We start from the raw sequence: 57671 nt of genomic DNA on the forward strand, positions 1-57671 counted from the left end.
TACGGGCAACGATGTTCAATGTTGGACAAAATGCGCAAAACAATCAATCTCTGGTTACTGCACAGGTGGCAGCTGGCATGTGGATCGGCAATCATTCCTATACACATCCGAATATGACTACGTTAAACAGTTCTCAGATGTCGTCAGAGATTACACGGACACAGCAAACGATTCAGTCCATTACTGGAAGTTCACCTAAATTGTTCAGACCTCCTTACGGTGCGACTAATGCAACCTTGAAATCCGTTGTGAGCCAAAATGGCTTGACTGAAGTGCTGTGGAACGTAGATTCCCAAGACTGGAATGGCGCCAGTGCAAACCAGATTGTAGCGGCTGTGAACACCATGAAAAGTGGTGATGTCATTCTAATGCATGATCAGTACCAGACAACACTTCAGGCCATTCCGCAGATTGCACAAAATCTGAAGAATCGCGGCCTTTGCTCCGGCATGATCTCACCGGCGACAGGTCGGGCAGTCGCACCTGATGGAGGCACCACCAATCCTCCAGGTACTTCAACAAAAGTGGAAGCTGAGAATATGACCAAAGGTGGTCAGTACACCGGGAATATAAGCTCTCCTTTCAATGGAGTAGTGCTGTATGCTAACAATGATTTGGTTAAATACACGCAGTATTTTGCAACGGGCACTCACAATTTTTCACTTCGTGGGTCTTCAAACAATGCCAATATGGCTAGAGTGGATTTGAAGATTGGCGGACAGACCAAGGGGACCTTTTACTTTGGAGGAAACAGCCCTGCGGTGTATACGCTCAATAATGTTACTCATGGCACAGGAAACCAAGAGATTCAGCTGGTTGTAACCGCAGATGACGGGACATGGGACGTGTACATTGATTACTTGGAAATAAACTAATTATCACAGGGTTAATTAAAAAATGTACAGAGATGAAATCCCATTGGAAGCCCAATGGGATTTCATCGTGTTTTTGGACATTTTGTAATACAAAAGTGGAAGGGAAACATTTATAATGGATGAAATGTGGACAGGGAAAATTTGGTGTGTATTGAAACCATTTGTTTATTAGGAGTGGATTGATCCAATGATCATTATGATTAACGGCGCGTTTGGTTCGGGGAAAACTTCGGCAGCAAAAGCACTTCAACCTTTAATTTTCAACAGTATGATCTATGATCCTGAAGAAATTGGTTATATGCTCAGAAAACTTCTCCCGGAGAATTATAGAGAGGAGAATGAACGGACGGATGACTTTCAAGATATCGAGCTGTGGAGAATACTAACCGTAAAGACAGCAAAAGAGGTTAAACAGAAATATAACAAACACTTGATTATCCCCATGACCATCTATAAAGAGGAAAACTTTCAGTACATCTATAACGGGTTGAGAGAGATTGATCAGGACATTCATCATTTTTGCCTAACGGCTACAGAAGAGACGATATATCATCGTTTGGCGAAACGAGGAGATGAATATGGAGGCTGGCAGTATCAACAAGCGCCCAAGTGTGTTGAAGCTTTCAAGGATGAACAATTCCAAACCTACATTGTTACCGATCATCTGGAGACCAGTGAAATCATAGAACTCATATTGAAGAAGGTCCTAAAATAAAATGCGAAGTTGTATGGGAAGATCTGTATAACGAACAGAAGAGGATGGATGGTAATTGACGACAGTGACTTTTGAAGAGGTAACCGAACAGCATCTTCCTGAAATTAGAGTGATTTATAACTATTATGTAAGGAATACAACAATTTCGTTTCATACGGAGGAATTAGATCTTAATCAGATTAAATCCTCTGTGATGAACCAGGATGCGCGGTATAAAACTTACGTAATTTTTGAAAATAATCAAATGGTGGGCTATGTTCTGATCACCCAATATAAGAGTAAACAGGCTTATGACATCTGCGGAGAAGTCACTATATATTTGAAGCCCGATATTTTGGGAAAAGGCTTGGGCAAACAAGCCCTTCGTTATATTGAGAAGGTTGCAAAAGAACAAGGATTCCATACCTTGATTGCGACAATTTGCATGGAGAATACAAGAAGTAAATCATTATTTGAGAGAAATGGGTATGAACAATGTGCTCTGTTTAAAGAGATCGGATATAAGTTTGATAGAAAACTGGATATTGGAAGTTTCCAAAAGATACTGTAAGGAGATTATTAAATGGTTAACAACCTATATATTATATCTGGCCCCCCTGGAGTAGGGAAATCTACAACTTCCAAGCTGCTGGTGCAGACTTTAGAGAGAAGTGCATACATTTCTGGAGATGCGGTTAGTCACTTGCCGGTCAAAGGACGAGGTAAACCTTGGCTTGATAAAGATACAAATGACTTAACGTGGAAAAATATATCCAGTCTAGTGAAAAATTTATTGGACTATAACTACGATGTAGTTTTGGACTATGTTTCCTTTCCGGAGGACGTTAATGGATTAATGACAGAACTGGCAGACTATATTGTTCGCATAACCTATGTTGTATTGATGGTGGATCATCAAACCATTATTCATAGAGACTGTCTAAGAGCAGAAGAACATCAAATGAAAGAAAGAAGTGTGCTTCTGCTGGATGAGTTTGAAAATCATCTGAATTTGAGCGCAGATAACAAACTGTATACTCATCATTTTACAGAAGATCAACTACCTGAAATAATAAATGAAATTATAAATAATGAGAAGTATCGGGTGAGATAACAGCGCTTTTTACTAGGCTGCAAATTGTAAAAGTGATAAGAGGGTGAACCATTGAACAGAGGAATACGTTTTAGAATACCAAATGCCTATGGTTGCTTTCTTGGGGAGATTTTAAAACCAATAGGAGTATCTAATTTCGATTGGTTTATTGGTGGAGAAGAATCCTATTTCATTGAGGACGATACATTAGGGGATGATCTTTTTCCGGATATGATTATGGGTATGAATGGAGAAGAATTACAAAAGATTATTGATAACAACGAGTATTATTTAATATTTGCGAATTTAAAATCATTTCCAAAAGGTGCAAAAATCACAGATGTAATTACCTATGAAGATTATATGTTGAGTGACTGTCAGCTGGTTCTTCTTGTAGTGGATAGTATCTACGTCACGGTTTATTGTAAAGACCCGGAAAAAATCGAGGAAATATATAATCATATAAATAGACAGGGATTTAAATCTCTGGAATATGTAACGGATGAGAATGATATGAGGACAACACTATCGGTCTGGTGAAGGAATAACTGGTTTTGGAGCAACTGTGTAGAGGAGAGGATAATATTATCACTACATACGTTGATATGCATTAACATAGTTACATCATGAATGTGAGCAAGCGCTAACGAACCTGACACGTCTTATTCGGGAATTTGATAAGCCCTCCGAAATCTAAGGAATCTGAGACACGTTATATCCGTATAAATAGCCTTTTGTAGCGTTGTTGTCAGGTGATTTTGGGAAAAAAGATGTCTCAAGTTCCTTATAATTTTCAAAGAGGACCTGAAGGCTCAATAAGATGTCCTGTGTTCCTTAGAAAATTGCTTGAACTTGAAGACACACTCTAATCATTTTCCTCAATGATATTTGACTGTTTATGAATACGATTACATCTTATGAAGGAGGAATCTCACCTTGTCTGATTACTATTGGGATGACCAAATGGAATATCTGAGAAATACGCGTTGGTTATATTATAACGATGATTATCTCGAATTTTTGGTTCAACGTGTATGGAAGATTGAAAATCCAGTAGATCTTATCGACTATGGGTGTGGTTATGGCTATCTTGGGTTGAAACTGCTTCCTTTATTACCCGAAGGATCAACCTATACCGGATTAGACAAAGGCAAGGAATTGATTAAACAGGCCAGAGAGATTTTCTCAAAGACCTCTTATCAAACGACTTTTATTGTAGATGACATTGAAACAGTAAAAGTGAAACGTCAATACGATGTTGCAATAAGTCATGCCTTCTTATTACATATGACAGAGCCTATCACCGTTCTTCAGAAGATGATCGAAAGTGTAGTAGATGAGGGTAGAATGATATGTTTTGAACCCCATTGGATCGCTAATATGTCAAACTATGAATTACATGGACTTGATCAATCCAATATTATCCAGTTAGGTATTCTCCAAAAATTATTCGAGGAGGATAGCAAACGGAATGGTAAAGACGGAAATATCGGTATGAAGCTTCCAATCCTGCTTAGCCAACTTGGGTTGAGAAATGTAGAATGCCGGGTGAGTGACAAGGTTAACTTCTTAGATCAAAACATGCCAGGTTCAGATAAGCAAAAGCTTTTTCAAGCATTAAAGGAAGAAGGGCTGGGACAAAAAAACAATGCCAGGCATGAAGTTGTTACTCAATTGGTTGAAAGAGGACTTCATTCAGACGAAGCGAATAGACAATATGAAGCAGAGGATGTGTTTGCTAGGGAGTTTAATGAGAGCTCATGGTTAACCTACGCTCCGAACATGAAAATTACATCGGGAATTGTAACGAGATAAGCCTATAGTTTCTAATACTCATAAGGAGGTACAGAGGATGATATATAGGAGAAAAACCTATGTTATTGCTACTTCTTTTGTAGAAGAGTTTAATGCTCTATTTAATGATATTTTGCTGCCATCCCAATTGAAATACGGATCAAGACTAATTGGAAGATGGCATACACCCATAGATGATGAAACCAGTGAGATTTTTGCGATGTGGGAATACGATACCTTTGAACAATACGAAGAGATTGAGAAAAATATAAAATCAGATACAGAACACGTAAAGCGCGTTCAAGCTCGTTTTGATCAGATCGGAAGACATCGGTATAAAGAAGTTTTTCTAGAAGAAATTAGGCAAGCATTTTTCACATCGACAGTGGATCGCGAACAAACAATTTTGAAGTGAAAAAATGAAGAAGGAGATGAGAGAAGATGGAGACAGAAAGACTTATATTTCGGAAATATACCAAAAATGATTTTGATTTACTTTTTGAGATGACACGTGAGCCAAAGATGATGAAATTTATAAGACATGGAGGACCCTGGACGAAGGAAGAAACGATGCAAAGCCTGGAAAAGTTCATCAACTGGAATAAAAACGATAAGGGGCTGTTCCTTGCATTCAATAAAGAGGATAACAAGTGTATTGGAACCTCTGGACTGATTCCGCAGCTCATTGAAGGCACGGACGAGCTTGAAGTTGGTTACTGGGTTATGGAGCAATACTGGGGAATGGGTTACGGATATGAACAAGCTAAAGCATGGAAGGAATATGGCATGGGTCACTTGAAACAGAGACGGTTGATATCGTTGATTCAACATGGCAATGTGGGTTCTATGAAAGTCGCGCAAAAGAATGGCATGAAACACGAGAAGGACGTAGACATCATAGGAAAAAAAGTAGCGGTGTACTCGATTGAGGTGAATTGAAAATGACTCCTTTTCCTGAAATGGAAACTAAAAGATTGTTGTTAAGAGAAATTAAACAGAGTGATTCCCAAGACATTTTTCATATTTTTTCTAATGAACGATTCCAAAATGGTCACATCTATGCATTGTTGAAGAAAGATTATGTATGAGAATTCGAATTATTGGATCTTGCGGTAGTGGGAAATCAACATTAGCCAAAGAATTATCGGATAAATACGGTATTCCTTCCTATGAATTAGATAATCTAATCTGGGACAGAAGCGCCGAAAATCTGAGATACCCTGAAAGTGTGAGGGATGAATCCGTCCAATCTATTGTCAGTTCAGAGGCTTGGATCATGGAAGGAGTACAGTACAAAGATTGGACTTTACCATCCATACAAGAAGCAGATTTAATTTTTGTATTAAACCCAAATGTGTTCATTAGAGATTATCGGATTATAAAGAGGTTTGTATTCTCCAGAATGGGCTTGCGAACGTGGAATTACAAGCAGTCATTCAAGGACTTATGCAAGATGATTGTGAAGTGGAATCATCAATATAATATAGATGCAGCGATAGATGTGATTAACGAAAATAACAAGACAGCAATGATCACTAAGAATAAAAAACAGTTATACAGTTGATTGAAGATTATTTGGAAGTGATTTTAAGTGAGAGTGAAAAGAACTTTAGAATGAATCAAAGCGTGTCGAAAGAGGAGATTCAGAGGTGAATATAAAAGTTCAACCCGTTACACGAGAGAATTGGGAAGAGGCGCTGAAGATATCTTTGTATGAACACCAAATCTCATTAGTTCCATCTGTTATTGAGGGGATCGCTTACGCCTATATAAAACCGTGGGATGAAGCATTTGATCCTTACGTACTTGAGATCAATGGGAAGATATTGGGTTTCTTTTATCTGAGTTATACTCCAGATAGTACGGATAATTATTGGATTGGTGGTTTTCAAATCGATAAATCTTATCAGGGCAAAGGAATGGGAAAGCGCGCTATAAGAGCCATTCTAGACTACATTACGAAACAGCATCCGTTATGCAAGGTTATTTCATTAACGGTTGCACGTGATAACGAATTAGCACAAAATTTGTATAAGAGTATGTCCTTCATTAGTGAGAATAGAACCAATTTAGATGATGAAGTGATCTACAGGTTGGCAATAAGGTGAAAAATTCTAATCGTGCAAAGAATACATGTGATGATTTTCTAAATGAGGTGACTTAAACATTGAATAATATCAATCATGAGGGTGAATTACAAATCGTATTTGGTAATCATGAAGAAGACTATAAAACCGTTTGTAATAACTTATATAACTATAATGTCTCTGAAACAAATGGGTTATTAAACAAGCCTGGACAAACTATAAATCTTTTTTTACGCGACGAGACAGGTAAGGCAGTGGGTGGGATCTTCTGTGCTACATATTGTGAAACATTATATATTGATAATTTTTGGATAGATGTGGAACACAGAAAGAAAGGATACGGAAGATCTTTAATCATGCAAGCAGAAAGCATGGCTTCTGAATTAGGATGTAAGCTTGCACACACAAGCACATTTTCATATCAATCTCCTGAATTCTACAAGACGATGGGATATAAAGTCTTTGGATTAATTGATGAGTATCCTGATGGAATTGTTCAATACTTCCTAAAGAAAAGATTGTAAGACGAAAACTTAACGTGGCATTGGACGTAACGCAGGGTGACTTTGTAGAAACAAAAGGATGGCGCTCAGAATGGGGAGTGGAACTTGAAACAACTCATCTCTGCTGCCTGGATTGCTAGAAGTGTAAGTCCTTCTCTTACTTCGAACACCTTATATAGCTACCACTGGCGCATAATGAAAAGCATCGAGGAAGAAGAAGCTGAAAATAAAACGTTTTATGCTTTGGGTATGGGTGTTGGACGAGGGCAGTATATCTTTGTTAACCAAAAGCGAGGATTGGTTGCGGTATTCACAACAATTATATCTGATGATTGTTTGTTACCGCTTCAGTGGTTTAACCAATATATTTTGAAAGAGTAGTCATGTTGTAATTGGAGGGATACCATGAGTCAATGGTTTGATCTAGATGAACTTGATCCAGAGTTAATCAAATTTGCAGTGATAATCGCTAAATATAACCATAAATTCATCATTATCAAAAATAGGAAAAGAGGAGGTTGGGAGATCCCAGGAGGCAACAAAGAAATTGGGGAAACCATTTTACATACGGCGAGTCGAGAACTCTATGAAGAGACAGGTGCAGTGCATTTTGAATTGACACCTTATGGCGTATATGAATGGAATGGGAGCTTTGGTATGGTCTCTTATGCTGAGGTTAGTTGGCTTGATAGCTTACCCGAGTCGGAGATTGATGAAATAAAACTTGTGGACGTATTGCCTGAAGGGATGAGCTTCGGAGATATGTTTTATCATTTCTTGGATAGATGGGATGGACTTGATAACCATGAGTTAAAAAAGTACACCATCCAAATAAATCATTTAAATGAATTGCCTGTAATTAAAATAAGCTGATTTATACTGTAGGAACTGAAACTAAAGGAGATGGCAAAGACCATGATAACATATAGGACTTTGACCCTTGAAGATGTCAACCAGTTGGGGGATATAGACCGTTCGGAACATATTGATCTCATCTATGAAATGAGAGAGAACGAATTGGTAGAGCTAAAACAAAATCATGAGTGCTCCAACTGGGATGAAAAGCTTTTGGAGGAAATTCAAAATCGATACGTCTTCGAATTAGAACAAGGTGGCATGGCATATGGCGCATTTGCTGAGGAGCGGTTAATTGGATTTGGAGTGCTGGCACATCAACTTAGAGGAAGTGAGCAAAATCAATTACAAGTTGACTTGATGTATGTCTCACGCGGCTACAGAAGACAAGGCGTTGGAAAACGTATTCTAAACCAATTAGGTGAAGAGGCTAAGAAACGTGGGGCACAGTATCTGTACATCTCATCCACAGAAACGAGATCAGCGGTATCCTTTTACAGAAGCCAGGGCAGCCAGATTACTAGTGAAATGGATCAGGAACTTTATGACAAAGAGCCGAAAGATATACACATGATAAAGGAGCTAGGCACATGACAACAACAGTAGGCATACTTGGCACGATTCATAATCCTGAACTCAGGGAGCGTTATCATTGTTCGCTTTCTCTTTACAAGAATGTGATAACTGAGTTTAAGCCAGATCTCATTTGTGGTGAAGTTCATCCACAGAGTTGGTTGAGATATCAGAAGGACCAAAATGATAGAGGATACTGGGGAGAACCGGCAAGCGAGTTTTGGGATATGGTATTTCCTTTGTGCGAAGAGCAGGACATTCCATTTGTGCCTATTGATTGGTTTGAATTGGATGTGTGGAATGCATTTGATCCATTTAAAGGTTATTCGAGTGAGGAGCGCAAAGAACTCGAACAGCGGGATGATGACTGGTTTGCGGAACAAATGGACACGTATCGGTTTGGGGAAATTCCTTTTAATTCAAAGGAGTTCGATCGTATAACCAAACAAAAATATGTATGGTTAGGGCAGATTAACCCGAAGGCACAGAACTTTCGCTGGGTTGTCCGTAATCAGATTATGGTTCAGAGAGTCAAAAATACAATTGAAGCTCATCCAGGGAAACGAATCCTCTGTATCATAGGAGCCGATCATAATTACATTTTCCAAGAAGAACTGATGAACGACTCTATTGAATTGTTGTATCCGCTACGCTAGAGAAAGCGTCAGTATAAATAGATTTAAGCCCGTAATTAAGGATCATTATATGTGCAAAAAAATCCGTAAAACACTTAAGTACAGCTTATCGAGTATCATTTTAATGATTATAGTTGCTTTGATATTTCCCACATGGACACCCCAAATTAAAGGGGAGAACAGCATCAGCATGTTAGAGCAGATCGAAATCAACGGTGCAGGTCACGAGGTCATGATCAGGGGAGTTGACCGGAGTAATCCTATCCTGATTTTTGTGCATGGGGGGCCGGGATGCTCGGAGATTCCTTACGTTAGGAAGTATCAGAAGGAGCTTGAGCAACACTTCACTGTAGTCCATTATGATCAACGTGGGAGCGGAAAGTCCTATCACTTTTTTGAGGATTATTCGAATCTGACAACAGATGTATTAGTAGATGATTTGTTAGCGTTAAGTGATGTTGTATCTAAGGAGTTAAATCAAGAAAAGGTTATATTAATCGGTCATTCATTTGGTACATACATCGGGATGAAAGCTGCGGCTAAGGCGCCAGCTCAGTTTCACGCGTATATTGGCATTGGGCAGATGGCAGATACGCTTCAGAGCGAACTGGAGAGCATGGAGTACACGTTAGAACAAGCGAAACAAGCCGGTAATGAAGCGGATGTTGAAAAACTGGAGCTAGTTCGTGGGTCGATTGAGCAAGGAAATGATCTTACACCTAGAATTCTTTTGCAAAAGTATGGCGGCGCTGCCAGACTTATCAATGAGAATAGAGATTATATCTCAGGATTCCTTTTGAATCCCGAATACAATGGATTGGATATGATTTGCTTTTATTCAGGGATGTTCAGTTCGCAAGACATCTTACTAAGGGAAGTATTTGATCAAAATTTACCCGATATTGTGGATCATCTGGATATTCCTATTTATTTTGTGATGGGTAAATATGATTATATGACCACTGCGAATGCAGCACGTGATTATTTCAAAGTACTCGATGCACCGATCAAAGATTTCGTTGTATTTAACGAATCGGCGCATTACCCACAGTTTGAAGAGAAAGATAAATTCTTAAATTGGTTAATTGAGCTATTTTAAGATGCATGGAGAGCAGCAAGATCATATTTCGATGGTTGATTTTGATCAAGAACATATTCAAGCAATTAAATGAAACGGATAGATGGATTATTTTGTAGTAAATCGTCAAAAAAGAGCAATAAAGATATATCTTTATTTTCCATAAATGTGTTATTATGTTGGTGGAAGACGAAAATTTCATTTGTTTGATCGATAGGGAAGGAGGCGCGAATTCTCGAATCATTCAATCTGAATCAATAGATTAACTGCACTGCTTGTTAAAAATAATAGAATAAGCGGAGGTATGGTTATGTTCAAAAAATGGAAGAAATTCAGCATCAGCAGCTTGGCGCTTGTGTTAGTGGCTGCCGTGGCCTTTACCGGATGGAGCCCAAAAGCATCAGCAGCGGACGCTTCGCAAGTGGTGGCTGAAATGGGTGCAGGTTGGAATCTGGGCAATCAGCTGGAAGCAGCGATAAATGGCACACCGAGTGAGACAGCTTGGGGCAATCCTACGGTGACTCCGGCGCTGATCCAAAAAGTGAAAGCTGCGGGCTTCAAGTCGATTCGTATTCCCATCTCCTATTTGAACAACATTGGAAGCGCTCCCAATTATACAATTAATGCGGCATGGTTGAATCGAATTCAGCAAGTTGTAGATTATGCCTACAATGAAGGTCTGTATGTCATCATCAATATTCACGGCGATGGTTACAATTCTGTACAGGGTGGATGGTTGCTCGTGAATAGTGGCAATCAGACTGCCATTAAGGAAAAGTATAAAAAAGTGTGGCAGCAGGTGGCTACCAAGTTTAGCAACTACAATGATCGTCTTATTTTCGAATCCATGAACGAAGTGTTCGATGGCAACTATGGTAATCCGAATTCGGCGTATTACGCTAATCTGAACGCCTACAATCAAATTTTTGTGGACACGGTAAGGCAGACCGGAGGCAACAATAATGCCAGATGGTTGCTGATTCCAGGCTGGAATACCAATATTGACTTCACCGTTGGTAATTATGGCTTTGTTCTCCCGACAGATAATTTCAGATCCTCGGCCATTCCTAGTTCGCAGAAAAGAATTATGATCTCGGCACACTATTACTCTCCATGGGATTTCGCTGGTGAGGAAAACGGTAATATCACGCAGTGGGGTGCAACGGCTACGAATCCTGCGAAGAAGTCTACTTGGGGACAAGAGGATTACTTGGAATCGCAGTTCAAGTCCATGTACGATAAATTTGTCACTCAAGGCTATCCTGTAGTGATTGGTGAATTCGGTTCAATTGACAAAACATCGTATGATTCAACCAACAATGTATATCGTGCAGCATATGCCAAAGCAGTTACAGCAAAAGCCAAGAAATACAAAATGGTTCCGGTTTATTGGGACAACGGGCATAACGGTCAACATGGATTCGCCTTGTTTAACCGTCAGAATAATACCGTGACGCAACAAAACATCATTAATGCAATCATGCAAGGTATGCAATAATAGACGAACTAGCTTAATCCATGCAAGCAAACGGCGTGTTCCTGAAAAAGGGACATGCCGTTTTTTTGTTGCGGGAGGTGATATCCACAATATTTCCCAATGCATTTTACATAAGCCATATATAGAATTCATCAAATCCCACAATACCTTTTATATACTTAATTTGCTCGATATAGCGTACTCAAAGGACTAGGTGGTAGACAGAATGTTAAAAAAACGTGATTTGCAGGAATGCCATTCATTGTACAGTTTGATGATGGACCCCGCAGTTTCGCCTTATGTTCGTTATCTATGTCAATCATATGAAGAATATCTGTTTCTCACGAAACAATTGATGGCCGAAGAAGAGCAAAAAACAGTGATTTCCCGAACGATCTTGAATGAGACAGGACAGCCGATTGGTACCATTGATCTATATCATATCGAGCAGCAAACGGGTTTCTTGGCCACATGGATTGGAGCCCCGTATTTTGGTAATGGATACAGCCAAAGAGCGAAATCAGCCTTTTTGGTTGAACTGTTCCTGGAACATGCGATTGAAACGGTATTTATGAAAATTCGAAAGCAAAATATAAGATCCAGAAAAGCGGTAGAAAAACTGCCTTATGTGAAACTAGCCAATGATGTGTATCCCGATGTATACCAATTCATTAATGCCAAGGAACAGATTTATGATCTGTATCATGTGGAACGATCGGCTTTTTTTGAACATCATATGGATCTGCACCATGTAGTGGCGACTTAACATATTCAGAGAGTTTACTACAGCGGCGTCAGTGATGACGGCGCTATTTGCTATGATGAGAGTGAAGTTGGAAAACACTTGAAGGTAAAATGCAGGAATATGGAATGGAGAATCGAAAGACATGGAGTAGATCGTGCGGATGTAACATGATGGACGGATCATAAAAGGAGGCATGAAATGAACAATATCAACAAGATTCTGGGTGTAATCCTCATGCTTGGCAGTGTGTTTATTTCGACGATGGAGAGAATTTCAGTACGAGTATCTGTTGCTATAGTAGAAGCAGGATACGCTTCAGGAGGGACCAACGTACCCCAGTTTGCTCAGATGAACGAGCATCCAACAGGTTTACTCGTATATTTCATGTTTTTGGTTGGTTTTATACTATTAGTCGCGGGATTTCCGGGGAGTTATAAGAAGAGTCGTAATCGCAACCATACCCAAGAAAGATAGTATTAGGAGGGATGAGAGTGGCTGAACAGGAGGAAGTGTTATCGGGAGGTAATGTGAATCAGGTTGTCAGAATCGGAGAGACGGTTCGCAGGAGTTCCAGACCTGATCCTTATGTGCAGGAGTTGCTGGTGCATCTTGAAAAAGAAGGCTTTTATCAGGCTCCACGATATCTTGGTGTTGATGCGGAAGGAAGAGAAATGCTCTCGTATCTTGATGGACACGTTCCTGGCAATGATTATCCCGAGATTGAAGCGTACATGTGGTCAGATGAATCGCTTAAGGGAGTTGCAAGACTTTTGAGAACCTATCATGATGCGACTGTTTCATATCTAACTGCCGCTCAATCCAGCAATGCCTATTCTGATATGGAGCAACATGAGGTCGTGTGTCATAACGATTTTGCATTATATAACGTGGTATTTAAGGATGGCGTGCCACAGGGGATTATCGATTTCGATATGGTCGGCCCGGGTCCACGTCTGTGGGATGTTGCCTATACATTATATACTTGCGTTCCGCTGGCGAGTTTTTCACCCCCAACTCAGATGCGTGGTAAGGAGGTTATCCCTTATTGCAGTGAAGTGCACGCAACCGTTCGGAAGGAACGCATTGAATTATTCATGAGCACATACGGAGTGGCTGTACCGCCGGATTTGAAGCAATGGGTGTTGTCTCGTATTCGTTTCTTGTGTGAGACATTGGCTAATCGTGCGGCTGACGGAGATGTCGCTTTTCTGAAGATGGTTGAAGAGGGCCATCTGTCCCACTACGAGAAAGAAGTTATTTTTCTGGAAAAACATTGGGATGAATGGATTTGAAAATTAACGCTAATGGACCGCGTGATAGCCTATGGGCTGTCAGCGGTTTTTTTGTCGTCTACGTCCGTTCCCTATGAATTCCTTTCTAATCATTTTCAACAATTGTGATCAACAATACAGCAATATTGTTCGGATTAGATTGAAATAACTGTGATACAATTCATTGTAAAGCGCTATCATTGTAAATTATTAAACTATATTGCTATTTATATTCTGGGAAGGGAGATCTTTATTGATGCTAACCATACACACCCCGACGAATATTGCTTTACAGGAAAATGAAGTTTACGTGCGATCAGAAGCAGATAACTTTCAGGATGAATGGCCTGTTCATACGCACAACGGGTATGAGATTCATTATTTTATCCAAGGAGATGCGACCTTTTTAATCGGTGATCGAATATATAAGCCGCTGCCTGGAGATATGTTTATATTCAGAGGGGGTGTGCCCCATCGGATCAATCCTTCAAGAGAAATCGTATACAAGCGAAGTTTCGTCAATTTTACGGAATTATTGTTACTGGACATGCTTGCTGTGAGTCAATTGGAGAATCTGATGTCCATATTCCGGCATCCCAATGGATTGCTGGTGCATTGGTCCCTGGAGGAGCGTGAACACATCACAGGTATATTTAAGGGGATCAAGGAGGAGATGGATGCAGGAAATACAGGACACAAAACAATGATCAAATTAAGTCTTACCCAATTGTTGTTGCGGATTTACCGGAAAACGACCAGTGAGCAATCCGCAGATCCTATTTTATTTTCTTCCCAGAAGCAGACAAGTGTAAGCCGGGTTCTTCATTATTTAAACCAGAACTACACGGAGAATGTTTCACTGGATGATCTGTCCAAAACACTCCATTTGAATAAATACTATATATGTCACTCTTTCAAAGAGACGACGGGATATACGATAAGCAATTATGTAATACGGAAAAGAGTTGCAGAGGCCAAAAAATTATTACTGTCTACAGATGCACCGATTTTGTCCATATCTGAGACGTTAGGCTTTAATACACCTGTATATTTTAGTAGGGCATTTAAACAGTATGTGGGTGTATCGCCACAGTTGTTCCGCAAAAATGAATTGCTCAACGAAGCCAAAATTCATTAAACCCTTCCAAGGAGATGTTGATATGACGAGAAGAACAACGTTTAAGCTCATCACTAGCCTGGTAATGGTCATGTTACTCATCGTGCTGACTGCTTGCGGAAATACAGGTAACAATGCTGATTCGAAACAATCAACGCTGGATTTTCTGTGGTTCTCTGATGGGAAAGAAGGAGAAGTCATTAAGGAAATCATTAAAGAATATGAGCAGACGAATACCAAGGTTAAGATCAATCTGATTGAAGTTGGTTTCAAGGACATGCAAACCAAATTAAAAACAATGTTATCGGGTGGAAAGCCACCTGCCCTTAGCCGGGTCACGGATACCGGATCATTTGCTAATCAGGCCGTTGATCTTACACCCTACGTGGACAGTGCCAGTCAATTCGAGGATCAATTTATCGACTCTCTTAAACCTTACTATGTTATGAATGACAAGCTGGTGGCTGCGCCTATGGACGTCACAGCGAATGGACTTATTTATAATAAAACCTTATTTGATAAAGCGGGCGTCAAGGTACCTACTTCACCCGATCAGGTATGGACGTGGGAAGAATATATCGCTGCATTAAAAGAGGTTATGGACAAAGGTGGAGCACGATATGGCATGGTATGGGATGTCACTCCGCATAGATGGTCCACTCTTTTGTACCAGAATGGTGGAAGTATCTTAACAGAGGATGGCAGTGCGGCGGCCATTAACAGTCAAGCCGGAATCCGTTCGATGGAGATGTTCAAGCAACTTCATCAAGATGGAATTATGCCTGAATCGGTATGGCTCGGAGGGGAGAACCCGAACAACCTGTTCCGTTCCGGGACGGTAGCTACCCACTGGGCTGGCAACTGGATGATTAGCAATTACAAGGATATCACCGATTTCGAATGGGGCGTCACCTATATGCCGAAAGGAACACAACGTTCATCCGTGCCCGGCGGGAAGTTTCTCATGGCTTTCAAAGGCAGTGGTTATGAGCAGGAGGCAGCAGAATTCATTGAATATTTAACCTCCAAAGAAGTGAATTCCAAATATAATCAGGAATCATTGTTTATGAGTCCACGGAAGGACAGCTCCGTATTAAATTATGAATTTGGCAAGGAGATGTTTGAAATTTTCTCGGATGAACTGAAGAACAGTTCACCTCTTGCCGCGAATGACTGGTCTAAGCAAACGCTTATATCCAAAATTTCAACGGATTTGAAAAATAATATTATGGACGTTCTGTCAGACAAGGCAACTCCGCAGGAGGCTTTGGATCAAACAGCCCAACTGATTAACGAGGCTATTGGCAGTCAATAAACCTAAATTCATTACGACAATTCGCATAACGGGGGCTTAACGATTCCTGTGAGCCTCCCTTTCGAATGAACACATAAGGAAGGGGCAAGCAGATGGGTGAAGGACAACGATTAAACAGGAATACGCTGGCAAAACAGAACAGGAAGCTCGTTATTGCTCCTTATCTGTTTATACTTCCCAACCTCCTGATCTTTGGAACGTTTATCGTATTTCCCTCTTTATTGGGTCTATATTATTCTTTCCATGTCTACGATGGATTGAACCCAATGAAGTACAACGGGCTGGAGAATTATATCAAAATCATAGGGGATCGGGAATTTTGGTCGACCATCGGACGAACGGGGATTTATGCAGCAATTGTTGTCCCGCTGATCTATGCAGCAGCATTGGGCATTGCTTTGTTGCTTGCGCGCGAGATACGAATGCGGGGGTTCTTCAGGGCCGTATTTTACTGGCCGACCATGATTTCTTACATTATCGTAGGTTTGACCTGGAAGTGGATTTTTGGAGATTCATTCGGCATCTTGAATCATCTGTTAACGGTGGTTGGTGTGGAACCTGTAGGCTTTCTGACCTCTCCCTTTTGGGCAAATACGGCTGTGATTATCGCAACGGTTTGGTCTCGTGCAGGCTTTTTCATGGTCATTTTTATCGCAGGCTTGCAGGCCATACCTACGGATTATTATGAAGCTGCCCGCTTGGACGGCGCAACGGGAACAAAGGTATTTCGCTATATTACCCTCCCACTTTTGAAGCCTACCAGCTTACTCGTTGTTATGCTATGTCTGATTGACGCGTTCAAAGCCTTCCCACTTATGTTTGCGCTTACAGGCGGTGGGCCGGGCAAGGAAACCACCTATATTGTTCAATATATCTATGAGATTGGCTTTAACAGGCAGGAGCTTGGGCTAGCCAGCGCCATGTCGGTGATACTGTTTATCCTTATTGGCGGATTCTCAGCTCTGCAATTCCGTCTATCGAAAGGAGGGGCTACGTGATGGTAATGAAACCTATGGTCAAAATCGTCATTTACAGTATGTTAAGTGTTGCCGCAGTAGTGTGGCTCCTGCCTGTTCTGTGGGTCGTAATTTCTGCCCTGAAAACGAATAGCGATCTGTACAGCTTTCCTCCAAAGTTGTGGCCCGATCCAGTCACCTTCGAGCATTTCAGGGAGGCATTCAAAAAAGGTAATTTTGGCTTGTATTTTATGAATAGTACAATCGTAACTTTGAGCTCAACGCTGCTGTTATTGCTGATCAACTCCATGGCAGGCTTTGCCCTCGCGAAGTACCGCTTCCGCGGAAGCTCGATCATATTAATCGCTTTTATCTCAACCCTCATGATTCCGATTGAGGTCATTATGATCCCTATCTTCAAGGTACTGAGTGCACTTGGGATGTATAATAGCCTGCTCGCGATTATTATACCACCAGCAGCAACTCCAACAGGTGTGTTCCTTATGCGGCAGTACTTGCTAAGCGTACCGGACGAACTGCTGGAAGCTGCCCGGATGGATGGAGCCGGTGAATGGAAAATTTACTGGAGCATTATTCTTCCCATAGCGAAGCCGATTCTGGCCGTGCTTGCGATCTTCTCCTTCATGTGGAGATGGGATGATTTTGTATGGCCGTTAATTGCTATTAGTGATCCATCGAAATATACGATTCAGCTTGCGCTCTCTAATTTTATTGGTGAATACAACGTAGATTGGGGCAGCCTCCTGGCCATGTCCGTAATCACGATGCTTCCGGTACTGATTGTTTTTATGGTTTTCCAGCGTTATTTTGTCAGCGGTATGATTACTTCAGGAATGAAAGGATGAGTTGAATGTCAGATATTACCCGTGACGGGACGGATACCTTGAATTATAAACCTATGAAATTAGGCCACCATCAGGTCATTAATCATTGGATCATCAGCGGCATATATACGAAGCCTGTTGCCTTTGTTCCAACAACGATGGAGGGAGATATTAATGATTGGCTTATCGATGGCTTTGCCATCCATGAGAATCCATGCAGAAAAGAATTTGTAGAACATAGGAGAACGCAGCCTGTGAACCGATTTTTTGACCAATGGAGTGAGTTTCCTAGCCCGGGAGACAGCTTCGTTGGAGAAGAAAACGGGAAGCCGTGGACACTGTATTCTCCCTGGAATAATCCACGGGTGGAGCAATCCGGATTTTGGTTTGTACCGACACATCTGCGCAGTTATGCCGCGACAAGGTTGATTTCTGCGACTGCTCATACCGCCTCTTTGCGGATCAAGACCTATGGCAGTCTGACATTGTGGGTGAATGGGGAAGTGGTAACGGATTTTGCGCCACTCATGCGTAACAAGGAGCAGGAAATCGTTATCAAAGCTGAACTTGTAGCCGGAATGAATGAGATCTATGTCTGCTGGGAGGATCTCGCTGAGCGGGATACCATGTATGCTTTTGCGGTGGAATACCTGGGAGACGAAGAATTGGAAATTTCCTTGCCTATTGCTCCTCATTTGGCAGAAAACGTGAAATACGCAGAACAAGCCCTTGAACAGGCTTATTTTCCTTCGGATCTCTTTAGAGGGGAGCAGATTAAGCTCAAGCTGCCGCTTCCCTTACCAGACATCGTTAGAGAAGTTGATATCCAGTATGGCAATTTCTTTGATGGCACCGAAAACAAGACAATACACATAGCCGAAAAGGAAACGGATCTAGTTCTGGCACACACCAACGAAATTGGCCATCATTACGTATACTTCACGCTGACGATTTCAGTTTCAAACGTAGCATTGACGAAGAAGTTCGGCTGTCAATCCTACGATACCAGTTATGATGAAGCTGCTCAGCAAGCTACGAATATGGAAGCACGCAAATCTCTGGCTCTGCAATGTATTGCTGAGAAGGGCAGTCGTAACATTCATACGGCTATAGCCATGTTAAAAACAAATGGCAATCTGCAAGAAGCGGAAAATATGTTGCTTGAAGGCGTGGAGGGGATCGAGCAACGAAAGGATTGCAGTGACTTCTATCTGGTGGGGCTGTTTCGTCTCTGGAGAGATGAACGAAATAGCGGTCTGTTCAGTGAATTGTTCTGGGATCGGGTAAAAGCAAGTATTCTGGGCTATCGATATTGGATTGATGAACCTGGTGATGATGTGATGTGGTTCTTCAGTGAGAACCATGCTCTGTTATTCCATACCAATGAGCTGTTAGCCGGACAACTGTTCGGGACTGAAACGTTCAGCAACAGTGGTGAGTCCGGTGAAGTTCACCGTCAAAAAGCGGAGCAGCGGCTTAGCTTATGGTTTGAGCGCTTTTTGGATGAAGGATTGGCAGAATGGAATTCAAGTGCATACATTCCTATTGATGCAGTGGGGCTGCTACATATCTATGAATTTGCCCATAATGAGCAGCTCAGGCAGCAAGCGAAAAAGGCAATGGACCTGCTATTTTATTATATTACCGTTCAGATGCATCAAGGCGTCATGTCCACAACGTTTGGCCGCAGCTATGAGAAGGAACTGCTGGGTAGTTATGCAGCGGGAACGACTTCCATGTGCTGGATCGGTTATGGTATCGGCAATGTTAACAATTATTCAATCAGCAATGTTGCTTTGAGTTTATCGGATTACAATCCACCAGCAGCTTATCAGGAGCATCTGTTGCTCGGGGAAAATCAGCAATTGGTGTTCGCCAATGAGCAGGGCAAGGGAGGTTACGCCAAGCTCTATCATCATCGGACAGAGGAGTACGCTCTTTCCTCCATCATTCGCTTTCGTCCAGGCAAGCCAGGTTATCAGGAGCATGTCAACCATCTGTCTCTGTCTCCTGAAGCGCAGATATGGGTGAATCATCCGGCAGAAATATACAAGCATGGGGATGGACGGCCTTGCTTTTGGGCTGGAAACGGGATATTGCCTGATGTTGTTCAGCATGAGGGGATCGCTCTGATGATGTTTGATATCCCGGCAGACCAGACTGCGGATTGGACACATGCTTATTTTCCTGCGAGCTTTTTCACAGAATGGGTGCAGCATGAGAACTGGTATTTTGCCCGTCTGAATAAAGGATATGTGGCGCTATATGCAGCCAACGGGACGAGTATGGAGACCAACGGGGTGACAAAAGATCGTGAGCTTATTTCTCCTGGATTGCGTAATGCCTGGATCATCAGAGCAGGAAACGAACTGCAATTCGGATCATTTAGCCATTTTATAAATTCAGTTCGTTCCTCCAGCCCGCACTTCGACAGTACATCCCTGACGCTTAGCCTGATCGACTCGGTATACGGTTCCATTCAGTGGGGAATGAACAAGCCTTTTCTTATTCAAGGAGAGGAAATGGTACATGACGGATATGGCGTAAGGGGACAGTTGCAGTTACAGGACATCAAACGTTGATGCTGAGCAATAAATCTAGGGAGTGAAAACAATCATGCCGAATCAAGAAGTGCTTCTGGAGAAAATAAGCAGGGTATCCGATGCGATGAAATCGATGAAAAATACAAGCATCAACGAACAGTTCCCCATTGGACTAATCGACATCCATCTATGGGAATGGCCACAAGGTGTCGGCCTTTATGGTCTGCTTCAGCTCTATGAAGCAACGAAGGATGCCGAGGTGCTGGAATTTCTCGAATCATGGTACAATGCAAGGCTGCTGGAGGGGTTACCAGAAAAAAATGTGAATACCTGTGCTCCGCTGCTTACGTTGATTTCACTATGCGAACTGACCGGAAACAAGGAATATGAACGTGTCTGTGAAGAATGGAGTAGCTGGATTATGGACGAACTGTTACGAACCGGAGACGGTGCATTCCAGCATATGATCACAGGAGACGCCAACGATGGCCAGATTCTGATCGACACCCTTTTTATGACGGTATTATTTCTGGCCAAAGCTGGGGTGTATTTTAAGAAAACAGCCTATGTGGAAGAAGCCAAGCGGCAATTCCTTGTGCATATTAAATACCTGTACAATAAACAAACCGGGCTGTTCTATCACGGCTGGGATTTCAACGAAAATCATAATTATGGCGCAGTTCACTGGGGAAGAGGCAATGCATGGTATACGGCGGGGGTTATGGATTTTCTGAATATCATCCCCATTGAAGATGGGCTGAAGGCCTATCTGTTGGATACAGCGACCGCTCAAATTAGAGCGCTTAGCAAGCTTCAGAGTGAGAACGGGATGTGGCACACCGTACTGGATGATCCGCACTCTTACCAAGAAACTTCCGCAACGGCTGCGATGGGATACGGGATTCTCAAGGGAATCCGGTACGGATACTTGGACGAGTCCTATCGCGATACCGGCACGAGAGCACTTGAAGCAGTGCTGCGGCAAATTGATGATAACGGAGTTGTACAACAGGTATCCTACGGGACCCCTGTGGGACAGGATGCCCAGTTCTATAAAGATATACCGATTAGTCCGATGGGCTATGGACAAGCTCTTACGTTGTTTATTCTGATTGAGGGGTTGCGGGTTCCAGCCACCGAATAAAATAAGTCGGGCTTGTGTGGAGGATAGGGATACCGATTCCTCTATCCTCCTTTGCTTGAAAGGGCACTTATTTGTTCTATCATCCTATGAATATTCTCTACTTTAAAGGCATTAAAATAACCCCCTGGAATTCATAAGAATACCAGGGGGTTATTTTAATGTGTTTTGCGTTTAGCTCTTGCCTGTCAACGTTGACTCCCCATAGGCCCGAATCTCGATCAACTCCGCATACTTGCTGCCATTGGTGGTGTCAATGTTTACCCTAAGCGCTTGTGTATGCACAGCTGTATCCAGACGATGAATGACTTTCCTTTTGCGGTTCTCCGCTGCACTTACGATCTCAATCCATTCCCCAGACCGACTCAATACCTCTACCCGATAATCACGTACAAGTTCAGGCATGACGCGGAATGTTGTCTGATGGTGATGCAGATTAACCAGATCCTCGTTCACATCATCATTAAAGGTCAAGTGCAGTTCAGCCAAGGCTTGAGGCTCTTCCCATGTGAGTTGCACCCATTCCGGCTTGCCAGACTGCATCGGCTGGGACATCCACTGCTGTGGCCCGCCGTAAGGGCGATGGTAACCGTTGACTGTGTTTTCTGGTAAATAGGCCGTCGTCTCAGAAAGGGTACGACAGCAGAATGGCTGACGCGCCAACCCCTGCATGGACCATAATACAACGGGCTGATCCGTGGCATGATCCTCCAGATTTTTGGACACATGGTTCTCTTCTGTTCGGAAGAAAATCAGCACCCCGCTGTGTGCCTCCGTGGAATGGTAGAGGGTGACGTCTTCATTCGCCCGGATAATAATAAATGCATTCTGCGGTTCTTCCGGTTGCCATTCAAGCGGAAGCTTCACCCACTGCCTGGTTCCCGTTGCAACATTAACGGTTGCCGTAACTTGTAACGTATGGGGGACGTAATTCTCCTTACGCCCCGTATCCCACAGCTCTACCGTCAGCACGGTATCGCTGGATGCATCCAGCAGCAGCTCCAGGCCGCTGAGCATTGGCTGCACGGGCAGCAGCAGGGCAACATCCGCACCCAGCGGGTACGTCTCCCCAGGCTGCTCAAGAGCGATGCCCGTCAGCGTGCTGGAGGCTGAAGCCTTGGCACGCCGGGCTAGATCCAGCTCATCGCGGCTGCGCACCCCGATGATGGAAGCGTCCTGCCGCAGCAACGTCTGCTGCAGCGCCGCCAGATGCCTCGCGTACAACTCGCGCGGCGACACCCCCATGGCCGCGCAGAGCGCTGCGCCCGTACCCGCGGCTTCGCCGATGACCGCGCATGTGGCCATGACGCGCGTTGTGCCGAAGGCGACATGCGATGCGCTGATGTCGCGACCGGCCATGAGCATATTCCGCACATTTGCGGAATACAGGGAGCGGAACGGCACGTGATACACGCCATCGGCATGCATATGCTTCGAGCCGCTCGCTTCGGCATACATGCCCTGCGGGGGATGCAGGTCGATGGACCAGCCGCCAAAAGCTACGGCATCCGGGAACTCCTGTTGGCTGATAATATCGTTCTGGGTGAGCACATAGTCACCCGTGAAGCGGCGGTACTCCCTTTTGCCAGGAAGAGAACCGATCCACTCCAGCGTCATATGATCGGCATCGAATTTCCCGGTGTTCTTGATATAGTCCCAGATCCCGTAGATCACGGACGACAACTCATCACGGATCAGCTCATTGTCGTGTACGGTATCATGTTCACCGCCCCATTCAATCCACCAGTAATGACAACCGGAATCCCCGCTGCGAATGACCCGGCGAATTGGAATACTCGTCTGTGTGATATCCTTGGCAAAAGAAGGCGGGATATAACGGACGGGTGCACCGGTATCCTTGGTGTAAAAGAGCAGTGTACTGCCCAGCGTGATCTGATCGGCAACCTCAGGTGCCCATTCTTCACCATATTCGCTGCGGGCTTCCCGGCCGAGCGCAAACTTGGCACCTGCGAGAAAACCAACCAGTCCATCGCCTGTACAGTCCAGATAGATCTGACTCTCAAATCGGATTTTGCGCTCAGAGCCCATCATCCACCCGGTAACAGAGGTGATCATACGTTCTTCGCCATCCCCTGTGGCCTCAACTTCATGGACATCCGTGTTCAGATACAGGCTGATGTTGGATTCAGCTCGGACGGCTTCCAGAATGACCAAGTCCCAGAGATAAGGATTGCCCTCCGGATTACGATATTGATTCTCTACAAATAGTTCCCCCATGATGCCTGTCTCGCGGGCATAACGGTTAATCCCGTGGGCGGTAGCGCCACAGACCCATACGCGTACTTCGCTGCTGGAATTGCCGCCAAGTACGGGGCGATTCTGTATCAGTGCGACCTGTTGGCCCAGCCGGGCAGCAGATATCGCAGCACATACGCCCGCAAGCCCGCCTCCGATGACGGTGATATCCGGTTTAACGAGTTCGTGCTTCATACAAACACCTCTCTCATGAATATGGATGAGCCTAAGCTTAGATTTCATATTTCATATCTATAATTTCATATTAGTTCTATATATTTACTTTTCAAATACACTATATTATCATCGAGCATATACTTTATTTCATAACAAAGGCAGGTGTGTCATGGAGCTTCTTAATCACATCTACTGGAAGAAGAAAGCTACATTTGCGCTCGCAGAAGATATCTACGATGCTTGGGTGGTCTTTGCCGTTGAAGAGGGAGTATTCCGTTACGAGATTGATGGACTGACAGGAGAGGCGGGGTTTGCTGATCTGGTGTTGTGCCCACCCCACGTTGCTTTTCGCAGACAGACGGTAACCCCGCTGACGTTTCACTATATGCAGTTCTCTTGTAACACCACAGACGGGGAGAACCTTCTGCCGCCAATTGGAAAATCTCTAATTAATGATACAAAGCGTCTGGCTTCAACATATGCCTACCTTCGTCAGGCGAGTGAGGACAACGATGAGGCTTCAACAGGATGGAAAACCCATTTGATGTTGGATTTGTGGCGGCTATATCAATGGGAGCGCAGACAGAGTGGGCTAATGGAAACGAAGTTCACGGAGGATGCTCTGATGGCTGAAGCGGCAGCATTGTTGGAAGAGTGGGCAGGAGAGGCAGTTAGCCTGCGAACGTTGGCCGAACATCTGGCATTGAGTCCAGTCCAGCTCACCCGAAGGTTCCGGGAGGCCTTTCAAGAGACACCCTCCGATTATCTGAAGGCGATTCGTCTCAAAAAGGCAAAAGCCTTACTGGCAGATAGCCGTCTGACCCTTACGCAGATCGCCGAGAGATGTGGATATGAGAACGGATTTTATCTGAGCCGTGTATTTTCGTCCACCATAGGAATCAGCCCCTCGGAGTACCGGAGACGACATCAAGTGTGAGATGAGGGTTCCAATGAACCAACCAACCAATCAACCATCGATTCATTCGTTCTTTCACCAATAGAACATATCTGTGCATTTCACTTGGATACAAGCAACGAATAACACATATCCATGCAAATCATTCGACTCCGGCTGTAAATGGCAGGCAGGTGCTATAATGGGGTCATTAATTACAGGGGAGCGAGCACATAAGAATGAAGAAGCCAAACTGGAAGCGTTGGTTGCCACAGCGGCTCAGATACCGTCTGTTTGGTGCATTTGTGGTGTTGATTCTCTTGCCGTTCAGTGCATTGAATGTCTACAATTATCAGCAGATTGAATCCCTGGTTGAGCAGAAAATCAGTGAACAGAGCCATGAGCAGCTGGTGCAGATGTACCGCTCTCTGGAGGACCAGATGAGCATTGCGTTCAAAACGCTCATTTTTCTGGAACAGGATTCTGCGGTAAGAAGTGTGCTAACTTCCCCGGACAGTCGTACGCCGCTGGAGAACAAGTCACTGGTGGAAGAAAAGTTCAAGATGATTAACAACAGTTTCTTTCTATATAATCCCTCGGTGTACTTCACTCTGCTGGATTTTTATGATAGCGTTTACACTTCGTATTTGCCAAAAACAGCATTGGCTTATGGCCCTTATCTGGAGCAATTCCGCGAACGTCTTGGAGAAATATCCATTCCAAAAGGGGGTAAAGATTCGCACCCGCTTCAACCGGAAGAACTTTTCTATCGCTGGGATGCCCGGGATACCAATCCTGTGCTCCGGGAGTTATCCTCCAGCCCGTATCTGTTGTCGCTGTATTCCTATATGAAAGATAGCGGTGGGAAACGGTACGGGTTGGCTCGGATCAGCATTGATTACTCGTACTGGTTCCAAACGATGTTGAAAGATTCACAAACTAATCAGGAGTATTATCTTATTACAGGAAGTGGAGAGACCATAGCCAGATCATCCAAAACAGCGGCGCTGTCCCCGGAAGTTACACGTGAAATAGCTCTGCATCCGGCACAGGCTTATCTGACTGACCCAGCCTCGGATACGCTGATTAACTACGTGTACATTGAATCACTGGACTGGTATATGGTGAATCGCATTCCGCTGTCCATTCTGTTTACAGAGATATCTGAGCTTAAACAGCGTTACTTTTTGACCTTTTTTGGCTTCACAGGCGCATTTGTAGTGATGGCCTTTATGATCTCGGCAACGTTCACGCGCCCCTTGTCGCACTTACAGAATAAGATGAGAGAGGTTGTCCGCAAAAACCTCAAGATTCGTATTCCCGAAGGTCGCAGTCGTGGGGAAGTACTGGAGCTGACGCGTACCTTCAATACGATGCTGGATGATGCCAATCAGATGATTAACAGACTTAAGGCAGAAGAACGCCAGAAGGAAGCGGTACATTTTCACATGCTCCTCGCCCAGATGAATCCGCACTTTCTCCTAAATACATTGAATACAATGAAATGGAGTGCGATACGCAGCGGGAATGAGGAGATCTCCGAGATGTGTGTTTCCTTGGGCAAACTACTGGAGGTCAGCCTGAATTCACAGGTCGAATTGGTATACCTGAGGGACGAGATTGAACTGGTTCAAGCTTACCTTCATATCCAGCGGATTCGATACCGCGATAGCTTTGAGGTGACTTGTGACTTTGACGACAAGCTGGAGTATGCGCTGGTACCCAAGCTGAGCTTGCAGCCCCTTGTGGAGAATGCCATTCATCATGGTGTGGGACCAATGGAGCAACTTGGACAGATCCGCATCGGGATATATAGGCAAGACACAGGAATGCTGATGCTGGAGGTAGCAGACAACGGAATTGGTATGGAGGAATCCCGGCGTCAGCAGACAACCCGCACGCGTCCGGGGATTGGTCTGTCCAACCTCAGGGAACGATTGCGATTACTGTTCAAAGGCCAAAGTGAACTTGAAGTGATCGATACCAAGCCGGGGACGTTGGTCAGGTTCAGCATTCCTTTTTTATTGTCGACACCTTATGTACAGAAGCGTTCAGACTAGCGCACTGGAGAGGGGAATCTGGCATGTGGAAGGTATTACTTGTAGAGGATGAGGTATTTGTACGAGAGTCGGTGCGAGAGATTATTTCCTGGGAAGAGCTGGGCTTCACGGTCATCGGAGAATCCGGTAATGGAACCGAGGCGCTTGCCATGATCATACAGGAGGCACCTGATCTTGTACTGACCGATATTGTGATGCCGGGTATGGATGGTCTGGAATTACTCAAACAGACGCGTCAGGCCGGGTTAAAAACCAAGTTTGTGATGCTCACCTGTATGGGGGAGTTCGAGTATGTACGCCGTGCAATGGAGTACGGGGCTTCGAATTATATTCTGAAGCTGTCGATGAGTGTGAATTCGTTGCGTGATACACTCCGTAAGGTAAGTGCGGAACTGGGAGCCTCAGCTGAAGCCCGGACAGAGACAACGCATCATGAAGAGCCATCATCCACACCAGTTCTAACATCTACGCCTGCATCGACTGATTCGCTAACCGTCTCTTCCGCGCCGCCGTCTGCAATCGATCTTCCATTTACACCTGTTCGTGAGCCGGTTGTGAAACATCCGGAGATTAGCAAAATAATTGAGTATATCGGGCAGCATTACGATCAGGACATTACCGTCAAATCCATGTCGCGGTACGTGATGATGGGGGAGAATTATGTGAGTGCTTTGTTCAAAAAGAAAACTGGCCATACCCTGATTCATTATCTGCATGGGGTACGGATGGAGAAAGCGGCGGAATACTTGCGTGAGACAGACCTCCCCGTACAGGAAATTGGTTACCGGGTAGGGTTCGGAAGCGATAATTATTTTATCAAAATATTCAAGCGTTGGACCGGTTGCACGCCCAGTCAGTATCGCCATCGCTCGTGACTCACAGGATGAATAGAAGGAATATGTGTACTCGAGTGTTTAGATAAGGTAGGGTAAATCCGTATTTTTGTTCCATTCGAATCATGGATATGTATCTTATGAACCCAGCAAGGTCCCTGCTACGATGTTATGGAAGGTATCACTTCAATTCAGGGAGGTCATGTGACCAGATGAGAATCAAAAAAGGATTAACAGGGTTCATCGTTGGTGTGCTGATGCTGGGCTTGCTTGCTGGCTGTGTTGGTAAAAATGAGACGAACGGTGGAGATAACGGGGGTGGAGCAGCAGCAGGAAAAGTGAAGCTTACCATGTGGGGCGCAGTGCCGCCGGAGAATGGTCCGCAGGAAGTTGTGGATACCTGGAATGCAGAGCATCCTGAGATTCAGGTGGAATATGTGCGGTTTGTGAATGACGACGACGGTAATCTGAAGCTGGATACGGCACTGTCCACCGGTCAGAACGTTGACCTATATGTCAATTACACCCTGACGAATCTCGATAAACGTATTAAGGGCGGGACAGCATTGGATCTCGGTGAGTTCAAGGACTACAACATTGACGAGAAAATGGGAGAAGACGCGGCTTCATGGAAAGTAGACGGTAAATATTACGGTATGCCAACCAAGAAAAATGCGGCCTTTTTCGCCTTAAATATGAAAGCGCTTGATCAAGCGGGGCTGAGCGTACCCACAGCCTGGACTTGGGATGAAGCCCGAGAATATGCACTCAAGCTGAAGAATGTTGGTTTCAAGTACGGTTTGGTACAGCATACCGCTTCCTATGTGGACCCGCTCGATTCTGTACTGGTCAAGAACGGTTATGTTAAGGCGGACGGAACTTCCAATCTCGACGATCCGCTTGTTACCAAATGGCTGGAGACTTTGAATGGAATGATGAAGGAGGATGCAACTACACCTCCACTCGGCGAACAGCTGACTTCCAAAATGCCGGTGGAGAACATGTTCCTTGGTGGTGAGTCCGCCATGATTAACATTGGGGAGTGGTTGATTCGCACGTCGAACAACATGACCGAGTTTCCACGGGATTGGAAAATCGCCTTTGCTCCGGTACCGAGACTGGTTGCACAGGAAGCAGATATGGTGAAGAGTGGAGGGCTTGGTGACTTTATCGCGATCAATTCCAAGTCGAAAAATAAAGAAGCCGCATGGGAGTTCCTGAAATGGTACGCCGATGGTGGAATGATGCCGATGGCTGCCGGTGGACGTCTGCCGTCCTCGAATGCGGTTGATCAACAGACGGCTATCGATCATCTGCTCGGTGATTATGCCGATTCTTATGACAAAGAGTCACTGGAGTTTGTGTTGTACGGTGACAAGACCCCTACATTTGTCCGCAGCATTGCGCAAGAGGTAGTCGATCTGCGTGCACAGGAGTATGAAAAGTTCTTCCTTGGTAACCAGACTGCTGAAGTTACGGTACAGAACATGGTCAAACGCCATAATGACTGGCTGAAGCAGAATCAATAAAAGGCAAAAGCAATGAGTCCGAAGGCCGTCCCCAATGGGGCGGTTTTTTTCTTTTCTATATAAGCACTGGACGAATAGATGAATAGACCCAAAAGAGCATTAGAGGTATGACATGAGCCAGGGCTATCCGGACTAAAGGAATAGAACAATTCCATGTTATTTTCATCTCGAAGGTCACTGCCAAAATACATAGTTCTGTGATACCAGGAAAGAGGTTATGTTCCTTAAAAGTGAAAGGACATCTTGTTATGCTTATTTCAGAACAGATGTTAAGGAGTGGGGGAGCGTATGCATAAATCCTGGATGAAACGGCAGAGCAGGCTCGGGTATTTGTTTATTGGGCCCAATATGATTGGTGTGCTGTTGTTTTTTATTATACCGGCTGTCTATTCATTCTATCTCATGTTCACCGATTACAAATTCATGAGCCCGGAGACACATTTTGTGGGGCTGGACAATATCCGCCGTATGTTGAATGATGATCTGTTTGGGGTAGCACTGCGAAATACATTTGTATTTCTGTTAGCGGTTCCAGTATCGATGGGGTTGGCATTTATCGTGGCTGTTGCATTGAACAAGTCGGTGTACTGGCAAAAAACACTGCGTGCCCTCTATTTCATGCCCTATATCACCAGCGGCGTTGCGATCGCCTTTGTCTGGATGCTGCTGTTCCAGCCAACATCGGGGCCGATTAACGGTTTTTTGCGGGGGATCGGTATTACAAACCCACCTGGCTGGTTATCGACAACTGAATGGTCCATGTATGCGATTGATATCATCTGGATCTGGTTCATGCTGGGGTACAACATGATTATTTATTTAGCAGCTCTGCAGGAGATTCCGGAGGAATTAGTTGAGGCTGCTAAGATTGATGGAGCCCGCCCTTGGCAGACCATTCGTCAAGTGATCTGGCCGCTTGTGAGCCCAACGACCTTTTTACTGCTGATAACAGGACTGATTATGACGATCAAAAACTTTGGCATTATTCAGGCGATTACTCAGGGTGGGCCGGGAAACAGTACAACAGTGTTGTCGCTTTTTATCTACCAGAATGCCTTCCGCTATTACGAGATGGGATACGCTGCTGCCATTAGCTGGGCGCTCTTTGCCATCATCATGGTCTTCACAGTATTGCAGTGGGTTGGACAGAAACGTTGGGTTCACTATTAAGGAGGGAAGGGATCGTTATGGAGAAATCAATTGCCGCAAACGCGAAGCCCACAGCTCCGCATGCACCTGAAGGTAAATTCCGCATGGAGTCCTTAACCCAGATTCGAAGAATCATACTGACACTTCTGATGTCCGGGTTTGCTTTGCTGATGATTATGCCGTTCATCTGGATGATTAGCACGTCGTTCAAATCTCCTGCGGACGTATTCACCTATCCCATCCAATGGATACCCTCCAGCCTGAACTGGGAGCATCACATTAAGGTCTGGAGCGGAGCGGATACCTTTGCTACGTATTATCTGAACTCGTTGAAAATATCACTAATTAGCACGATCGGAGCTGTATTTCTATCGGCGTTTGCAGCTTATGGCTTCGCAAGAATTCAATTCAAAGGACGGGAGACACTGTTCCTCATCTATCTCTCGATGATGATGGTGCCCCCGCAGGTGCTCTTTGTGCCCAAGTTCCTCATGTTCGAATGGGTCGGCATCTATAATACGCATTGGGCCCTGATCCTGCCTGGAATGTTCACGATCTTTGGGGTGTTTATGCTTCGGCAATTCTTCCTGTCGGTGCCATCGGAGATTTCGGAAGCGGCATTCATCGACGGTGCAGGTCACCTACGCATATTCTTTAGATTGATTCTGCCCTTGGCGAAGCCAGCGCTGGCTACACTTGCGATCATTGATTTCTCCTGGCACTGGAATGACTATGAGAATGCGCTTGTGTTTCTCATCGACAAAGACCTGTATACCGTGCCGCTTGGTCTGCAGAACTTTATTCTGGAGAACAACGTGGATTACAACGGCATGATGGCCGCTGCCACGGCAGGTATTATACCGATGATTATCGTCTTTTTGGTAGGCCAGCATTACATTATTCAAGGCGTGGCTGGAAGTGCCGTGAAGGGCTGAAGTTGCTACCAATGTTTAATGTTATCCCTTAATATAACCCTTTTGCTGAACGAGTAAATTTTCGCGGCAGAAGGGTTTTCTGTTGAAAAGGAGAATTAATCCATGATCTGAGTTTACCCATTGGAGCTGATTCTTTTGGAAATGAAAATTGTTACTTTGCCTGCTTTTCATGTTGTAGGTTATTCACTGGAAGCGACTGTAGAAGAATTCGAATCGGGGCTGGGCAAGAGCCACTACGATAAGCTAGTGGAGAGAAAGAAGGAAATTCATCATCGAAAAAATGAAAACGTCATGTTGATGCAGATCTATCCGATGAATGAGGATTTTAACGCAAAGGTTGATAAGTTCACACATCTGATAGGTTATGAGGTAACTAGTCTGGATAACTTCCCGTCCGAGATGATAAGTCATGACGTCCCTGTCAGCCAGTATGCGACGTGTACGCATCGAGGGAATGAGTCAGAGATTGGTGATACATATGATTATATATACGGACAGTATCTTGGTGAGACGGGACATGAACCGAAGTGTTATGATTTTGAAATCTGGGATGAGCGCTACCAACCGGAAAGTCCCAATAATGAAATAGATATATATGTAGCTTTGCAGTGATGCTATCGGGATTGATGGGACACATTTAAATGAAGGAAGAGGATGTTGTTGAAGCTGAGTATAATCATATTTATTGTTTTTATATTGTGTGGTATTTCTTCGTTCTTTCTAACCTTTTTTCCTAGTTGGATCTTTTTAAATTTATTTGGAGTAGTAGCGGGAGTATTTACACTTGGTATGGGGTTGTTTCATGGCATGAAGCAAACAAAAAACATCGTAAAACGAATATCTCTCAAGTGTTGTTGCATCATTTTTGGTATCGGCTCGATATTACTTTTTGTTCCTAAGACAGTGTCGGGTATTCAGGATATCGGTCCTTATCTTTCCCAAGATTACGAAACAATAACAGGTAAACCGAACTACATAGGGTCCATGGGCAGGAAATGGAGGGAACAAACCATCGAAATAAATCAAATGGAATTGATTAACACTCGAGATATCGATTGGGAAAATCGAGATAAAACGTTGGAGATAAAGTATCTGCCGAGAACCAAATATGTTATGAGTATTAGAGCAGTTGAGTAATAGATATGTTTTTAGATATTGTTGAGTCTAATCTGAACGATCCATATCTTCCGCAATACAATAGTTCAAACTTCGTATATAATTAACAATGAACTATGATGCTGAATGACTACATAACTATCGCGAGGTGCACTAGACTTATGCCAACCATCTACGACTTTACCGTAACCAGAACCAGTGGAGAGCGTTTCCCACTCTATCAATATGAAGGAAAACCTGTGCTCATCGTAAACACGGCAAGTAAATGTAAATATACGCACCAGTTTGATGACATGCAGAAGCTGTATGATCAGTACAAGGATCAAGGACTTCAGATTATTGGTTTCCCATGCAACCAGTTTGCAGAGCAAGAGCCTGGAAGCAGTTCGGAAGCAGAATCCTTCTGCCAGATTAACTATGGTGTGAAATTTCCGATGTTCTCCAAATTGGATGTGAATGGAGAAGCGGCGCACCCGCTCTACGACTTTTTGAAAAGATCTGGACCTTTTGCTGGCTTTGATGAAACGGATATTCAGGCCAAACTATTGAAATTGATGGTGGCTGATAAAGCGCCAGAATGGTTACATGGAGATGCAATCAAATGGAATTTCACGAAATTCCTGATTGATGCAGAAGGTCGTGTGGTTAGACGCTTCGAACCGATCGACTCCATTGACGAGATTCAAGAGAGTATTAAGCAGCTTCTATAATTTCACTTTGATATCTCATACAGGGGCATGACAAGAATCGTTTCCCTCTTCCGAACAGGAGGTGCATGAATATGCCGAGCATGATGCAATTTAGTGCTTCACTGGAGTATAGTTATCGTTCCACCAGTGTATTTAATCCGGGCAAGTCAGATGGATTCCATTCACATCCACATTATGAGATTTATTATTTTCATGATGGAGAATGTACTTACATTATAGGAGACCGGGTATACAACCTGAAGCCAGGTGATCTGGTGTTAATGCACGGCTTGACGCTTCATCGACCACATCCGAAGCCTGGCAGTACTTATGAGCGAAGCACATTGCATTTTGATCCGTCTGCCATACGAAGTAGTCTGCATGCTGACCGCATAGTTGAGGTCCTGAGGCCATTTGAAGAACTCAGAAATTGCCGGGTCAATCTGACGGGGGATAGCCGTTCTGAATTTGAAGCTCTATTGCATGATCTTCATCGTCTGTCTCAGAGTCAGAGCCATTTCAGACAAGAGCGCATGAATGTCAGACTGTGTGATCTGTTATATTTTGTAGCAGAGATCTGCCAGGGTGATGTCGAAGAACAACTTCCCTCATCGGAGAAGGAGCGGCATGTCCAGCATATTATTCGTTATGTCGATACACATTATATGAAGGATATTGGTCTGGATGATTTGGCACTGGAATTACATCTTTCCAAGCCATATCTGGCAGGCATGTTTAAGGAAATGACAGGTTTGACGGTATTCAAATATCTGTATGACCGTCGTATCAATCAGGCCAAGCTTTTGTTTCAGTTCCAACCAGAGATCACGGTGACAGAAGCAAGTCGATTGTCCGGTTTCAAACGACTTTCGCATTTTAGCCGGATGTTCAAACAAAGTGTGGGATGTTCGCCTGATCTGTACCGTACCCAATTGCATCGTCAATCATAGAAGTCTTCTGTAAGCTGACCGGCTTGTCTGGTTGGCTTTTTTTGTTGATTTTCGTTCGCGGAATGCGTATCACTGTGTTTAGAGCACACGCAGAACAGGTAAAGAAAGGTAATGAAACCACAGGAGGCGATTATGAATGAAACAGCGCACACCGGACCAGAATAACAACGATACCCATCAGGAACAATCCCGTGACAACCCTGAACAATATAAGACAGAGCACGAAAGTCTGCTTGACCGTTATGAAGAAGAACAGACTGTAGATCCAATTCCGATGGAAGATCTGAATATGGAGGCTCAGGAAGAGAAGAACAAGGATCAAACCAAAAGCAACTCGTCGACCGAAGAGAAATACCGGGCGGATTATCGCAAAAAAGGCGAGTGAAGCATAACGTTAATGGCTGTTTGAGGAAAAAATGGTGAAGTATTTTCAGTGATTGTATATTTGGTGAAAATAAATTAGTTTGTTGACTAATGTATGTTACTATATTATAGTTACTATGTTGGCAAATGAAAAAAATTTGGGAGGCGAATAAGAATGACTACTTTTTTTGATGCGTTGAAAAACAGAAGATCTTATTACGGAATCAGCAAGGAATCTACAATTTCGGATGCTAAAATCCAAGAAATCGTAGAAGAAGCAGTGAAGTATACACCAACTTCCTTTAACTCACAAACATCCCGTGCGGTTGTACTGCTCGGCGAACAACATGATAAATTGTGGAATCACACAGAAGAAATTTTGCGTGAAGTGGTAGGTAATGAAGAAGCTTTCAAATCCACAGCAGAGAAAATGACTGGATTCCGCAGCGGATATGGTACGGTTCTCTTCTTCGAAGATAACAATGCGATCGCACAGCTTCAACAGAATTTTGCAGCTTATGCAGATAACTTCCCGATCTGGGCGAACCAATCCAACGGTATGTTGCAACTGGTAATCTGGACGGCTCTGGAACAAGAAGGTCTGGGTGCATCTTTGCAGCACTACAATCCGTTGATTGACGAAAAAGTGAAGCAAGAGTGGAACATTCCTGAGAACTGGAGATTGATCGCTCAGATGCCATTTGGTAAACCAACGGCAGCACCGGGTGAGAAACAATTCCAACCGATTGAAGAGCGCGTAAAAGTACACAAGTAAATCAATTTCATAATACCTTTAGCTGCTTCAATCAAGGCTAGATATAGATCAAAACGTTTCAATTTGTCTATATCTAGTTACATAAATTCATTTTAATGAGTTATGAAATTGATTTAAGTAAGCTTCGCATTTCCCAACATTTAACCACATACGGCCTCGCTTCAATTTGATACGATGTTAGTTGATCGTAATCCAATGAAGCGAGGCTTTTTGATGTGAATAATAGATTAAAAGACATGACGAATCAACGTGTGTGGAAGATAGCTGTATGTGGGTTATTAACACTTGGGTCGGTGGCTGGGTACAGTTCGGGCGTTCAGGCTGCAGCCGTGCAGCAACAGTTTCAGGATACCCGTACGAGTTATGCCAAGGATGCCATTACACATTTGGTGAACAAAGGCATTGCTGCCGGTACGTCAGAGACTACATTTGAACCGAAGAAAGCCGTCACTCGTGCAGAATTTGCGACGTTTGCGGTGAGATTGCTAGGTTTGAAGCCCGTTAAAAATAATATCAATCCTTATCAGGATATTAGCATAAATGCCTGGTATTACGGCAACGTTGCTGCCATGACGAATCTTTTCATTTTGGAGGGAAAGGGTCAGGGAACGTTCCAGCCTAATGCGTCCATTACGCGCGAAGAAGCGGCTGCTCTTCTTGTTCGGATGTTAAAACAACAGCCCGTAGAGACGTCACTTTTATCTTCAACGTATTTCGACGCAGCGGATATCTCGGACTGGGCACGTCCTTATGTGCAGACGGTGTATCAACTTGGATTGATGCGGGGAAGTGGAGGCATGTTCCGACCGCATGATCAAGTAACGCGCGAAGAAGCTGCGGTCATGCTTGATGCGATCTTACAAAAGAAAACATGGTCTGAACAGTTACAGCGTGGAGATGAACTCGGCGTTCAGTTGGGCTGGCAATATAATTCCACTACCGCTGAATTCAAGAAGCAGGTGGAACAGTCTGAAGTGAATACGCTCGTCCCACGCTGGTTTTTCCTGAATAGCAGTATGAAAGTAACGGATCACACGGACCCTGCATTGATCTCCTGGGCATCCGCCACTGACAGGCAGTTATGGCCATTGCTTGGGAATCGTTCTGATTCGGCACTTACCCATCAGATGTTATCCAGCTCAACGAACCGAGCGGCAGTGATCTCACAGGTAGCTGCTTATGTCAAAACCTATAAATTGGACGGCATTAATGTGGACTTCGAGAATGTTGATCCTGCGGATCGTGAAGGGTTAACGGCATTTGTGACCTCCTTGACGGCTACGTTGCACGCATTGGGTGCAGTGGTGTCTGTGGATGTATCACCGGATCTGGGTACAGATTGGACGGAGGCATTTGATTATGCCAAACTGGGCGCTGTATCGGATTATATGGTGCTAATGGGATACGAGGAACACTGGAACGGTGATCCGATAGCAGGATCTGTGGCGTCTCTTCCATGGGTGGAAAAGGCACTGGATACTATGCTCTCCGAGGTGGTACGTGCCAAAACCATTTTGGCCCTTCCGTTGTACACACGAGACTGGTCCTCGGTGAACCCGGCAACCAGTTCTTGGGACATTACATTGTCAGAACAGGGAACGCGCGCGCATGCTATAGGATCTGTAAGACGATGGGATGCAAGTCTGGTTCAATATATGATTGGGTACAACAGCAACGGAATGCCAAGATATATATGGGCAGAGGACAGTCGTTCTTTATCAGCCAAAGTGTTGATGAGTGAACAACGTCAGATTGCCGGTCTGGCTTACTGGTATATGGGCGGCGAAACAGCCGATGTGTGGAACGCTATTTCGAATGCTTCGCGATTTGAATCATATAACTTCTGACCATTATGAATTGCATAGACTCAAACGAACCGTGATACAGGCGGATGGTTTGGGTCTGTTTGTTTTGGTATAAGATAAGCAATATGAGGAATCGTTTAAGCTTGGCTGAACGGTTTAATGTATATAAGGACAAAATATAGATATAGTTTAGGAGGAGAAGGAGCATGCGAGAGGTTGATTGCATAATTGTAGGTGGAGGGCTCGCAGGGCTTCAGGCAGCCATTCAGCTTGGGCGTTATTCAGCTCATCAGGTGTTGGTCATCGACGCGGGAGAAGGCAGATCAACCCTGTGTCGGACGTACCATAATATCCTGGGTTTCCCCGATGGGATATCCGGTGAAGAGCTCAGAGCCCGAGGCAGAATGCAGGCAGAGCGGACAGGTGTATCTTTTGAGAAAGATCGTATTGTGCAAGCAGGCCGTCATGGAGAGAAGATTCAATTGTTAGGTACATCCGGCGTTGAATATAGGAGCAAAACGGTGTTATTGGCAACGGGGCTATCGGATCGAGTTCCGGATATTCCGGGATTAACCCCGACCCTTGGCCGAACAGTCTATGTCTGCCCTGATTGTGATGGTTATGAGATTCAGGATCAACGTACGGTGCTATTGGGGTCTGGTGAAGCAGGTGCCCATATGGCGATGATCTTAATTCAGCGTACAAATGATCTGTTATATATCAATCATGAGCAGACCGCCATATCTGCTGAGCTTCATCGCAGCATGAAAGAGGCGGGCGTTCGTTATCTGGAAGCGGCTGTTCAGGAAGTGCAACAGATTGAGGATGGTCATATCACTGGTGTTCTGACAGAAGATGGACAGATCTTTGAGTCTGAGCGAGGCTTTATCGCTTTTGGAGGCAATCGGGTACACTATGAACTGGCGGAGCAGCTTGGAGCTGTGATCGCAGATAATAAACATGTAGAAGCTGATCCGCGCAGCTTGCAGGCAGCGACGAATGTGTGGATAGCCGGGGATCTGGGACTGCACGCAGAACAAGCAACCGTTGCGATGGGTGAGGGTTCCATTGCCGCGATCTGGATTCATAAGGCGTTACAGCAGATGGCAAACGATTAAATGTGGATTTCATTATCAAAATAAAATTTCAGTTTGGATAATTAGAATATCATTTTTCCATAACCCAAAAAGACCTCCCAAGCCATGAATAGGCGGGAGGTCTTTTTGGGTTAACTTCATCTGGAAAAAGGACAATCATTTATCCGATGAATCTGTTGACTTGGAAGAAGCCTTCTCGTCCTTCGATTCATGGGAGAAATCCTTCCGAATGTTGTCCACGATATCGCCAACCACACCTTCGATCATGTCGGTTGGTCCGGGATTATGTTTGTCTGGATGGATAACGGTATTCACGCCTGGTTCAAGTTCATCCTTTGTTTTCTCAGGTTTGGTTTTATCACGCATGGGAAATCCCTCCTGGTTCGATATTATATAAGGTGTAAGGTGTTCTTTAACATATCCAAACACCGTTACACATATGTAAACGATTAACCGCTGTAGTTCTTTTGAAACGCGTACTTGCTCTTATCATAGAAGATATATACAAAAGTGAACGTGCTGATTAAACTTCTGCAATACGTTTATATTATAGATAACCAGTTGATTATAGAGTCTAAAGGTTAAAACCAATAAACAACTAATATACAGGAGGTTATTCAGATGAATGAACAAAATCATGTAATCCATAAAGATGGTCAGGTTTCAACGGACAAGGTGGACAATGCAATCGAAAAGATTGCACCGGAAGAGAGAGAACAGATTTTACAGAATTTTGATGCATTCAAAGAATATCTGGGTAAACGAATTGCGATGGGCGAGTCTATCGGATTAAGTGAAGAACAGATGGCTAAAATTGCCCAGAAAGTAGCTGACCATCTGGCTGCGAACGAAGAGCCTCGTAACCGTGAAGAAAAGTTGCTTCAGGAACTCTGGAATGTCGGCAAGGAAGATGAACGTCACATGCTGGCTCATATGCTCGTTCGTTTGGCGCAAGACTCCACAACCAATCATTAAGATTAATATACATGCTTCAGCATATTCATGAATAAACATAATAATCTTGTACTAGTCAAGAACCCCTGAATGACGAGACTTCAGGGGTTCTTATCCTTTTCGGAAACTGCAGACAGGAGTAATGACGTTCATTGTAACTATTTTTAATCTGGCTGATACTTTTATATTTGCTGTTCCAAGTATGATAGGAAAAGAGAGAATGTTGGAATTAATAGTTCACTTGAGCGTTTGATAAGGAAGACTTCCGGTTAAGGAATAGTAACGTTCATATTAAGGAGAGATGTTACCTATGAAGAACGCGGCAAAACAATGGAAACTACGAATGATCGGTGCAGTTGTTGCTTTACTTGGCATGATTGTGCTGACTACATATTTGCTTACCCCTGCGAATGCTCAAGAAAGTGCAGATGCCCAACAGCCTTCTGACAAAGAAGCACAGGTTGCGAACTCCGAGATGTTTACAGCTTATGTTGAAGGTATGCACATGGAAACCGGCAAATTGTTTATGACAGTGGACAAGATTGGCTGGTATCAGGGTGAAGAAGCTGATGCGATTTTTGCACAGCGCAATCCGGAAGCGGGTATAGATGGTGCTCCTGATGGTTACTATATTGTTAATGATAACAAAGAGCAGGAACAGGTTGAGGTTAGTGCCAATGCTGAAGTGTTGATGCAGTTGTATGATCGAGACGGCACGATGCAGGGCGCAGACATTCAATGGAATGAACCTGTGACATTATCCAAGTTCGAATCGTTGTATGAGAATACCCGTATTCTTGACCTGTCCGTATTCCCATATCATCTGACGGTGCAGGACGGAAAAGTGACCAAAATTGTACAGCAGTACATCCCATAAAATGAGAAGAAATTCATCATTCAAGCATTCCTCCGGTTCATTGGAACGGTGAGGGATGCTTTTTGGTTATGACAAATTCATGAAAGCGATTGTAATTAATGGTAGGTACATGTATCATTATTGGAATGGCGTTTTTACATAGTTCAGGAGGAGCCTCATGCTTAAAGACATGATTGCATTAACTAAACCCGGACTTCTACGGCTAAATGTGTTTGCGGTGGCGGTAGGGTTCTGGGTAGCTTCAAAATGGGATATCGCATGGTTATCTCTGCTCTTGGTCGTGATTGGATCAACCTTGGTTATTGCTTCAGCTTGTGTAATCAACAATTATTGGGACCGTGAATTGGACCAAAAGATGGAACGCACCAAAAAAAGGATGGATTACATTAACCATCTGAAGCCAGGGTTTGTACTTGGGTATGGCCTTGTCCTTGGTGTTGTTGGACTAGCAGTGCTGTATCTTCTGGTGAATCCGTTATCAGGCTGGATGGCATTGCTTGGATGGTTCGCTTACATCGTGATTTACACGATGTGGTTGAAACGCAGTTCAACGTGGAGCACGTCGCTCGGTGGAATTGCGGGAGCGATGCCACCTGTCATTGGTTATACATCTGTAACCAATGAAATTGATGCGGGAGCCTGGTTACTGTTCGCGCTATTGTTCCTCTGGCAACCACCACATTTCTGGTCATTGGGTATTCGCCGGGTAGAGGAATATCGTTCTGCGGGGTTCCCCTTGTTGCCTGTCGTTAAAGGGGTGAAACGCACCAAGTTTCAGATGATTCCTTATGTTTTTCTGCTGCTTCCTGCTGTGTTCCTGTTGTATTACTACGACTATGTTGGTCTGGTATTTCTGATTGTATCTCTGCTCGGTGGACTGATCTGGTTCGTGCATACACTTAGCGGACTGAAGACACAGGATGACGAGAAGTGGGCAAAAGTAAACTTTCTGATCTCAGTGAACTATCTCATGCTTGTATTTATTGTGATGGTCGCGAACACGACTTGGTCATAATCAAGTGCTGAACAGAACGTTTTGAGAAAAATTTCACCTTAAGCTATATAAATTGAACTGAACCTGGTTGTTCTGTCATCGGAGTGTCCAGCGGAAATATGCTTTAGTTCATTTTATATAACAGCCTGCACCGGATGAAAAAGCACACGATGGAATAGGTTTTGGACAACCTTCAGTTGTTGAAACATATTCTTAAGTGTGCTTTTTTGGTATAATAAAACAATTGAATCACATATGTGGAAATTATAATGCAAGATGGGAAGTGACATCATGAGTGATTTGGAGCAAGCCGTACGATGGAGGCAAGAAGGCAAGGTGCAGGAAGCGATTGAGCTTCTGCAAGAGATTACAGGGCAGGAACCCGAGAATGCAAATGTTTGGTATCAGTTGGCTTGGGCACATGATTCACTTGGGTTAGAGCGAGAAGCTGTCCCGCATTATGAGAAGTCACTGAGTCTTGGGCTTTCTGGTGAGGATAGAGCGGGTGCAATACTCGGACTAGGCAGTACATACAGAACGCTTGGACAATACGAGCAGGCAAAGGCTTGGTTTGAAAAAGGGCTGAAAGAATTCCCGGCGTACCGGGAATTTGAGGTGTTCTATGCGATGGTGCTCTACAATCTGGGTGAACATGCAGAAGCGATGCAAAGATTGCTCGTGCAACTTGCAGATACATCTAGTGATAAGAGAATCAATGACTATAACCGAGCAATCCGTTACTACGCAGATCAGCTGGATCGGGTGTGGGAATAGATCGAATACGCAGAGAAGGAGATGGATGAATATGAACTCCAATCAAGATCTGAAACAGGTACATGAAAGGTTAGATCAAATTGAGCAGAAGCTGGATCACCTGGAAGGCAGCCAGCAGAACAAACGCTCACCTGGCGTACGCTTCCTGAGTGGCTTTGGCATCACGATTGTGGTGATATTTGTACTGCTACTAATCCTCGGTGTTATCCAATTTGTGAGTAATGGATAGGAGCAATTGATTTTAACGAAAAACGTAATGATTTTCTGAATGTACTACTTACATAGTCGTACCGAGCCATAGCTGCACCTCTTCAATGAAACGCCGCGTAGCTGGTGATAGATTGCCCAAAGCGGGGCAGGCCATGCCGATCGTGCGGTACGGATCTCCTGCGAGCGGCACGAGTGCGAGCGCATCAGTATGATTTTGAAGTACCATTTCCGGCAGAAGGCTGATGCCGAGACCATTACGGACCATCGCCATGATGGCTTGATCTTCTGCGACTTCATAGACAACATTGAGTTTGGCTGCATGCTGCCGGATCAGTCGTTCAATCTCGTTATCCCCGCCCCACTTGGGCAGAATAAAGGGTTGCTCCAGCAGAACATCAAACGAAACAGACTCCTCTGAGGCGAGAGGATGATCGAGAGGCAGGATGCACATCATCCTGTCTTTTTGTAATGGGATCGTCTCAAAAGGGGAGGAATCGCCAAGGGACAGGAATCCAAGGTCGATGGCACCTCCAGCCAGCCAACCCTCAATCTCAGCATAATCGCCCTCCCACAGCTTGATCTCAATTCCTGGATAACGCAGGCGAAATTGTTTCAGGATGCCTGGCAACCATTGCGTGGAGACACTGGCGAACGTACCAATACGCACGGTACCAATCTCTGCGCCGCGAATGAGGGAGATTTCCTGGTTCATCAGTTCCGTCCAGCGCAGAATCTCACGTGTATATCCCAGAATGCGTTCACCTTCAGCGGTAACCCGTACGCCGGAGCGGCCGCGATGGAGGAGTGAAAAACCACATTCAGTCTCGAGACTTGTGATGGCATGGCTGACTGCGGATTGGGTGACATTCAGCGCTTCTGCTGCTTTGGTGAGACTGCCATATTCCACGACGGTATTCAATATTTCATATTTGATGAGTGACATGAATAGTTCCGTTCCTTCCCATTTTGAATACATGAGTTTATTTCATATAATCTATTATAAATATTCATTTTTATAATGCAAAGAGATCGTATATACTTGCCAAGGCGAGTTAGTTTGACGCACGATCACACAGCTCAGAATACATAGAATGAAGGTTGAAGCAAGATGAATGGTGTACAGGTTAATCAAGGTCAGGCAACAAGAAGAGCGGACATCCAGATGCTGCTCGCAACGGTCATATGGGGATCTTCCTATCTGTTTATGAAATCGGGCCTGGAGTCCATGCAAGAATTGAATCTGGTCGCATTTCGTTTTGGAATTGCCTTTATTGCGGCAGGGCTTCTGTTTCATCGGCGGTTGTATAATATGAATCGTGGCACACTTGTGGCAGGGGCCGTTATGGGGACAGCGTTATTCGCTGCATTTGTATTTATCACCTATGGTGTACAACGTACAACGACATCCCAAGCGGGATTCCTCATAAGTTTGGCGGTTATTTTTGTGCCTATTCTGACAACGATCCAGCATCGCCGTATGCCGGACAAACGATTGACGCTCAGCATCCTCGTGGCAGTTACCGGGCTTGGCTTGCTGACGCTTCAACATGAGCTGAGTCTGCACACGGGAGATATTCTGTGTATACTTGCAGCACTGGTGTATGCCATCTATATTATGATTGCTGGCAAGTACACACCGAAGTATGATCCGTTAACGTTGGGAACCGTCCAATTGGGCGTTGCAGCGATGTGGGGAATTGCAGCTACATTCATGCTGGAGACGCCACGTATGCCCGATACGGCTGAATCCTGGGCAGCGATTCTCGGCTTAGGTGTATTATGTAGTGGCTTGGGGTATATTTTGCAGACGCTCGCACAGCGTCATGCTTCACCGACAAGAACAAGTCTGATTTTTTCACTCGAACCACTGTTCGCAGCGGCCTTTGCATTTACCTTTCAAGGAGAATCGTTAACGTTGCAAGGATATGCAGGAGCAGCGCTGATGTTGGTCGGTGTTCTGATCACAGAGATCAAACTTCCACAGCCTGTCTTCTGGCGCCGAAAACGCCCGGTTTTACAATCGGAACTCGGCGATCAGGGAGCACCAGGCATATAATTAAGGGACAAGGTTCTTTCTTCATCTTCTACAGAAGTTGGGGAGAGGGCTTTTTTTGGTTATGTCGTTCACGTTGCGTAAGAGATAATTAACGACCTAACAAAAAACAGAATAACATAACCTTGTTTTGTTGATTTTTGTTTTTTATGCTACACTGAATGAAAATTAGGAAAAACGGGTGAGTAGTATGGCCAAAAGAGTAACGATGCAGCAAATTGCGGATGCTGCGGGGGTGTCCAAATTTGCAGTGTCCCGTGCGCTGACAGGCAAGCCTGGTGTGAGTGAGCATACACGCGAGATGATCGTCAGAACGGCGGGTCAGCTCGGGTATTTCAGAACTGAACCGAAGCGTTATGCACTGGAGACACAGATGTCATTGGAGATGAAGCCAGAAGCGAAGCGGCAAGGCACCATATTGATTTTGTTTCCTAACATTCGTTCTCAGAATCGATCCTCCTTGTACTGGGGGCCTGTTTTTGACGGCATTTCTGAGAGGTTGAATGAGAAGGGAATGGATATTTTAACACTGACGGAACCCTCTTCAGATCGAATGTTCTCGGTTCTTAATCCCGAAGCAATCAGTGGAGTCATTACCGTGGGCACCATCTCGACATCGGTATTGCTGGAAATTTACAGACTGCGTATTCCACTGGTCATGGTAGATCATGAAGACCCCGCCGTATACGCAGACTCGGTTTTTACGGACAATATGAAATGTATGAAAGAACTCGTTCTCATGCTTGTTGGAAAAGGGTACAGAAGGTTCCAGTTTGCCGGGCAACTGCCCGATGCGGCAAGTTTTCGAGAACGCTGGCTTGGATATCGTACGGTGCTGGAAGAGAAGCAGGTGGCAGGGAAACAGCAAGAAGGTTTGCTGGGCGCGGAATACGAACAGATTCGGGGCTCCATTGCCGAAATGAAGCTGGAGGACATCCCTGAAGTCATTGTGTGTGCGAATGATCATACGGCTGTTATCGTGCTTGAGGCACTCCGAAGCCGAGGCATTCAGGTTCCTGAACGCTGTGCCGTGACCGGGTTTGACAATACGCAGACAGATGAACCCATCCTTGCTTCAGTGCATATCAACAAAGAGAATCTGGGCACCAGAGCGGTAGATCAGCTGTTGTGGCGGATTCAGCATCGGGACGAACCTTATGAACGCAAGTTGATCTATTCGGAATTAATTATTCGAGATGAATATAACGCCAGTTTAGAGTGATATGGTAGGACGTATTGAGTCATTGTAAAAACAAGCATCCAGGTAAATAAGTTAAGTGAAGGGACATGGAGCATTAGAGCTTCATGTCTTTTTTGTTATGCAGAAACTATTTAACAAATTAAATAACAAAACAGATTGACTATAAGAACCATATCGTGTTAATTTTGTTTTGTAAGTTATTTGTTTTTATACTAACAAAACCTAACAAAATATTGGTTAACAACTCTAACAACAATGGAGGCTGTCATGAGCACAATACAATCACATGTTTTTCAGAATTGGACATTCAAGGCTTGCGAAGATCAAGAGTGGATGCCGGCTCAGGTGCCCGGCTGTGTGCATACAGATTTGCTGAAACTGGGCAAGATTCCAGATCCTTTTTATGGAACAAACGAGAAGGAAGTACAGTGGATTGATAAGATAGATTGGGAATATCAGACGGAATTTGACGTGGCCGAAGCGTTGTTCTCCCAGGAACATCTGGAACTGGTGTTTGATGGCCTGGATACATATGCGGATGTGTATGTGAATGAGGTGCATGTGTTGTCCGCAGATAATATGTTCCGAGTATGGAAGGCAGATGTAAAAGCTGTATTAAAGGAGAACGGCAATAACCTTCGAATACGCTTTCGGTCGCCGATTCAGGAAGACCTGCCGAAGCTGGAGAAGCTCGGATATGCGTTGCCTGCATCCAATGATCAGTCCGATGTTGGCGGACTTGGCGATAAGAGAGTAAGTATTTTTGCCCGTAAAGCGCCGTATCACTATGGTTGGGACTGGGGTCCGCGTTTTGTAACGAGTGGGATCTGGCGTGAAGCACGCCTTGAAGGTTGGACACAGGTACGAATCAATGATGTGTATATCCAGCAAAACGAAGTAAGCGCTACCTCAGCTTCATTAACGGCTGTTGTGGAAGTCGAGACATCACAAGCGGTAGATACGATTATTCGTATCGGCGCAGATGGACAGAGATGGGAAAGATCCGTATCGCTACAACCCGGAACTCAGACTGTGGAGATTCCAATCTCCATTGATGAACCGAAACTGTGGTGGAGCCGTGGGCTTGGTGATCCACATCTGTATACTTTCCTTGCTGAAGTGCTTCAAGGTGAACGGGCTGTTGCTGAATCTACAGTGAAGACAGGGCTTCGATCCATTCGGCTGGTACGTGACAAAGATGAAGCGGGAGCCTCCTTTTACTTTGAATTAAACGGCGTTGCGGTCTTTGCCAAAGGGGCGAACCATATTCCGAATGATAGTTTCATAACCGAAATAACCCGTGAACGTTATCGTCATGAGATCGTATCCGCAGCCGAGTCCAATATGAACATGCTTCGTGTATGGGGCGGCGGGATCTATGAGCAAGATGACTTCTATGAACTGTGTGATGAATACGGCATTCTGGTATGGCAAGACTTCATGTTTGCATGCAGCATGTACCCGGGAGACGAAGCGTTCCTAAACAGTGTGAGACATGAGGCGATTGATAATGTGAAACGTCTGCGCAACCATCCAAGTATTGCACTTTGGTGTGGGAACAACGAGATTGATTCGGCTTGGGCTCACTATGTTGAGAATGGTGGCTGGGGTTGGAAAAAGGAATTTACTGCCGAGCAGCGTGAGAGCATCTGGGCCGATTACGAAGCCATCTTCCATGATCTGCTGCCAGAAGTCGTTGAAGCGTATGCTCCAGGTGTGGATTACTGGCCTTCTTCGCCACTTGTATCCCTGTCAGGGGATGAGAAGCAGCATGCTCACCCGTCCACAGCCGAAGGTGATATTCACTATTGGGGTGTATGGCACAATGTAGAACCGTTCGAAAACTACAACGTGCATGTGGGTCGTTTCATGAGCGAATACGGATTCCAGTCGTTCCCGGAGTACAAATCAGTCCGCACGTACGCGGAAGAAGAGGATCTGGCGCTGGAATCAGAAGTCATGCTCGCCCATCAGAAGAATGGGGCAGGCAATCGTCTGATCAAACAATACATGGATATGTACATGCATGAATCGAAGGATTTCCCATCGTTCCTGTATATGAGTCAGGTACTTCAAGCGGAAGCGATGAAGACCGCGATTGAGGCGCATCGTCGCCGTAAACCATTCTGTATGGGCACACTTTACTGGCAGATGAATGACTGTTGGCCGGTGGCATCATGGGCAGGAATGGACTATCTTGGTCGTTGGAAAGCATTGCAATATTATGCGAAACGCAGCTTCAGCGATGTGTTGGTATCCGTAGATGGAACCAAGGAAGATACGACAGATATATATATCATCTCGGATCTACTTGAGCCAGTGAAGGGTCAATTGCAGGTTAGACTGATTGGATTCGATGGCACGGTGTATCGTGAAGAAAATCATGAAGTAACAGTGGCTTCGAACTCGGGTCAGCAGGTGTTATCCCTAAGCCAGGCTGAATGGCTGGAAGGACATGATGCAGCAACAACGTTGCTGCGGATTGATCTGAAGCAGAATGACGCAGCAGACATTGTGCAGGAGCATTACTTTGCACCATCCAAAGATCTTGCGTTGAATCCTGCACACATTAAAGTAACTGAAGTCTCGGATGAGGCTGGTGCCCATCTGGTGCTGGAAAGTGATGTGCTTGCCAAACAGGTATGGATCGCTTCAGAAGCGGAAGGTGTATTCTCGGACAACTTCTTCGATCTCATTCCTGGCATCCCGGTGAAGGTGCAGTTTACTTCCAGAGAAGGGCTGCAATCTGCCGATGCGGCTTCCAATACAGGACTCATTCAGGTTCGTTCCATGGCTGACTTTATCAAACGATAATCAGGCTTAACATCAGGACGGTTGAGATCTCTCATAAGAGGGATTTCGACCGTTTTTATTTTGCGGCATCCAGCAAAAACGGAGGTAGGCTTCAAAGATGATGCCATCATTGCTATAATTGATAATCATTATCAATTAATAAGTGGGTTTGTAGTCACAATGCTATGAATTGTACATGATTGGCACTTAGGAAAGGGAGTCTATATGGGAATTCAGAATGACATCAAGCTGTGGGATCAGGTACAGGTTCGCGTGCTTGATGTGCGTCTTATATCACTGGAAACCAACGAGTTCATACGTAATTATGTGTTACCGACCAGTGCATTTGTGTATGTTCAAGGCAGGGGGCAGGTGTGGCTGGATGAAGAGGTATGGACCACAAGCCAGTTCTTGCTGCTGCACGGAGGAAAAGGAAGGCGTCTGACCCTTGAAGCGACCGGGGTTACAGAGGTGCATCTGATTTTATACAAATCCACGCTGCCATCCAACGTGCTGGTGGAGTACCGAATGATGCTGAACCAGCGCAATCCGTTCGAAGAGTCCTGGGCGACAGCCCCGGATCATGCACTTGAGCTGCGCGAGCTTGTTCGGAATATACATGAATGCTGGTCAGAGCAGGAGCAAGTGGGCAAAATTCAGGTCAAAGTGTACTTCTTTCAACTGGTACAGATTGCATTGTTACAGCGGAGTCGCATGCTTAACGAAGTTCAGCAACCTTCGCTTACCGATCAGGTTTTGCGATATATCAAAGCTCATTATCGGGAATCGATCTCGCTTGATTCGCTTGCCCAGTCCTTGAGTTACAGTCCGCAATATGTATCACGCAAATTCAAGGAGCAGACGGGATGTACACCGACAGAATATGTGATTCGGTTACGAATGGGTGAGGCAAGGAGTTTGCTTGCATCCACGGAAGCTTCATTACAGGAGATTGCTGCGTACGTGGGTTATATGGACCCGTTCTATTTCAATCGCATATTTAAAAAAGAGACCGGCATTACACCGGGACAATATCGGTTGAAGCAACAGGAGCATTCGAAATCAGTTTCAAAAAGTGCATTATATGCAACAAATGAATCCATTGTAACAGGCCGGGAGGAACGTTATCCTTTAATTGATGATGATAATCATTATCAATATATTGGAGATGAGGAAATCCATATGTTTAACCATTTCAAATCAGCGATTATGTCGCTTGCGCTTGTACTCACATTGAGTGCTTGTGGAACAGCCCAGCAGGGGGCAGAAACATCCGAGGTCGCGGCTGAACCCGAACAACCGGCAGTAGTAGAAACCAAAATGGTCAAAACGACCTTTGGTGAGGTGGAGATCCCTGCACATCCAGAGCGAGTGGCGGCTATCGATTATCTGGGAACTGTGCTTGCTCTTGGTGTCAAACCGATCGGTGGGGGGCAATTTCTGATGAACAGTCCCTATCTGGAAGGTCACATGGATGGTCTTGCAACGATAGGGGATTCCGTTGAACAATTGATGGAGCTGGAACCGGATCTCATTATTACATTGAATCCCGACAAGGCCGCGTATGAGAAATACAGCAAGATTGCACCAACGGTTTCGATTGCATCCATCACTTTCCCCACACTGAAGGACGAAGTGAACTATTTCGGTGAAGTCCTGGGCAAAGAAGCGGAAGCAGAGAAATGGCTGGCTGATTTCGATGAGGAGATTGCCAAAATCAAGCAGAAGGTTCAGAGCGTTGTCCCAGCTGGCGTTACATTCTCCGTAATGCAGGAATATGATCGCCAAGTTTTCATTTTTGGCAATCAGTCAGGCCGGGGAGGACGTAATATCTATGAATTGCTTGGTTTGCAGGCACCAAAGAACATTCCATCCGAGTTGATGCAGGGCGCTTATCATGAATTTTCGATAGAATTGCTCTCCAAATACGCGGGAGATTACATTGTTCTGACCAGCAATTCTCAACTGAAAGACCTTCAGGCAGATCCAGTCTGGGGTTCATTACCTGCTGTCAAAAATGGAAGAGTGTACATATGGACAGAAGAACAATCCTGGTTCCGTGACCCCATCGCCTTGCTGAAACAGACACAGGATCTGGCTGAATGGATTATTGGACTTCATACACCGTCTAAGTGAGGAACGGTCGTCCTGCCCACAGTTAAAGGCCCGAGTGCAACGCAAATGCACAGCGGGCCTTTTTCGTTTCATGAAACCATGTATTTTTAATTCATGATGCTTATTGTTTGGAATCATGGAATCTTGAAATCTTGATTTATTGAATTTCCAGGATCTCGATCGCATAACCGTCCAGCTCGAGATGAGGTCCTTTCGGTTTCCCGTCCAGTGCACTGGTATATGAAGCATGGAGTTCAATGGAGGCAGGTTCGGGGCTCAGATTCAGAATAAAACGGAACGTTCCATTCGGACCCGAGCGGGTGGTCACCTGTACGCCATGTGACAAAGTCTGAATTCCGGAAAGGTCACAACCTTCTGCGATGCTTCGCAATAACTGGCTCAAGTACGCTTCTTCCGGCTGGGTTGCCACATAGTAAACCTCACCTTTACCCCAGTGATTCCGGGTCACAGCGGCACTTTCGGCATAAAATTGATCGGCATACACAGCGACCGGCTGTGCAGTGTCCAGTTCCAGTACATCCACCCATTGGGAAGCGTTATATAGACGGCCTTGTTCGTCACGAATCTGAACGGTATCCCCGCCAACAGGATCATACTCCGTAACCCGCACACCACTACAGTTAGATAACAGACCTGGGAGCGGTGCCATGACACAGACGTTATTGTCGTTCTTGACACCCGTGCGATGGGTTAAGACCAAGATGCCTCCGGCTGCTGCAAAGGATTGCAGACATTCTGCTGTAGTCTCATCCAGCAGGTACAGATGCGGAGCAATGATGATTTTATAGCCATCCAGTGGCTCCGAAGGGTGTATAACATCCGTACTGATGCCCAATTTGGTCAACGCGCGATGCCAGACCTTCATATTTTCGTAGTATTCCAGTCCTTCGGCTTGCGGCTGAATTCGAAGGGCGTTCAATTGATCATGCGAATGCAGAATCGCAACTTCATTATGCAATGTTGAACCCTGTAGTCGCTCACTGAGTCTGTTCACTTCGGTACATAGCTGTTGAAACTCCTTGAAACGTCGCCCCGGAACATTGCTGTGATCAATCAGCCCATGCCAGAACTGCTCCGCTCCCACAGGTGCACTCCGCCAGCGGAAATGCACAACCGCATCGGCTCCACGAGCAATCGTCTGCCAAGCGTAAGCACGCAGGAAGCCGGGCTGCGGTGTACGCCACATCGGAAACCAGCATCCCGGAGGGCCGCTCAGCTGCTCCATGATCCAGAAGTTGCGGTGTTTAATGCCGCGTGTCAGATCCAAAGAGAGCGCGCCGCTGTATGGTGCGGTATCTGTTTTGTTCGGTGAAGGGTTCGGATAATAATCAAAAGAAGCGAAGTCCAGCTCCTGACCGATTTTATACTGATCCGCCTTTTGCGGATAACTGTGAAAATTATGGGTGACCAAATGCGCAGGACAATTGCGACGAATAATCTCGACCTGAATATGTTGAAATTCCACAATGGAATCCGATTGAAAACGGGAGTAGTCCAGCAGGAATGAAGGGTTCTGGAACGAGGAGCCTCCATACGGCGGCGTAACCTGTTCCCAATCGCTATATTCACCACTCCAGACGACAGTCCCCCAAGCTTGGTTTAGCTGATCCAGACTGTGGTAGCGAACACGAACCCATTCACGAAAAGCTTCGGCACAAGCGGCGCACTGACAATCCGTGAAGCTGAATTCGTTATCGGTCTGCCAGCCGATGATTGCCGCATGTTCAGCATAGCGCTCAGTCAGTTTTTGCACAATTCTTGCACTGTATGTTCGCATACTGGGACTGTTATAACAGCGATGACCCCGAATGCCTTCGTGATATGGTTGACCATTTGGAAGCAAAGGCAGGACATCAGGACATTTTTCCGTAAGCCAGCGTGGGGGTGTCATGGTTGGTGTACCAATTACAATTTGCAGTCCTTGACGATGTAAGGTATCAATCGCTTGATCAAGCCATGCCCATTCAAATTGTCCATCAGTGGGTTCCATTCGGCTCCAGGCGAACTCACCCACACGCACAATGCGCACTCCGCTGTCAGCCATTAAACGGGCATCCTGTTCCCACAGGGAAGGATCCCAATGTTCTGGATAATAATCCACGCCCATTTGCACGGGAAGGTATGTATTCATATCGTTGTTCTCCTTTAGTATAAGCGTCATGATCTGGTGAATTTTGCACGAGTCTATTTCATTGTATACTGGATAATAACAAGGGAATATAACAACATGTTGCGACAGGATATCATGATCTTGCTATTCAGTATCTCCATATCCTATACGTAAACAGGGGGTTGAACATATGCGAACACATTGGTTTATGCCTGAGCCGGGATTCGCCGGGTACACTTGTTATCCGCTGGCCTATGGAAGATATCTCGATCCAGAGCATGAGGAGCATCGTCCAGACGGGATACGGGAATACAATCTGCATCTGATTTTCAGTGGACAGGGATATGTCAGAACAGAACAGGGAAACGTGCGGTTGGTGGCTGGACAAGGTTTTCTATATGCACCAGGACAAGCTCAACATTATTATGCTGATCCCTCGGATCCTTGGGATGTCAGATGGATTCATCTACAAGCCTATGATCTGGAGCGATTGCTGGACCTCCGCAGTCCAGACAAGGTTTGGCTGTTTTCATTTTCAGGATTCGAACGCTTCGAGGCGCTGCATGAACAATTATGCCAGCTTGGTAGACATTATGAGAGTGTACATGAACCCAGATTATCTGCTGTACTATATGAGTTACTGGTGGAACTTACAAGAAATTCGGAGTCGCTGGCGGGGACTTCTATACTGAGTCATCAGGATACGATTCGTTCAACGGCCGATTACATCCGTCGTCATTGTACGCAACCGCTCAGTCTTGCCGACATGGCAAATACCGCGGGATACAGCGTGTATTATTTTAATCGCATGTTCAAAAGCATCATGGGGGTTCCACCGGGACGATATCTGCTGGATTGCCGTATGCTGGCGGCTAAGAAAAGTCTGGCCGATTCAGATCTGACAGTGAAGCAGATTGCTTCCCAATGCGGATTCACGCACAGCAGTTACTTTATTCGTATGTTCCGTACTTACATTGGAATGACGCCGCAGCAATTCAGGCTGCTCTATAGATCAGGTAGTGGAGAGGCAGACGCCATATCAGCAGAGGACTGAATCCACATTAAACTCAAAAACCGTGCTGCCCAGTATGCTGAGCGGCACGGTTCTCTTATGCTTATGTATGACTGAACAGTAGAGGGGATTAGCTGCCTGACGCAGATGAAATAGCGTTGTGTTTGCCGTATAAGAGTTATTGGTTCTTTTGTTCATTCTGAATTTCTTGCAGATCCGTAAGTTGTAGTGAAAGGTCATTCTCTGGGTTTGCGCTCACAATGACTTCTGACTGAGATTGTTGCTGGCCGGGTTGATTCGACTTGCCGGCAGGTTTGATCACGTAGAGACTCTGAACAGAGTTGAGCAGGCTGGCGGGGGTGTCTTCATACGTTTCTAAGAAAAGTACATAGTCTTTGGCAGGGATCAGCTTGAGGTTGTCATCATTAATAATTTCGGTGTTGCCCAATTGTCCGCCAAGTTGCTTCACTTCAATGTTCTCCCCGGCCTTGTAAATGCCCTTATAGGATTCGACAATCTGAATGGTATGGATCGTATAGATTTTGTCAAAAGAAGACGGCTCTCCACCCGGATCGGACGCGGGGGTCAACTCGTTTTCATTCACAGCATCGGTAACGTGTACGATATCGTTCATAGCCTCCACACGAGTCTCAATAACACTACCCTTAACAATGGTGTTTGCTCTCTCGGACAGGTCGCCAATGCTGGCATAACTCGGGTAATCTTCAGAAGCAATAATGGTCATGGGTGCATTCGACGAGGAAGCAGTAGGTGTAACAGAAGAACATCCAACAGCAGACAGAATGAAAATGGAAGAGAGAAGCAGTATTAATACTCGATTTTTGTTCATGGACAGGTATCCTCCTTGGATTTTGGGATGAGATCGTAATGGATTAGTACTTGGATCTTACGTTATTGATATCAAAAGTCTGAGGTTTGGTCATGGAATTGCGGTTGCGGGAGTATGACATAATGGAAGGGCTTGTTGTTGTTGGGTTGTCACCGAGCCAGATGGAGTGACCGAGTTCGTGGACGAATACGCTTTGAATGAAGTTGGATAAGTTGGTCGCGTCAGGGGTGATGGTGGATGCATTGAGTTCGATGCGGAAGCTTACGACTTGACTGCCGGATACAGAGGCGTAGTTGACACCATACGCTGTGTTATTGAAGTTTCCTACGGTGATGGTATTAGGGGAATTACTTGTTTTGGTGAATTGAACTTTGGCACCAGCATTGTTCCAGTTCGCGAGGGAAGCGTCCATAGGGGTCTGCCATGCGGAGGTGTAGTTATACGTGCGAATGGGGATGGTGGTGCTGGGATAACCGTAGGTCAGAAAGGTCGCTGCATAGATGGTACTGCCGAACATCGCAATTGCCGAGAACAACATGATGCTCATCAAAAACTTCCTTTTCATAATAAAAACCTCCAATAAATGTATTTTAATCTCTATTATAGTAACAAGGAATAGTTAGATTGAAATGAGTCCGAGGTCATTGTTTTTGTCGTGAAAAACATGAAATAACGCTTGTTCAGACCCTAATGGTGTCAAAATAAGTCATTTTCTGTTCAATATGCATGCATAATTTCCCTGAAGTTACAAACAATACATCCAACTTCTCACAGGGAAAGGTAGTGCTTGAATATGTGCAACCGTTTTTCATTGGCAGCCGATTTGGACGAAGTCAGAGATCATTTCAAGATTCAGCGAGTGATGTATTATTACAAAAACCGATACAATATCAGCCCAACCCAGCATACGCCGATTATTTTACATCAGGATGGCGAGCGTGTATTGGATGAGTTTCGGTGGGGGTTCATACCATTTTGGGGTCGTGATGCCGTTAACGCGAATCTCATGACGGTACATGAGAATCCTTCCTATTACAAACTGGTAGAGACCAAGCGCTGCGTTATTCCCTGCAATGGACTATATTACTGGCGGCAAGAGGGCAAGAAAAGTTATGCAGTTCGTGTTGTCATGCCAGATCGCGGTCTGTTCGGCATTGCTGGGTTATACGAGGTGTGGAGAGATACACGTAAAGAGCCGCTTCGTACCTGCACGATGCTTATGACAGGCGCGAACATGGTTACACGCGAGTTTGGCAGTAAAATGCCGGCGATCCTCTCCGAAGAAGAGATCAATACTTGGCTTGACCCGGCGAATACACGGGTGACTCAATTGTTACCGCTATTGAAATCGTATAATAGTACAGAGATGAATCTGTATCCAGTCACCCCAATGGTCGCCAACGATGAACACGACTGTTACGAGTGCGTAGAAGAGATGGATCAGAAGCTGGCTTACGTTCGGAGTTTCTGAACATCCATTGGATAGAGTGAAGGACTTGGGATAGAATGAAGAAGATGAAGGGGCCGAGAGTCTGGAGACACTCTGCTCTTTTTTCTTTCTGAAAATGAAAAGTTGCAATTGCAGTCAAACGTAACTATAATCATTACAGTAAGTGAACGCATATATTCATATATCTATTAAAAGAGATATTTATAATCAGGAGGGAACCACGAATGAATCCAAAGTTTAACCAGATGTTTGAACAAGTTTCACTGCCGACTGGTATTACACTGAAAAACCGTATCGTGCTCGCTCCCATGACTCATATGTCCTCGAATGCGGATGGTACCATATCCGACGCTGAACTCGCCTATTATGCACGACGCACCGGTGGGGCTGGCATGTCGATTACGGCTGTAGGGCATGTAACCGAGTATGGCATTGGTTTCCCCGCTCAATTTGGTGTCTATGATGATCGCTTCATTCCTGGTCTGAAAAAATTGGCTGAAACCATGAAACAACAGGGCTCCGTTGCCGTATTGCAAATTTTCCATGCGGGCCGTCTGACGCCTGAACAAGCTGTACCTGCGGGTCAAGTAGTTGCTCCTAGTGCGGTTGCGAGTGAGCGTCCAGGTTCGCCTGAACCAAGAGAATTGACGGATGCCGAGATTACTTCCATTATCAAAGACTTTGGTGAAGCGACACGTCGTGCAATTGAAGCCGGATTTGATGGTGTTGAGATTCACGGTGCGAACGGTTATCTGATCCAGCAATTTTTCTCCCCGCATTCCAACCGACGTGAAGACCGCTTTGGCGGAAGTGTGGAGAAACGTCTTACTTTCCCGCTTGCTGTCGTGGATGAGATTCAAAAAGTAGTTGCCGAACATACCAAACTGCCGTTCATCATTGGTTACCGTTTCTCCCCGGAAGAACCGGAAACACCGGGACTTACAATGGAAGATACGTATGCACTGGTGGATACATTAAAAGATAAAAATCTCGACTACCTGCACGTTTCCCTGAACGAATTCTGGTCCAAGCCAAGACGCGGCGAAGCCGATACACGTTCAAGAATGGAATTCATCCTGGATCGAGTGAACGGAAAATTGCCTGTGATTGGCGTAGGTGCGATTCATACGGCTGATGAGGCCGCTGAGGCCCTTCAAACGGGAGTACCTTTGCTTGCCATTGGACGTGAACTGATTATTGAACCGGATTGGGTCGAGAAAATCGAGAGCGGACGTGAAGAAGATATTGCAACGATTCTGACGAAATCGGATCAGGAACGTCTGGTTATCCCTGACGGGTTGTGGAACGCAATCATCCACACACCGGGCTGGTTCCCTATGGCAGAAGATAAATAATATACACTTCAGAACTGGAATGGAGGGGGCGAAAGCTCCCTCCTTTTGCACATGATCCAAATTCTCCTTGTCATCGCACTGTGGTATGATGGATGAACAGGATCAACTGGATAATCAACGGTTTGGAGTGAAGAAATATGCTCGTAGCTGAACGGTATGAGAAAATAGTGGAATGGGTGGATACGCAAGGCAGTATGCGTGTAACCGAACTTAGTGAGCGCTGCGGGGTGACAGAAGAGACGATACGTCGTGATCTGGACAAGCTCGAACAGGCGGGCAGGCTCAGAAGATCCCATGGCGGGGCGGTCAGCGTAAAATACAAGGAAGAGTTACAGTCGGAGATTCCGTACCCGGAACGGGCTGTAGCCCATGCAGAAGAGAAGCGCAGAATTGCAAGCGAAGCGGTGAACATGGTGGAATCCGGCGACCGGATCGCCCTGGATGCAAGTACAACGGCTTGGTACATGGCGGCAGGATTGCCGAATATTCCACTGACGGTATTAACTAATTCGATTAAAGTGGCCGCAGAGCTGAGTAACAAGGAGCAGATTCGTGTGATTGCCACAGGTGGACAGTTGGCTTCGAAGTCACTGTCTTTTGTAGGACCGCTGGCGGAACGTTCGCTTGATGCGTATCATGTCGATAAAGTGTTTTTGTCTTGTAAAGGGGTGCATCT

Annotated in this window: 59 protein-coding genes (2 of these 59 cut by a window edge); 53 read left to right on the plus strand and 6 right to left on the minus strand. The window is 44.9% G+C overall.

What is annotated here, in order from left to right; genetic code table 11:
• The 26 genes from NLBNIHML_RS29525 to bglB all read left to right on the plus strand — a co-directional run.
• A protein-coding gene (locus tag NLBNIHML_RS29525) for a polysaccharide deacetylase family protein (protein ID WP_494353375.1) crosses the window boundary here: on the plus strand, positions 1 to 875 show its 3' portion. The gene continues 190 nt to the left of window position 1, outside the view; 875 of the gene's 1065 nt are visible here — the last part of the coding sequence; its start codon lies off the left edge, out of view; its stop codon occupies positions 873 to 875.
• Positions 876 to 1062: 187 nt separating this feature from the next.
• The gene (locus tag NLBNIHML_RS29530) at positions 1063 to 1590 is read left to right on the plus strand and encodes an AAA family ATPase (protein ID WP_339260606.1); all 528 of its coding nucleotides are present in this window, start codon (positions 1063 to 1065) and stop codon (positions 1588 to 1590) included.
• 64 nt (positions 1591 to 1654) lie between these two features.
• Complete coding sequence (locus NLBNIHML_RS29535; protein ID WP_339261389.1) at positions 1655 to 2140, plus strand: GNAT family N-acetyltransferase; 486 nt, start codon at positions 1655 to 1657, stop codon at positions 2138 to 2140.
• Positions 2141 to 2152: 12 nt separating this feature from the next.
• Positions 2153 to 2683 (plus strand): AAA family ATPase, encoded by a 531-nt coding sequence (locus NLBNIHML_RS29540; protein ID WP_494353376.1) that lies wholly within the window; start codon positions 2153 to 2155, stop codon positions 2681 to 2683.
• Between the two features lie 51 nt (positions 2684 to 2734).
• Positions 2735 to 3202: a DUF2691 family protein gene (locus NLBNIHML_RS29545; RefSeq protein ID WP_339260608.1), complete on the plus strand. Its 468-nt coding sequence runs from the start codon at positions 2735 to 2737 to the stop codon at positions 3200 to 3202.
• Positions 3203 to 3598: 396 nt separating this feature from the next.
• A complete protein-coding gene (locus tag NLBNIHML_RS29550) occupies positions 3599 to 4477 on the plus strand; it encodes a methyltransferase domain-containing protein (RefSeq protein ID WP_494353377.1) in 879 nt (292 codons plus the stop codon).
• Between the two features lie 37 nt (positions 4478 to 4514).
• Positions 4515 to 4871 carry an NIPSNAP family protein gene (locus NLBNIHML_RS29555; RefSeq protein WP_494353378.1) on the plus strand — a complete coding sequence of 119 codons (357 nt, stop codon included), beginning with the start codon at positions 4515 to 4517 and terminating at the stop codon, positions 4869 to 4871.
• Positions 4872 to 4897: 26 nt separating this feature from the next.
• On the plus strand, positions 4898 to 5395 hold the full coding sequence (locus NLBNIHML_RS29560) for a GNAT family N-acetyltransferase (protein WP_494353379.1): 498 nt from the start codon (positions 4898 to 4900) through the stop codon (positions 5393 to 5395).
• Positions 5396 to 5540: 145 nt separating this feature from the next.
• Positions 5541 to 6020, plus strand: a complete 480-nt coding sequence (locus NLBNIHML_RS29565; RefSeq protein ID WP_339260612.1) for a P-loop NTPase family protein — start codon at positions 5541 to 5543, stop codon at positions 6018 to 6020.
• 85 nt (positions 6021 to 6105) lie between these two features.
• On the plus strand, positions 6106 to 6564 hold the full coding sequence (locus tag NLBNIHML_RS29570) for a GNAT family N-acetyltransferase (RefSeq protein WP_339260614.1): 459 nt from the start codon (positions 6106 to 6108) through the stop codon (positions 6562 to 6564).
• 59 nt (positions 6565 to 6623) lie between these two features.
• Positions 6624 to 7067: a GNAT family N-acetyltransferase gene (locus NLBNIHML_RS29575; protein ID WP_339260615.1), complete on the plus strand. Its 444-nt coding sequence runs from the start codon at positions 6624 to 6626 to the stop codon at positions 7065 to 7067.
• 84 nt (positions 7068 to 7151) lie between these two features.
• Positions 7152 to 7427, plus strand: coding sequence for a hypothetical protein (locus NLBNIHML_RS29580; RefSeq protein WP_339260617.1), 276 nt, complete (start codon positions 7152 to 7154; stop codon positions 7425 to 7427).
• Positions 7428 to 7451: 24 nt separating this feature from the next.
• Entirely contained in the window at positions 7452 to 7919 is a 468-nt protein-coding gene (locus NLBNIHML_RS29585; RefSeq protein WP_339260619.1) for an NUDIX domain-containing protein, read from the plus strand.
• A 42-nt stretch (positions 7920 to 7961) separates the two neighbouring features.
• Positions 7962 to 8495, plus strand: coding sequence for a GNAT family N-acetyltransferase (locus NLBNIHML_RS29590; protein ID WP_339260621.1), 534 nt, complete (start codon positions 7962 to 7964; stop codon positions 8493 to 8495).
• On the plus strand, positions 8492 to 9130 hold the full coding sequence (locus NLBNIHML_RS29595; protein ID WP_494353380.1) for a hypothetical protein: 639 nt from the start codon (positions 8492 to 8494) through the stop codon (positions 9128 to 9130). The genes NLBNIHML_RS29590 and NLBNIHML_RS29595 overlap by 4 nt, the downstream gene beginning before the upstream one ends.
• A gap of 49 nt (positions 9131 to 9179) precedes the next feature.
• Complete coding sequence (locus tag NLBNIHML_RS29600; RefSeq protein ID WP_339260623.1) at positions 9180 to 10208, plus strand: alpha/beta fold hydrolase; 1029 nt, start codon at positions 9180 to 9182, stop codon at positions 10206 to 10208.
• Between the two features lie 289 nt (positions 10209 to 10497).
• Entirely contained in the window at positions 10498 to 11685 is a 1188-nt protein-coding gene (locus NLBNIHML_RS29605) for a glycoside hydrolase family 5 protein (protein ID WP_339260625.1), read from the plus strand.
• Positions 11686 to 11890: 205 nt separating this feature from the next.
• A complete protein-coding gene (locus NLBNIHML_RS29610; RefSeq protein ID WP_494353381.1) occupies positions 11891 to 12430 on the plus strand; it encodes a GNAT family N-acetyltransferase in 540 nt (179 codons plus the stop codon).
• A 177-nt stretch (positions 12431 to 12607) separates the two neighbouring features.
• A complete protein-coding gene (locus NLBNIHML_RS29615; RefSeq protein WP_494353382.1) occupies positions 12608 to 12883 on the plus strand; it encodes a hypothetical protein in 276 nt (91 codons plus the stop codon).
• A gap of 11 nt (positions 12884 to 12894) precedes the next feature.
• On the plus strand, positions 12895 to 13701 hold the full coding sequence (locus NLBNIHML_RS29620; protein WP_494353383.1) for a phosphotransferase: 807 nt from the start codon (positions 12895 to 12897) through the stop codon (positions 13699 to 13701).
• A 235-nt stretch (positions 13702 to 13936) separates the two neighbouring features.
• Positions 13937 to 14818: a helix-turn-helix domain-containing protein gene (locus tag NLBNIHML_RS29625; protein ID WP_339241878.1), complete on the plus strand. Its 882-nt coding sequence runs from the start codon at positions 13937 to 13939 to the stop codon at positions 14816 to 14818.
• A gap of 22 nt (positions 14819 to 14840) precedes the next feature.
• The gene (locus tag NLBNIHML_RS29630; RefSeq protein WP_494353384.1) at positions 14841 to 16112 is read left to right on the plus strand and encodes an ABC transporter substrate-binding protein; all 1272 of its coding nucleotides are present in this window, start codon (positions 14841 to 14843) and stop codon (positions 16110 to 16112) included.
• A gap of 92 nt (positions 16113 to 16204) precedes the next feature.
• Positions 16205 to 17110, plus strand: a complete 906-nt coding sequence (locus NLBNIHML_RS29635; RefSeq protein WP_494353385.1) for a carbohydrate ABC transporter permease — start codon at positions 16205 to 16207, stop codon at positions 17108 to 17110.
• Between the two features lie 5 nt (positions 17111 to 17115).
• Positions 17116 to 17934 (plus strand): carbohydrate ABC transporter permease, encoded by an 819-nt coding sequence (locus NLBNIHML_RS29640; RefSeq protein ID WP_445252971.1) that lies wholly within the window; start codon positions 17116 to 17118, stop codon positions 17932 to 17934.
• Positions 17935 to 17939: 5 nt separating this feature from the next.
• Positions 17940 to 20495 (plus strand): hypothetical protein, encoded by a 2556-nt coding sequence (locus tag NLBNIHML_RS29645; protein WP_494353386.1) that lies wholly within the window; start codon positions 17940 to 17942, stop codon positions 20493 to 20495.
• Positions 20496 to 20529: 34 nt separating this feature from the next.
• Positions 20530 to 21600, plus strand: a complete 1071-nt coding sequence (gene bglB / locus NLBNIHML_RS29650) for a beta-galactosidase BglB (protein ID WP_339241888.1) — start codon at positions 20530 to 20532, stop codon at positions 21598 to 21600.
• 171 nt (positions 21601 to 21771) lie between these two features.
• On the opposite strand, the gene NLBNIHML_RS29655 is transcribed toward bglB, so the two are convergent.
• Complete coding sequence (locus NLBNIHML_RS29655) at positions 21772 to 24048, minus strand: FAD-dependent oxidoreductase (RefSeq protein ID WP_494353387.1); 2277 nt, start codon at positions 24046 to 24048, stop codon at positions 21772 to 21774.
• A 151-nt stretch (positions 24049 to 24199) separates the two neighbouring features.
• Here NLBNIHML_RS29655 and NLBNIHML_RS29660 point away from each other — a divergent pair, with 151 nt between their 5' ends.
• From NLBNIHML_RS29660 to NLBNIHML_RS29725, 14 genes are all read left to right on the plus strand, one after another.
• Positions 24200 to 24967, plus strand: a complete 768-nt coding sequence (locus tag NLBNIHML_RS29660) for a helix-turn-helix domain-containing protein (protein WP_494353388.1) — start codon at positions 24200 to 24202, stop codon at positions 24965 to 24967.
• A 197-nt stretch (positions 24968 to 25164) separates the two neighbouring features.
• A complete protein-coding gene (locus NLBNIHML_RS29665) occupies positions 25165 to 26985 on the plus strand; it encodes a cache domain-containing sensor histidine kinase (RefSeq protein WP_494353389.1) in 1821 nt (606 codons plus the stop codon).
• Between the two features lie 23 nt (positions 26986 to 27008).
• Positions 27009 to 27860, plus strand: a complete 852-nt coding sequence (locus tag NLBNIHML_RS29670; protein ID WP_339241895.1) for a response regulator transcription factor — start codon at positions 27009 to 27011, stop codon at positions 27858 to 27860.
• A gap of 170 nt (positions 27861 to 28030) precedes the next feature.
• A complete protein-coding gene (locus tag NLBNIHML_RS29675) occupies positions 28031 to 29347 on the plus strand; it encodes an ABC transporter substrate-binding protein (protein ID WP_494353390.1) in 1317 nt (438 codons plus the stop codon).
• Between the two features lie 288 nt (positions 29348 to 29635).
• Positions 29636 to 30517: a carbohydrate ABC transporter permease gene (locus NLBNIHML_RS29680; RefSeq protein WP_339260640.1), complete on the plus strand. Its 882-nt coding sequence runs from the start codon at positions 29636 to 29638 to the stop codon at positions 30515 to 30517.
• Positions 30518 to 30600: 83 nt separating this feature from the next.
• Positions 30601 to 31431: a carbohydrate ABC transporter permease gene (locus NLBNIHML_RS29685; RefSeq protein ID WP_379381240.1), complete on the plus strand. Its 831-nt coding sequence runs from the start codon at positions 30601 to 30603 to the stop codon at positions 31429 to 31431.
• A 141-nt stretch (positions 31432 to 31572) separates the two neighbouring features.
• A complete protein-coding gene (locus NLBNIHML_RS29690; RefSeq protein WP_342573344.1) occupies positions 31573 to 32043 on the plus strand; it encodes a GyrI-like domain-containing protein in 471 nt (156 codons plus the stop codon).
• Between the two features lie 48 nt (positions 32044 to 32091).
• Positions 32092 to 32568 (plus strand): hypothetical protein, encoded by a 477-nt coding sequence (locus NLBNIHML_RS29695; protein ID WP_342572689.1) that lies wholly within the window; start codon positions 32092 to 32094, stop codon positions 32566 to 32568.
• A 140-nt stretch (positions 32569 to 32708) separates the two neighbouring features.
• A complete protein-coding gene (locus NLBNIHML_RS29700; RefSeq protein ID WP_062833964.1) occupies positions 32709 to 33257 on the plus strand; it encodes a glutathione peroxidase in 549 nt (182 codons plus the stop codon).
• Between the two features lie 71 nt (positions 33258 to 33328).
• The gene (locus tag NLBNIHML_RS29705) at positions 33329 to 34186 is read left to right on the plus strand and encodes an AraC family transcriptional regulator (RefSeq protein ID WP_494353391.1); all 858 of its coding nucleotides are present in this window, start codon (positions 33329 to 33331) and stop codon (positions 34184 to 34186) included.
• A gap of 136 nt (positions 34187 to 34322) precedes the next feature.
• Positions 34323 to 34571 (plus strand): YczO family protein, encoded by a 249-nt coding sequence (locus NLBNIHML_RS29710; RefSeq protein ID WP_494353392.1) that lies wholly within the window; start codon positions 34323 to 34325, stop codon positions 34569 to 34571.
• Between the two features lie 153 nt (positions 34572 to 34724).
• Positions 34725 to 35324 carry a nitroreductase family protein gene (locus NLBNIHML_RS29715; RefSeq protein ID WP_339241906.1) on the plus strand — a complete coding sequence of 200 codons (600 nt, stop codon included), beginning with the start codon at positions 34725 to 34727 and terminating at the stop codon, positions 35322 to 35324.
• 215 nt (positions 35325 to 35539) lie between these two features.
• Positions 35540 to 37171 (plus strand): S-layer homology domain-containing protein, encoded by a 1632-nt coding sequence (locus NLBNIHML_RS29720; RefSeq protein WP_494353393.1) that lies wholly within the window; start codon positions 35540 to 35542, stop codon positions 37169 to 37171.
• Positions 37172 to 37335: 164 nt separating this feature from the next.
• On the plus strand, positions 37336 to 38247 hold the full coding sequence (locus NLBNIHML_RS29725) for an NAD(P)/FAD-dependent oxidoreductase (RefSeq protein WP_339241910.1): 912 nt from the start codon (positions 37336 to 37338) through the stop codon (positions 38245 to 38247).
• Between the two features lie 135 nt (positions 38248 to 38382).
• Here NLBNIHML_RS29725 and NLBNIHML_RS29730 read toward each other — a convergent pair whose 3' ends face one another.
• Complete coding sequence (locus NLBNIHML_RS29730) at positions 38383 to 38592, minus strand: hypothetical protein (protein ID WP_339260646.1); 210 nt, start codon at positions 38590 to 38592, stop codon at positions 38383 to 38385.
• 255 nt (positions 38593 to 38847) lie between these two features.
• Here NLBNIHML_RS29730 and NLBNIHML_RS29735 point away from each other — a divergent pair, with 255 nt between their 5' ends.
• From NLBNIHML_RS29735 to NLBNIHML_RS29755, 5 genes are all read left to right on the plus strand, one after another.
• On the plus strand, positions 38848 to 39201 hold the full coding sequence (locus NLBNIHML_RS29735; protein ID WP_310334611.1) for a DUF3243 domain-containing protein: 354 nt from the start codon (positions 38848 to 38850) through the stop codon (positions 39199 to 39201).
• A gap of 289 nt (positions 39202 to 39490) precedes the next feature.
• Entirely contained in the window at positions 39491 to 40057 is a 567-nt protein-coding gene (locus tag NLBNIHML_RS29740; RefSeq protein ID WP_494353394.1) for a hypothetical protein, read from the plus strand.
• Between the two features lie 157 nt (positions 40058 to 40214).
• A complete protein-coding gene (gene cyoE / locus NLBNIHML_RS29745; protein WP_494353395.1) occupies positions 40215 to 41072 on the plus strand; it encodes a heme o synthase in 858 nt (285 codons plus the stop codon).
• 270 nt (positions 41073 to 41342) lie between these two features.
• Complete coding sequence (locus tag NLBNIHML_RS29750; RefSeq protein WP_339241920.1) at positions 41343 to 41825, plus strand: tetratricopeptide repeat protein; 483 nt, start codon at positions 41343 to 41345, stop codon at positions 41823 to 41825.
• 31 nt (positions 41826 to 41856) lie between these two features.
• A complete protein-coding gene (locus NLBNIHML_RS29755; RefSeq protein WP_339241922.1) occupies positions 41857 to 42054 on the plus strand; it encodes a hypothetical protein in 198 nt (65 codons plus the stop codon).
• Positions 42055 to 42102: 48 nt separating this feature from the next.
• Here NLBNIHML_RS29755 and NLBNIHML_RS29760 read toward each other — a convergent pair whose 3' ends face one another.
• Entirely contained in the window at positions 42103 to 42978 is an 876-nt protein-coding gene (locus NLBNIHML_RS29760; protein WP_339241924.1) for a LysR family transcriptional regulator, read from the minus strand.
• Positions 42979 to 43143: 165 nt separating this feature from the next.
• On the opposite strand from NLBNIHML_RS29760, the gene NLBNIHML_RS29765 reads away from it, so the two are divergent.
• From NLBNIHML_RS29765 to NLBNIHML_RS29780, 4 genes are all read left to right on the plus strand, one after another.
• On the plus strand, positions 43144 to 44091 hold the full coding sequence (locus tag NLBNIHML_RS29765) for a DMT family transporter (RefSeq protein ID WP_339241926.1): 948 nt from the start codon (positions 43144 to 43146) through the stop codon (positions 44089 to 44091).
• Between the two features lie 187 nt (positions 44092 to 44278).
• Positions 44279 to 45310 (plus strand): LacI family DNA-binding transcriptional regulator, encoded by a 1032-nt coding sequence (locus NLBNIHML_RS29770; RefSeq protein WP_339241928.1) that lies wholly within the window; start codon positions 44279 to 44281, stop codon positions 45308 to 45310.
• Positions 45311 to 45556: 246 nt separating this feature from the next.
• Positions 45557 to 48103 carry a beta-mannosidase gene (locus tag NLBNIHML_RS29775; RefSeq protein WP_339260660.1) on the plus strand — a complete coding sequence of 849 codons (2547 nt, stop codon included), beginning with the start codon at positions 45557 to 45559 and terminating at the stop codon, positions 48101 to 48103.
• Positions 48104 to 48307: 204 nt separating this feature from the next.
• Positions 48308 to 50218: an AraC family transcriptional regulator gene (locus tag NLBNIHML_RS29780; RefSeq protein WP_472478606.1), complete on the plus strand. Its 1911-nt coding sequence runs from the start codon at positions 48308 to 48310 to the stop codon at positions 50216 to 50218.
• A gap of 136 nt (positions 50219 to 50354) precedes the next feature.
• Here the strand turns inward: NLBNIHML_RS29780 and NLBNIHML_RS29785 are convergent, their stop codons facing one another.
• The gene (locus NLBNIHML_RS29785; RefSeq protein WP_494353396.1) at positions 50355 to 52349 is read right to left on the minus strand and encodes a beta-galactosidase; all 1995 of its coding nucleotides are present in this window, start codon (positions 52347 to 52349) and stop codon (positions 50355 to 50357) included.
• A 169-nt stretch (positions 52350 to 52518) separates the two neighbouring features.
• On the opposite strand from NLBNIHML_RS29785, the gene NLBNIHML_RS29790 reads away from it, so the two are divergent.
• Positions 52519 to 53382, plus strand: a complete 864-nt coding sequence (locus tag NLBNIHML_RS29790; RefSeq protein ID WP_339260666.1) for a helix-turn-helix transcriptional regulator — start codon at positions 52519 to 52521, stop codon at positions 53380 to 53382.
• A 136-nt stretch (positions 53383 to 53518) separates the two neighbouring features.
• Here NLBNIHML_RS29790 and NLBNIHML_RS29795 read toward each other — a convergent pair whose 3' ends face one another.
• On the minus strand, positions 53519 to 54190 hold the full coding sequence (locus NLBNIHML_RS29795) for a hypothetical protein (RefSeq protein ID WP_342572699.1): 672 nt from the start codon (positions 54188 to 54190) through the stop codon (positions 53519 to 53521).
• A 43-nt stretch (positions 54191 to 54233) separates the two neighbouring features.
• Positions 54234 to 54755, minus strand: a complete 522-nt coding sequence (locus tag NLBNIHML_RS29800; protein ID WP_339260670.1) for a zinc metalloprotease — start codon at positions 54753 to 54755, stop codon at positions 54234 to 54236.
• A 228-nt stretch (positions 54756 to 54983) separates the two neighbouring features.
• On the opposite strand from NLBNIHML_RS29800, the gene NLBNIHML_RS29805 reads away from it, so the two are divergent.
• The 3 genes from NLBNIHML_RS29805 to NLBNIHML_RS29815 form a co-directional block, all read left to right on the plus strand.
• Positions 54984 to 55661 carry an SOS response-associated peptidase gene (locus tag NLBNIHML_RS29805; protein WP_091016984.1) on the plus strand — a complete coding sequence of 226 codons (678 nt, stop codon included), beginning with the start codon at positions 54984 to 54986 and terminating at the stop codon, positions 55659 to 55661.
• 203 nt (positions 55662 to 55864) lie between these two features.
• A complete protein-coding gene (locus NLBNIHML_RS29810) occupies positions 55865 to 56995 on the plus strand; it encodes an NADH-dependent flavin oxidoreductase (protein WP_494353397.1) in 1131 nt (376 codons plus the stop codon).
• A gap of 137 nt (positions 56996 to 57132) precedes the next feature.
• Positions 57133 to 57671 carry the 5' portion of a DeoR/GlpR family DNA-binding transcription regulator gene (locus NLBNIHML_RS29815; RefSeq protein WP_339241942.1) on the plus strand. The gene runs 229 nt beyond the window's last position, so the window shows 539 of its 768 coding nt (coding positions 1-539); its start codon is at positions 57133 to 57135; the stop codon falls past the right edge of the window.

It is taken from the genome of Paenibacillus sp. JNU01 (assembly GCF_059130585.1).

What these genes read in the sequence shown, in the direction of transcription:
- NLBNIHML_RS29705 (WP_494353391.1), top strand. Translation starts at nt 33,329, where the DNA reads ATGCCGAGCATGATGCAATTTAGTGCTTCACTGGAGTATAGTTATCGT.
- NLBNIHML_RS29655 (WP_494353387.1), bottom strand. Translation starts at nt 24,048, where the DNA reads ATGAAGCACGAACTCGTTAAACCGGATATCACCGTCATCGGAGGCGGG.
- cyoE (WP_494353395.1), top strand. Translation starts at nt 40,215, where the DNA reads ATGCTTAAAGACATGATTGCATTAACTAAACCCGGACTTCTACGGCTA.
- NLBNIHML_RS29755 (WP_339241922.1), top strand. Translation starts at nt 41,857, where the DNA reads ATGAACTCCAATCAAGATCTGAAACAGGTACATGAAAGGTTAGATCAA.
- NLBNIHML_RS29585 (WP_339260619.1), top strand. Translation starts at nt 7,452, where the DNA reads ATGAGTCAATGGTTTGATCTAGATGAACTTGATCCAGAGTTAATCAAA.
- NLBNIHML_RS29710 (WP_494353392.1), top strand. Translation starts at nt 34,323, where the DNA reads ATGAAACAGCGCACACCGGACCAGAATAACAACGATACCCATCAGGAA.
- NLBNIHML_RS29740 (WP_494353394.1), top strand. Translation starts at nt 39,491, where the DNA reads ATGAAGAACGCGGCAAAACAATGGAAACTACGAATGATCGGTGCAGTT.
- NLBNIHML_RS29670 (WP_339241895.1), top strand. Translation starts at nt 27,009, where the DNA reads ATGTGGAAGGTATTACTTGTAGAGGATGAGGTATTTGTACGAGAGTCG.
- NLBNIHML_RS29760 (WP_339241924.1), bottom strand. Translation starts at nt 42,978, where the DNA reads ATGTCACTCATCAAATATGAAATATTGAATACCGTCGTGGAATATGGC.
- NLBNIHML_RS29600 (WP_339260623.1), top strand. Translation starts at nt 9,180, where the DNA reads ATGTGCAAAAAAATCCGTAAAACACTTAAGTACAGCTTATCGAGTATC.
- NLBNIHML_RS29680 (WP_339260640.1), top strand. Translation starts at nt 29,636, where the DNA reads ATGCATAAATCCTGGATGAAACGGCAGAGCAGGCTCGGGTATTTGTTT.
- NLBNIHML_RS29715 (WP_339241906.1), top strand. Translation starts at nt 34,725, where the DNA reads ATGACTACTTTTTTTGATGCGTTGAAAAACAGAAGATCTTATTACGGA.
- NLBNIHML_RS29640 (WP_445252971.1), top strand. Translation starts at nt 17,116, where the DNA reads ATGAAACCTATGGTCAAAATCGTCATTTACAGTATGTTAAGTGTTGCC.
- NLBNIHML_RS29735 (WP_310334611.1), top strand. Translation starts at nt 38,848, where the DNA reads ATGAATGAACAAAATCATGTAATCCATAAAGATGGTCAGGTTTCAACG.
- NLBNIHML_RS29625 (WP_339241878.1), top strand. Translation starts at nt 13,937, where the DNA reads ATGCTAACCATACACACCCCGACGAATATTGCTTTACAGGAAAATGAA.
- bglB (WP_339241888.1), top strand. Translation starts at nt 20,530, where the DNA reads ATGCCGAATCAAGAAGTGCTTCTGGAGAAAATAAGCAGGGTATCCGAT.
- NLBNIHML_RS29530 (WP_339260606.1), top strand. Translation starts at nt 1,063, where the DNA reads ATGATCATTATGATTAACGGCGCGTTTGGTTCGGGGAAAACTTCGGCA.
- NLBNIHML_RS29690 (WP_342573344.1), top strand. Translation starts at nt 31,573, where the DNA reads ATGAAAATTGTTACTTTGCCTGCTTTTCATGTTGTAGGTTATTCACTG.
- NLBNIHML_RS29635 (WP_494353385.1), top strand. Translation starts at nt 16,205, where the DNA reads ATGGGTGAAGGACAACGATTAAACAGGAATACGCTGGCAAAACAGAAC.
- NLBNIHML_RS29790 (WP_339260666.1), top strand. Translation starts at nt 52,519, where the DNA reads ATGCGAACACATTGGTTTATGCCTGAGCCGGGATTCGCCGGGTACACT.
- NLBNIHML_RS29725 (WP_339241910.1), top strand. Translation starts at nt 37,336, where the DNA reads ATGCGAGAGGTTGATTGCATAATTGTAGGTGGAGGGCTCGCAGGGCTT.
- NLBNIHML_RS29750 (WP_339241920.1), top strand. Translation starts at nt 41,343, where the DNA reads ATGAGTGATTTGGAGCAAGCCGTACGATGGAGGCAAGAAGGCAAGGTG.
- NLBNIHML_RS29615 (WP_494353382.1), top strand. Translation starts at nt 12,608, where the DNA reads ATGAACAATATCAACAAGATTCTGGGTGTAATCCTCATGCTTGGCAGT.
- NLBNIHML_RS29540 (WP_494353376.1), top strand. Translation starts at nt 2,153, where the DNA reads ATGGTTAACAACCTATATATTATATCTGGCCCCCCTGGAGTAGGGAAA.
- NLBNIHML_RS29780 (WP_472478606.1), top strand. Translation starts at nt 48,308, where the DNA reads ATGGGAATTCAGAATGACATCAAGCTGTGGGATCAGGTACAGGTTCGC.
- NLBNIHML_RS29605 (WP_339260625.1), top strand. Translation starts at nt 10,498, where the DNA reads ATGTTCAAAAAATGGAAGAAATTCAGCATCAGCAGCTTGGCGCTTGTG.
- NLBNIHML_RS29630 (WP_494353384.1), top strand. Translation starts at nt 14,841, where the DNA reads ATGACGAGAAGAACAACGTTTAAGCTCATCACTAGCCTGGTAATGGTC.
- NLBNIHML_RS29785 (WP_494353396.1), bottom strand. Translation starts at nt 52,349, where the DNA reads ATGAATACATACCTTCCCGTGCAAATGGGCGTGGATTATTATCCAGAA.
- NLBNIHML_RS29595 (WP_494353380.1), top strand. Translation starts at nt 8,492, where the DNA reads ATGACAACAACAGTAGGCATACTTGGCACGATTCATAATCCTGAACTC.
- NLBNIHML_RS29775 (WP_339260660.1), top strand. Translation starts at nt 45,557, where the DNA reads ATGAGCACAATACAATCACATGTTTTTCAGAATTGGACATTCAAGGCT.
- NLBNIHML_RS29620 (WP_494353383.1), top strand. Translation starts at nt 12,895, where the DNA reads ATGAGAGTGGCTGAACAGGAGGAAGTGTTATCGGGAGGTAATGTGAAT.
- NLBNIHML_RS29700 (WP_062833964.1), top strand. Translation starts at nt 32,709, where the DNA reads ATGCCAACCATCTACGACTTTACCGTAACCAGAACCAGTGGAGAGCGT.
- NLBNIHML_RS29685 (WP_379381240.1), top strand. Translation starts at nt 30,601, where the DNA reads ATGGAGTCCTTAACCCAGATTCGAAGAATCATACTGACACTTCTGATG.
- NLBNIHML_RS29565 (WP_339260612.1), top strand. Translation starts at nt 5,541, where the DNA reads ATGAGAATTCGAATTATTGGATCTTGCGGTAGTGGGAAATCAACATTA.
- NLBNIHML_RS29675 (WP_494353390.1), top strand. Translation starts at nt 28,031, where the DNA reads ATGAGAATCAAAAAAGGATTAACAGGGTTCATCGTTGGTGTGCTGATG.
- NLBNIHML_RS29610 (WP_494353381.1), top strand. Translation starts at nt 11,891, where the DNA reads ATGTTAAAAAAACGTGATTTGCAGGAATGCCATTCATTGTACAGTTTG.
- NLBNIHML_RS29765 (WP_339241926.1), top strand. Translation starts at nt 43,144, where the DNA reads ATGAATGGTGTACAGGTTAATCAAGGTCAGGCAACAAGAAGAGCGGAC.
- NLBNIHML_RS29810 (WP_494353397.1), top strand. Translation starts at nt 55,865, where the DNA reads ATGAATCCAAAGTTTAACCAGATGTTTGAACAAGTTTCACTGCCGACT.
- NLBNIHML_RS29660 (WP_494353388.1), top strand. Translation starts at nt 24,200, where the DNA reads ATGGAGCTTCTTAATCACATCTACTGGAAGAAGAAAGCTACATTTGCG.
- NLBNIHML_RS29590 (WP_339260621.1), top strand. Translation starts at nt 7,962, where the DNA reads ATGATAACATATAGGACTTTGACCCTTGAAGATGTCAACCAGTTGGGG.
- NLBNIHML_RS29560 (WP_494353379.1), top strand. Translation starts at nt 4,898, where the DNA reads ATGGAGACAGAAAGACTTATATTTCGGAAATATACCAAAAATGATTTT.
- NLBNIHML_RS29555 (WP_494353378.1), top strand. Translation starts at nt 4,515, where the DNA reads ATGATATATAGGAGAAAAACCTATGTTATTGCTACTTCTTTTGTAGAA.
- NLBNIHML_RS29730 (WP_339260646.1), bottom strand. Translation starts at nt 38,592, where the DNA reads ATGCGTGATAAAACCAAACCTGAGAAAACAAAGGATGAACTTGAACCA.
- NLBNIHML_RS29805 (WP_091016984.1), top strand. Translation starts at nt 54,984, where the DNA reads ATGTGCAACCGTTTTTCATTGGCAGCCGATTTGGACGAAGTCAGAGAT.
- NLBNIHML_RS29665 (WP_494353389.1), top strand. Translation starts at nt 25,165, where the DNA reads ATGAAGAAGCCAAACTGGAAGCGTTGGTTGCCACAGCGGCTCAGATAC.
- NLBNIHML_RS29800 (WP_339260670.1), bottom strand. Translation starts at nt 54,755, where the DNA reads ATGAAAAGGAAGTTTTTGATGAGCATCATGTTGTTCTCGGCAATTGCG.
- NLBNIHML_RS29770 (WP_339241928.1), top strand. Translation starts at nt 44,279, where the DNA reads ATGGCCAAAAGAGTAACGATGCAGCAAATTGCGGATGCTGCGGGGGTG.
- NLBNIHML_RS29795 (WP_342572699.1), bottom strand. Translation starts at nt 54,190, where the DNA reads ATGAACAAAAATCGAGTATTAATACTGCTTCTCTCTTCCATTTTCATT.
- NLBNIHML_RS29645 (WP_494353386.1), top strand. Translation starts at nt 17,940, where the DNA reads ATGTCAGATATTACCCGTGACGGGACGGATACCTTGAATTATAAACCT.